The organism is Planotetraspora kaengkrachanensis (assembly GCF_016862895.1).
Lineage (GTDB): Bacteria > Actinomycetota > Actinomycetes > Streptosporangiales > Streptosporangiaceae > Planotetraspora > Planotetraspora kaengkrachanensis.
Genome location: NZ_BONV01000031.1, coordinates 111,175 through 167,025 on the forward strand (window position 1 = coordinate 111,175; position 55,851 = coordinate 167,025).

The following is a 55,851-nucleotide window of genomic DNA, read 5'->3' on the forward strand; positions in this document are numbered from 1 at the left end:
ATCAGGTCGAACAACCCGTCCGACGTGGCGGGCTGGTGGGCCCACAGCCGGGTGAGGTTCATCACGTAGCCGAGATCCGCGATGTCCTCCTCGTAGAGCCGCTGAGTGTCGTCGGTGGGATCCGGAGGCCGGAGAAAGCCGGTTTCGTCCATGCCCGTACGTTCCCCTCGGATCGAGTCCCGCGCAACCACGTCAGGCCCGCCGGACTCCGACGGCTTCCAGATACTCGGCCTGCGCGACGACCGTGCCGTCGTCGGCCCGGTTGTACTGCCGTGCCACTTCAGCGAGGTCGTCGGAGAAGCGGTCGAGGTCCCGGCTCGGAAGGGTGCCGACCAGCCGGGTGATGGGTCCGTAGTGCTGACGGAACCACTCGGAGTAGTGCTCAGGCGAGTGGTATCGGAACGCGTACTCCCGCGTGACGAGGCCGGTCCACTCGACCCGATCCCCGAAGAGCTCGGCCAGGTGCTCCGGAGTGCCCCACGCCGTCGCCGGCCGCACTCCGGCCGGCGGCGGAGCCCATTGGCCGACCGTCCTGAACAACTGGCCGATCATGCCGCTCGGCGTCCAGCTGGCCAGCGCGATCTTCCCGCCCGGCGCCGTGACGCGGACCAGTTCGCCGGCCGCCCTGTGGTGGTCCGGCGCGAACATGACTCCCACCGTGCTGAGCACCAGGTCGAAGGACTCGTCGGGGAAGGGCAGCCGTTCGGCGTCGCCCTCGGTGAACGTCACCGGGAGGTGCTCGACCGCCGCACGCTCCCGCCCCTGGGCCAGGAGGTTGACGGCGTAGTCGACGCCGGTGGCCTCGGCGAACCTGCGGGCCGCCGCGATCGCCGCGTTGCCCTGCCCGCAGGCCACGTCGAGCACCCGCTGCCCCGCGCGCACGTCCGCGGCCTCCACCAGGCGCTCCGCGATGATCTGAAGCGTGTTTCCGACCCGCGGGTAGTCGCCCGTCTCCCAGCCCGCCCGCTGGGTTTTCTTTATCGACTCGAAGTCGACGTCCCTGTCCGTCATGCGTCCTCCTCGCGTGGCGCCGCCGGCGGCGGCCCTCTTCGGCATTCGACCCCCGCGCCCGCGCGTCGCACATCCGTGCTCAGTACGGAAGTCCTGTCCGTGGAACAGAGGAGGATTCGTCCGTACCGAGTGATACTCACTCCATGGCGCCTGATGTCTTCCCGGATCCGCTGCGCGCGGCCGGAGTGACACCGCGGGAGCTCGAGGTCTTCTGGCTCGTCGGAGACCGCCTGCAGAACAGGGAGATCGCCGACAGGCTGCGGGTGTCGGAACGGACCGTGGAGAGCCACGTGTCGTCCCTTCTACGCAAGCTCGGCGGCGCCGACCGCCGGGCCCTCGCCGACACGGCGGCGCGGCTTCAGGTTCGCGGCGGTCCCGATGAGGTGCTGCCGAGACCCCTGTCGTCGTTCGTCGGGCGGGACCGGGAGACCGAGGAGCTGTTCCGGCTCGTCGGCGACCACCGCCTCCTGACGCTGACCGGTCCTGCGGGGGCGGGCAAGACGCGGCTGGCACTGCACGTGGCCCATTCGCAGACCACGCTGCCGGCCGCCGTCCTGGTCGACCTCGCGGCCGTGTCACCCGGTGACGCCGTGGAACGTGCCTTCGCGGACGCCCTGCACGTCTCCGACGACGAACGCCGGCTCCACGCCCTCCTCCGCGCGACGCTCTCCGAGCGGCGGCACTGGCTCATCGTAGACAACTGCGAGCACGTGGCCGCCAACGCGGCGGCCTTGCTCGCCGACCTGCTGGCCACCACCCACCTCCGGGTGCTGGCCACCAGCCACGGTCCGCTGGGCATAGCGGGGGAGGTCGTGTACGACACCCCGCCGCTGCAGATTCCGGAGGAGTCTGACGATCCGTCCTCCGTGCTGGACGCGGCCTCCGCGCGGTTGTTCGCCGACCGCGCGGCCGCGGTCTCCCCCGGCTTCCGCGTCACCCCGCAGAACGCCCGCCACGTCGCGATGATCTGCCGCAGGTTGGACGGCCTCCCGCTGGCCATCGAACTCGCGGCCGCGCGGATCCGCTTCTTCTCGCCGGTCGAGCTCCTTGCGCGCCTGCACGACCGGTTCGCCCTGCTGACCGATGGGGCGCACGGCATGCCGAGCCGGCATCGCACGCTGGAGGAGGCGCTGAGGTGGAGCTACGAGCTCCTCGGCGAGGACGAACGACTGTTGTTCGAGCGATGCGCGGTGTTCCCCGGCGAGTTCGGCTACGACACCGCGGCGGAGATCCTCGCCTATCCCCCGTTGGACTCCACCCACCTCGTGCGACTCTTTCCGCGCCTGCTGGACCGCTCCCTCATCTCCCGCCGCCGCGGGGACCACGTCACCGAATACCGCCTGCTCGACAGTGTCCGCCAGTTCGCGCACCGCCAACTGGCCGAACGCGGCGCCGCCGACGCGGCGCACGAGCGGCACGCCCGTCACCATCTCGAGCGCGGCGTGGCCCTGCTGGCCGATCTGCGCGGGCGGGACCAGGTCGCCGCGTTGCGCTGGTTCGACCGGCACTGGGCGGACGTGCGCATGGGGATGAGGTGGGCCATCGACCAAGGGGACACCACAACGGCGTGGACGTTCCTCGCGGGCATCGGAACGGGATGGGAGATCCTGGGGGCGCGCGGCGAGTTGTTCGACTGGCTCGAAAGGCTGCTCCGGCATCCGCTGCCGCAGGGCGGCCTGGGCATCCGGGCCACGGTGACCTGCTCCATCCTGCTGGCCTACCAGGACACCGGCCGAGCGCGGGAGTTCGCCGACCACGCGAGTGAACGAGCCGAGCACGGGACCGAGTGGGACCGGTCCCTCGCGCTGCTCGCCCGCGGCTGGGCGAGGATTTACAGTGCGTCCCGCGCTGGGGCGATCGGGCCGCTGGAGCAGGCGGCGTCACGTTTCGAACGGCTCGGCGACGGCTGGCATCGTGCTCTGGCGATGTCGTTCCAGGGACTGGCGACGTCGGACATCACCGCCGGCCTGGAACGGATGTCGGAGGCGGCCGCCCTGTTCGGCCGGCTCCACGATCGTGTCAAACGTGCCAACTGCCTCAACCAGATGGCCAGCCGCGCGATCGAGAACGGAACCCGTCTCGACGACGCGGTGGGCTGGCTCGCCGAGGCCGGACGATTGGCCCGGCTGAGCGCCAACGACCACGAGCGGCTCCACACCGAGATCTTCCAGGCCTCTCTCGACCAGCGTCGCGGAGACCACGCGACGGCGCGTGTCCGGTTCGACGGCCTCGTCTCCGAGTTCCGCCGTATCGGCGACCGCCGTTGCACGGCCCGCTGCCTCATCGGTCTCGGCCGCGCCGCGGCACACGACGGCGACCACGAGCGGGCACGGCGTCATTTCACCGACGGTGTGGAGATCGTCCTTGGCCTCGGCGACCACCGCTCCACCGTGAACGGCCTGCGCCTGCTCTCCGGCGCCGAACACGCGACCGGGAATTCCAGACGCGCGGCCGTCCTGCTCGGCGCCGCCCAACGCCTCGATCCCGGACACGACGGCGACGCCGTGCTGCGGACGGCGCTCGGCGAACGGCTCGGATCCGCCGAGCTCGCCTCGGCCCTGTCGGAGGGACATCACATGCCGCTCGCCGACCTGCTCATCCACTGACCGCGCGGAGGGCTCAGGTGAGCCGCTTGTAGAAGAAGCTGCAGTCTTCGAGGACGCCGGTCGGGCTGGTGGCGTAGTCCGGGACGACGCCGAACCGCGTCCAGCCGGCGGAGCCGTAGAGGTGGTCCGCGGGGCTGCCGGTCACGGTGTCCAGGAGCAAGAGGGTGGCTCCCGCCTGCGCGGCGGCCTGCTCGGCGGTGGCGAGGAGCGCTCGGGCGAGCCCCCTGCCGCGGGCGTCGCGGTGCACCATCAGCTTGACGACCTCGGCGCGGTGCCGGCCGTTCGGCTTGTCCGCCATGGCGAGGCTGATGGTCCCCGCGACGCCGTCGGGGCCATGGGCCGCCCAGACGACGAGGCGGCCCTCGGCCACCGCGGGCCGCCGCGCCCGCCACCATGCCGCCGCCGCGTCCTGGTCGAACGGGAGCAGGAAGCCGAGGGAGGCTCCTCCGGCGACGACGTCCACGAGAAGGTCGGCGAGTGTCTTCACGCTGCGGTCGAAGTCATCGACGGACAGGCGGGTGATGGTGTGCAACGGGACCCCTCTCACGGCAGGACGATCACAAGGGCGTAGCGGGCCGGGTCAGGACCGGGGCAGCGGAACCGCGACCGGTCCCACAGCCGGAACCGCAGGCAGTCCCCGGCCCGGATCTCGTGCACGACGTCGCCCGCGGTGACCTCCAGCACGCCTTCCAGCACCCAGATGTGCTGCTCCAGACCCGGCATGGGCGGGACGTCGTACGAGATGTCCGCACCCGGCCGCAGAATCCCCTCGACCAGCTCACCGCGCAGTCCAGGGTGTGGCGGGGAGACCGAGCGGCGGGTGAACCCCGAACTCCCGTCCCGCCACACCGTCTGCCGATCGGCACGCACGAGTTGCGGCGGCTCCTGCTCGACCTCGGCAAGCAGTCGCGACATCGTCCGCCCGTAGGCCGCGCACAACCTGTTCAGCAGGGCCGCGGTCGGGCTGATCTCCGTTCGCTCCAGCCGCGACAACGTCGAACGGCTCACGCCGGTCCGCCGCGCGAGCTCGTCCAGGGACCAGCCGTGCTCCTCCCGCAAGCGCGCGAGCCGGTCGGCCAGACGGACCTCCATCTGCGCGTCGTGCGCTGCGACTTCCTCTCTCACTCGAGAGACAATATCTCATATATGAGATATGACGAGACCTGGGGGCCGGATCCGAACTTCCAGGCCCGGACACGCGTCTAAAGCAGCGAGGGCCGTGGTGCGGCCACCTGTTCGCAGGCGGTCAATCATGCAGTTCATCGAAGTCACCGAACTCTGCGGAGTGCGATCCGCCGTCATCACGTTCCGGCGGCCAGGCAGTGCCCTCAGATTCGTCGTCTATCCGATGATCCATCTCGGCGAACCACGCTTCTACGCGCAGGTGGAGCAACGGCTGTACGCGCACGACCTGCTGGTCGTCGAAGGCGTGGGTGACTCACCCACGACGCGCGCCCTCACCGCGGCCTACCGGCGGTTGGAAGGCAGCAGCCGGTTGGCTCTGGTCGTCCAGAGAATCGACCTTCGCGCCGTGGGGGTTCCACTCATCAATCCCGACATGACAGCCGACGCCGTCGAGGAGGGCTGGCGACGCATCCCTTTTCACGAGAGAGTCCTCGTCCGGCTTCTCATCCCCGTGTACATCATTCAAATGCGGTTGTTCGGCACCCGCCGCGTCATCGCCCGGCACCTCGCGAGGGAGGAGCAGGGCGAGTACGACCCCGCACTCACCGACCAGTCGACCCCGTTGCGCGAACTGATGCTGCACGAACGCGATCGGCTGCTCATCCGCGCTCTCCACTCCATCCACCAGGAGCGATGCGCGGAACACATCCTCGTCGGCGTGATCTACGGCGCGGGGCACATGCACGCCGTGGTCGACGCGCTCTGGAATCTCGGTTACCGGCCATGCGACGCCGAATGGCTGACCGTTTTCGACATCGATCCTCCCGTGTCGCTCAACGGCTGACCAGCGCAGCCGTGTCCGGCCGTGCCCCGCGAGGTACGGTGCGGGGGGGAGGACGGACGGCATGACGGAAAAGAAGATCACCTCGATAGGCCGCTGCTACGCGTGTAAGCGCACCTTCGCCTTCGATCCGGGAACCGTCATGATGTTCTCGATCGACCCAGAAACGGGACTTATTCCAGGAATGACCGTCTTCGGCGGGATGCGGGAGCCGACGCCGGAGGCTCTGGCACGGGCGGTCGACATGCCGATCTGCCCCGACTGCGTGAGCAAGGCGAAGAAGTTCCTTGAAGCCGAGGATCCGTTCGCCGGCTGGAAACGGTGGCCGACGGACGAACGCTGAGTACGGCAGCGGGCGGGCCACGACCGCGGGAACCTCGGCGTGGGCCTAAGCGACGACGGTCACCTCGTCCTGCGACGTCAGCGCGGCGAGCCCGCGCCAGGAGAAGGTGAGGCAGCCCGCCAGGAGGAACACTCCCGACAGGACGCCGCTGACGAAGGGCACCCACGCGACGGCGGAGGTCGCCGTCATGACGAGACCTACAACGCCGAGCAGGGTGAGGACGACGCCCGGGACGGCGATGCTCCACTGCTTCCACACCGGTGCGAGCACGATGAAGTGCACACCCACGACCAGCGCGATCCAGGCCACATTGGCCTGCTCGGGCCACTCCAGGACACGGAACACCTGGAGGCCCCCGTAGAGCAGCACGGCCTCGGCGACGACGACCAGCCAGTAGCCCCGCGTGAACATGGACGCCGCCGGCCCGGAGCCCTCAACGGGCCGGACACGGCCTGTCTTCACCCTCCTGACACCGAGGAACCACATGACGACGACGCCGATGAGGCCGAGGACGGCCAGCACGCGGAGAACGCCGCCGGCCACGGCGTTGAGCGGGTCGGCCGCATTAATGAGAACAAAGATCATTCCAAAGACGGCGCCGATCAACATTCCGGTCATTCGTTGCATGACGGAAACCATAGCGATGGTGTGATCATTTCGGACAATCCCGAAGTCCGCCTTTTCATGACGCCCCGTCCAAAAGAACGGCCCGCGCATGTGAACGACGCATCCGCGAACAGCCGGCCGTGGGCGTCAACCACGGAGTGATTCCAGCCTGTCGGCCGCGGACGGCCGGAGCCGTGCCGGCCGCCACGCCCACGAGCCGTCCACGTCCAGGGGGATGACGTCGATCGTCTGGAGCCCCCGCCGCAACTCGAGGTCGCCCGCGGCCGAGCCGCCGAGCAGGGCCACCACGACGTCCGGCATCGCCCGGAGGCCGCCATCCTCGTACCGGGTCAGCGTGCGTGCCAGCACGAACCGCCCCGCCTCGGTCAGCGGGATCCTGTCGCTCGTGCGGGCCACCCGCCACGCGACCTCGCCGATGGCCAACGCGGTGAGTGCGATCGCCGCGCTCACCACCTGTCGCTCGAAGACGGCGAGGACCACGACGGCGCAGGCGATCCCCGTGGACAGCCGCAGGAGCCGCCGGCTCCAGCCGGGGGCGCTGTAGCCCGCGGGCAGCAGTAATCGCTGGTGGGTGAGGCGAGCCGGAAGCTCCGCGATCGCGACGCCGCCGCACATCGCGGCGCACAACTCGCCCACGGTCAGCTCGCCGCCGCTGGACACCAAGGTGGTCATGGCGGCGTTCTCGACCGCGCCCGTTCCCCGGGCGGTCGTGAGGACCTCGACGTGGCCGTCACCGCCGACCCGTACGGCCCTGGCCCGCGCCAGCGCGGCAAGCGCGGTGAGCACGACCCGGCGGGGGCCTCCCGCGAGCAGGGCCAGTTCGTACAGTCCCGGACGGCGTTCGACGGCGCCGTACGGCACCCGGCGGGAACGGCGGCGCGCCTCGCGATCGGTCAGCACGGACAGGACGACCACGAAGGCGGAGCCGAGGGCGGACAGTTCGACTGACAGCTGCGACATGGGGTCACCTCGCGCGCCCGCTGCGAATACACCCCGACAACGCGCGCGGAAGGCGGATCGGTTCCCCGGCTGCGGTCAGGGCCGGGTCAGCCGCGCTCTTCGTACCGTTTCTCAAGCTCCAGGTGTTCGCCGAGGCCGATCAGCGTGTTGAAGTCCTCAAAAAGGATCATGTCGTCGAGCACGCCGCGGGTGTCGCCCTCGGCCGCGAGCTCCGCCAGGTAGGTGTACAACCCCTTCGCGGCGGCGAAGGCCGTGCCGAGGGAGAAGAGTGCGAGCGCGTAGCCCATCTCCTCGAGCACCCGGACACCCGGCGTCGGCGTGCGTCCGCCCTCGATCTGGTTGCTGAGCACGGGAACCCTGCCGCGGAAGGCCGCGCAGACGCGCCGCATCTCGTCCTCACTCTCGGGCGACTCGATGAACAACATGTCCGCGCCGGACTCGTGATAGGCCGCGCCCCGGTCGATCGCCTCGTCGAGTCCCAGGGTCGTGCGCGCGTCGGTGCGCGCGATGATCACGAAGTCCGGATCGCTCCGCGCGTCGACCGCGGCCTTGACCTTCTCGACCATCTCGCTCACGGGGACCTCGTGCCGTCCGAGCAGGTGACCGCAGCGTTTCGGGAAGGTCTGATCCTCGATGTGCATGCCCGCCGCACCCGCCTTCTCGTACGCGCGGACCGCACGGCGGACGTTGAGCGGATTGCCGTAACCCGTGTCACCGTCCGCGATGAGGGGCAGATCGACGGCGTCGCAGATGGCGGAGACCCGGGTCGCCATCTCCGTCATCGTCAGGTAACCGAGGTCCGGTGCCCCAAGCAGGCCGGCGGAGGTCTCGAACCCGCTGAGGTAGAGCGCCTCGAACCCGAGAGATCGAGCGATCCGGGCGCCGGTGCCGTCGTAGGCGCCGGGGACGACCAGGATCTCGGGTGCGTTCACCAACTCCCGCAACCGAGTCGTCCGCTTCGTCGTCGATTTCGTCATCGATCACACCGCCTCGTTCACCGATGCGCAGTGGCGGATCATCCGTAATTTCGATGATATAAGCGCACTTAAGGCGGCAAAGTGGTCAGGGCTCCCGCCACTTACGCGGAGGAAGGCGAGGCCGCGCACCGGCGACGGGCGATGCCCCATTAAGGTGCCATTCCGAACGAACATTGCGGAAAGGCAGCAGGCCGTGAACACTGTGGATGTCCCGCCGAGCCGGAGTAGAGCACGCAGGTACGCGGCCATGATCGCCGCCCTGGCGGTGATCGCCGTGTCCCTGGCGGCCAACCTGTCCCGGCAGGAACCCACCGCCGCGGCACGCGCCGACACGATCGAGCGGCTGGTCACTTTGCGCCCCGACGGGAGCGTCATGCTGGCCCGTCCCGGCGTGGTGCGTCCCGTGCTCGAGGTCTACGAGGACTTCCAGTGCCCCGTGTGCCAGGAGTTCGAGCGCGGGAACGGCAAGGTGGCGAGGGAGGCCGTGCTCCGCGGGGAGATCGTGCTGCTCATCCACCCCATGACGATCTTCAGTGAGTCGCCGATGCACGAGAACTCGCATCGGGCGCTGTCGGCCTCGTTGTGCGTCACCGACCCGGCGAAGTGGCTGGCCTACCACGACGCCCTGTACGCCGGCCAGCCTGAGGAGACGCAGGTCGGCGGGTTCGCCGTCCCCGAACTGGTCGCCCTCGCGGAGAAGACCGGAATTCCGACAGGCGACTTCGCCGACTGCATCACGTCCGACGAGACCTCCGACAAGGCCGACGAGATGTCGCGGACGGCCCTGATGAAGGCCGTGCAGGGCACGCCGACGGTGCGCATCGACGGGCAGGACATCGACTGGAGCGCCCCCTGGGGAGGCGCCGAGACCGAGCCCGAGCAGGCCACCACCGTCTGAACCGCCCGCTCCGCGCCCGCCTACCTGAGCCCGCCTACGCCGTGGCGGCCTCAGGGTGGTCGCCGGTGGCTCCGTCGATCAGCTCACGCAGGATGTCCATGTGGCCGGCGTGGCGGGCGGTCTCCTCGATCATGTGGATGAGCACCCACCGCATCGTCACCGTGGCGCCGTGCCACGCCGTGCCGGCGGTCTCGACGTCGGCCTCCTCGATGGCCTTGTCCGCCGCCGCCCGCGCCCGCTCGTAGAACGCCAGGATCTGCTCGGTCGTCTCGTGCGGCAACACGTGCATGTCGACGTCCGGGTCGTCCTCGTCGCTCGGGAACGGCTCGGTCTCACGTCCGAAGGTCTCGCAGAACCAGCCGTACTCGACAGCAGCGAGGTGCTTGACCAGGCCGAGCAGGGTGGTGCCCGAGGGGGTCATCGGCCTTCGAAGCTGCTCGTCGTCAAGCCCCCGCAGCTTCCAGACGACCGCGTCGCGGTGGCGGTCGAGGCTGACGTGCAGGCTGGTCTTCTCGTCGGCGGTGTACGGCACGTTTCTCATCATGGGCCCGACCGTAACAACCGGCCCCGACACTCCACCTACCGCGCCGGGCCCCCGCCTCGGCCGTCAGCCGATAAGGGCGCGGACTCTCGGCACGACCTCTTCGGCGAACAGGCGGAACTGCGTGGCCGACTCGGCTGTGGGCCAGAAGACGAACGTGTCGAAGCGCAGCCGGACGGCCCAGTCGGCCAAGGTCTCGGCCCACAGTCCAGCCGGGCCGTTCAGCCCCTGACCACCGGTCTCGGGCCCGATCCTGCCGAGCACGTTGTAGATCCTGCGGATCCGGTTCGGGTCGCGGCCGGCATCGGACGCCGCGTCGTCGATGATCTCCTGCAGCGGCGGCACCTCGTCGGGCGAGATGTAGATGTTCAGCGGGCACACCCATCCATCGGCCAGCTCACCGATGAGGCGGAGCATCCGCGGCTTCTGCGCGCCCACCCACAGGCCGATCTCACGGCTCGGCGCAGGGCCGGGCCGGTAACCCCGAATCCGGTGATGCTCGCCGAGCAGGGCGAACGGGCGAGAGCCCCAGGCCGCCCTGATGACCTGCAGGGCCTCCTGCGTGGCCCTGACGTTCTCCGCGGGTGTCCGCGTGGGGCCGCCCATCCCGGCGATGGCGTCCGCGAACGCCCCCGCGCCCACGCCGAGCTCGATCCGGCCGCCGCTGAGCAGGTCGAGCGAGGCGGCCGCCTTGGCGAGCATCGCCGGCGGGCGCAACGCGAGGTCGGCGACGTCGGGGAAGAACCTGATCCGCTCCGTCCTGGCGGCCAGGTGGGTGATCAGCGTCCAGACGTCGAGGAACCCCGGCTGGTACGGATGATCCTGGATGGCCACGAGGTCGAGCCCGCCGGCGTCGGCGATCCGCGCGAGGTTCGTGATCTCGTCGACGGCTGCGGCGTCGGGCGTCACCGACACGCCGAACAGGACGGGCGGGCGCGACGCGTTCACTGCCCTGTTCACTGTCCTGTTCACTGCCATGGCCATCTGCTCCACTTCCGCAACGTCGGGTTGATCGACCTCTCCTCGAAGTCGAGATGCTCCAGCAGGTGCGTGCCCAGGTCGGTGAGCGCGTCGACCAACCGCCGGCGAGTGCCGGCGTTCTGACCGTCACCGAGGGCCTTCGTGAGGTCTTCGACCGTGTCCAGGAGGACGGCCACCTTCTTGTGGTCGGCTTCCAGGCGGTCGACCGTCCGCCCGAGAGAGGGGTCGCTCCGGCGCAGGGCGGGGAACAACGCCGCGCTCTCGGATTCGTGATGGTGATGGACGAACTGGCAGTACTGCAGGCAGTTGACCCGCAACTGCCACAACGGCCCCCGCGTCTGCAGGGAGCGGATCGTCGTCGTGATCTGCGATACGGCGGCTCCTGAGGCCACCTTGGCGGCTAGCTCCTGCACGGTCCGGAGATCCTGCCGGACCATGCCGTGGACCCAGGCGAGCTCGCGCACCAGATGCTCTCCAGGCGCCCCCGGCGAGACCTTGCGTTCAGTCATACCGTGGACCGTATCAGATCATTGAAGTAACTCAATTATTTAACTTCATGGATCATTGACACTCTGTTAGCATGAAGACGTGGCACTCGAGGACCTTCCGATGGCGACGGCCGACACCGACCGGCTCGGGTTGCTGCTGGCCCGGCACGGAGCGATCACCAACATCCGCATCCGCGACGCACTCGGCGCCAACGGGCTCACTCCGCGAAAGGGCGTCGCGCTGATGAACCTGGCGAGGACCGGGCGGATGAGCCAGCAGGCGCTCCTGGAGACCCTCGAGGTCGACCCCAGCGTGCTCGTCGTGATCCTCAACGACCTCGAGCGCGACGGCCTCGTCGAGCGACGCCGCGACCCCGCGGACCGGCGGCGTCACATCGTGGAGATCACCCCGGCCGGACGGAAGGCCCAGGCCGTGGTCGAGGACGCGATCGCGACCGTGGAGCGCGAACTGTTCGCCGACCTCGACGACGAGCAGGTCGCCCAACTGCGACTGCTCCTCTCCCGGGTCAGGACCTCGATCAACGACCCGGCCTGCACGGAGGCGTGACCACACCGCCCGGCCTTTCCGGCACCCCCCGAGGCGTGGCGCCGATGATTGCGACGTCTTAGCCCTCCCTTCTCCGCGCTTTGTGCTGTTCGTGATGATCTGTGACCTACGTTCATTCAATGACCCATTGTGACGTAATACACTCAAAGAGTTACTGGTTGTCCGTGTTGCGCAATGACGTTCCTGCGTCGCTTGTGGTGTTCCTGGTGGCGGTTCCGCTGTCGCTGGGCATCGCGGTCGCGTCAGGGGCGCCGATCGCCGCCGGCCTGGTGGCCGCGGTCATCGGCGGAGTCGTGGCGGGCGCCATGGGGGGATCGGTCGTGCAGGTCAGCGGACCCGCGGCGGGGCTCGCGCTGGTCGTGGCCGAACTCGTGCACAAGTTCGGCTGGCGGGTGACCTGCATGATCACACTGCTCGCCGGGCTGCTGCAGTTGTTGCTCGGCCTCGCCCGCGTCGCCAGGGCGGCGCTCGGCGTCTCACCGGCGGTCGTCCACGGCATGCTCGCCGGCGTGGGCATCGTGATCGCGTTGTCGCAGGTGCACATCGTGCTCGGCGGCAAACCCCAGAGTTCCGCGGTGGACAACGTGCTCGCGCTGCCCGCGCAGATCGTCAATCACCACGGCCACGCCGTCCTGATCGGCCTGCTCACCGTGGGGGTCCTGCTGGTGTGGAGGCGGCTGCCGAAGGTCCGCGTCGTGCCCGCGCCGCTGGCTGCCCTGCTGATCGCCGCGGTGCCCGCGGCCCTGCTCGGCTGCCTGACCAAGGTCGACCTCTCCGGCGGCTTCTCCTCGCTCCAGCATCCGCTGCTGCCGCAGGGTGAGTGGTTCGCCGTCGTGTCCGCCGTCCTGCTCGTCGCGCTGCTCGCGGGCGTGGAGTCACTGCTCACCTGCGTCGCGTCCGACCGGATGCACTCCGGGCCGCGGGCCAACCTCGACAGGGAGCTCACCGCCCAGGGCGTCGCCAACGTCATCTCCGGCGCGTGCGGCGGGCTCCCGGTTGCCGGCGTGGTCGTGCGGACCACGACCAACGTCCGGGCGGGGGCGCGCAGCCGCTGGTCGACGGTGCTGCACGGCGTGTGGATCCTGGTGTTCGTCACGGCCTTCGGCTGGCTGATCGGGCTCATCCCGATGGAGGCCCTCGCCGCGTTGCTGATGTTCATCGGTGTTCAGATGGTCAACCTCGGCCACGCTCGCAACCTCCGCAACCATCGGGAGATGCCGATCTACTTCGTGACGATGGCCGGCGTCGTGGTGATCGGGCTGGCGGAAGGCGTCGCCATCGGCCTCGGGCTGGCCGCGATGTTCGCGCTGCTCCGGCTCACGAGGGTCTCCGTGCGGGCGCGGGCCGCCGACGACGGACGATGGAGGATCGCCGTCGACGGCTCGCTCACCTTCCTCGCGGTCCCCCGGCTGACCAAGGCGCTGGCCGCCGTACCGTCCGGAGCGGCCGTCGACCTCGACCTCAACATCGACTTCATGGACAACGCCGCCTTCGAGGCGCTGCAGGCATGGCGCCTGGAGCACGAGCGCGGCGGCGGCACCGTGGACGTCGACGAGGTGCACAGCGAGTGGTACGTCAACGCGGTCAGCGGCACGCGGACATCTCAGGGAAAGACGCACATGCGCCACGACCAGTGGTGGCTGCCCTGGGCCCACCGTCGTGGCAGCCTCGATGCCGCTTCGCCGTCGGGCGCGTGGCAGGAACCCGCGCACACGGACCACGCGGACGTCTCGGACCGCTCGGATGTCCCGGTCGGCGCCGACGCCCGCACCGCCGCACTCGGCGTGGCGCCGGTCGCCGGTGACGCCCAGGCGGACGACGATCCGGCGCTGCCCGGCCTGATGGAGGGCACGCGTGAGTTCCAGCGGCGGACGGCGCCGCTCATGCGTCCGCTCCTGCACGGAATGGCCCGGCGGCAGGCGCCCACGCACCTGTTCATCGCCTGCGCAGACTCGCGGGTCGTGCCGAACCTCATCACCTCCAGCGGGCCCGGAGACCTGTTCACCACGCGGAACATCGGAAACCTGGTGCCTCACGCCACGAGCGCGCCGCCCGACGAGTCGGTCACCGCCGCGATCGAGTACGCCGTGGGAGTGCTGGAGGTGCGGACGATCACGGTGTGCGGTCACTCGGGATGCGGCGCGATGGCGGCTCTGCTGGGCACCACGCCCGACCTTCCCGGGTTGCGCGGCTGGCTCCGCCACGGGCGGCCCAGCCTGGACCGGTTCCGGTCCTTCGAGGAGTCGGAGGGTCCGCTCCCCGATGGCGGCAGGCTCGACCTGCTCTGCCGGATCAACGTGATGCAGCAACTCGACAACCTGCGCACCCATCCGCTCGTCGACGATCGCGTCCGATCGGGACGGCTCGAGCTGACCGGCCTCTACTTCGACATCGGGACGGCACGCGTGCACGTGCTCGACGAGGACGGTTTCGTCCCGGTGCTCGAGCGGACGGCGACGGGGTAACTCACGACGCGAACGTGGTCATGCGCTCGGGGAAAGCGCATGACCACGTTGACCGCAGAGAGTACCTAATGGGGTTGGGGGTGACTTATCGGATGATTCCCGCGGCCACCTTGGCGCCGGCCGTCCGGGCCGCCGCTGTGGGCGCCGCCGGTGCGGGCCGCACATCGGGCCCGGGCAGGTCGCCGCTGAACGCGTAGACGACCGCCGCGGTGACGATGGCGCCGGTGTTCAGCGCGAGCGCCTTGTCGTTGATGTTGGCGATGGTGTCGCAGGCCTGGTGGTAACAGCCGTCGTAGGCCTCGCCGGCCGTCCCGCCGAACAGTGCCTGCTCCTCGGGTGTCTTGGTGCCCTCGGCTCCCGTGAACAGGCCGCCCGAGGGGATTCCCACGCCGATGAACGGCCCGTAGTCGGAGCGCCCGTCGAAGTCGGTGCCCACGTGGCCCAGCCTGAGCGTGTCGAAGTACTTCGCGAAGAGCTTCTCGATCTCGTCGGAACCGGGCGGCCCGGCGGGGGAACCCGTCGCGTCCGAGTCGTCCCCGTCATAGATCTTGAACGCGTAGTTCGGCGAACCGACCATGTCGAAGTTCAGGTAGAGCTTGATCTTGGCCGCCTCGGCGGGAGACAGGCTCGCGACATAGTGGTCGGAGCCGAGCAGCCCGAGCTCCTCCGCGCTCCAGAACGAGAAACGCAGCTTGTTCCTGGTGGGGATCTTGCCGAGCGTCCGCGCCGTCTCGAGGATCGCCGCGCTGCCCGAGCCGTTGTCGTTGATGCCGGGACCGGCGAGCACGCTGTCGAGATGGGCGCCGAACTGGACGACCTTGTTCGGGTCACCCCACTTGGAGTCCGCGATGACGTTGTAGGTCGTGCGGATCTCGCTCGTGGTGTCGGTCTTGAGGTGCACCACGGTTCCCGCGGGGCTCGCGAGGTCCTCCCCGACGGCGAAGCCGACGCCGACGACCGGGATCGTGACGGTGGGCGTCGTCAGCCGTCCCTGAAGGGTCTCGGTCCGGCCGGGCTGACCCTCGTTGAAGACGATCACACCCGCGGCGCCCGCCGCCTGCGCGTTGTCCGCCTTCACCTGGAAGTCGCAGGTGCCGCGCTGGAGCAGGGCGACGTTCCCCGGGGTGAACGAGGCGAAGTCCGCCGCCTCACAGCCTGACGTGCTGCTCGGCGTGGGCGTGGGCGGCAGCACCAGGTCCACGTTCTGCACGGTCGCCGTCACGTCACCGGCTCCCGAGTACGTCATCGTCGCGAACTCCCCGACCGAGCTTCCGTCCGGCGGAGTGGGCGTGTAGGTCCTGGCGTCGGGCGAGACCTGCTGCATCGCCGCCGTGGAGTGCTCTTGGAAGAACGGAAACTCGAACGGCTGGATCGTGACCTTGTAGCCGGCCTTCTTCAACTGCCCCGCCACGTAGTCGCGGGAGGCGTCGAACCCTGGGGTGCCCGCCGCGCGGGTGCCGCCGTTGGCGTTCGCTATCGCCTGCAGTTTCTGCAGGTGCTGTTTCACTCCGGGAGCGGAGATCGATCGCGCCAGGGCTGAGGGATCGGGATCGGCGCTGGCCGGTCCGGCGAGCGCCAGGGGTGACAGGAGCGCGGCGATCGCGATGGCGACGCCGGCCCTGCGGCTTACGGGGATGCGCATTGGTCCTCCTTTGGATCCAATGACGGGAGATCCGCGTACCTTCCTCAGGGAACCTAACCTCAGTCAGGTCTCCAGTGAAGGGCCCTCCCAAGCATCAGAACATGATTCAGCTTGTGCTGAATTCAGTTCTTGCTTTACCGTTGATGGGTGCCTGCCACTCCATCCGGTCCCCGTGTCGCCGTCGACGCGGACGCGCTGGCCCGCGTCGGCGTCGCCCTCGCCGATGCCACCCGCCGACGTTTGCTGCTCACGCTGCTCGAAGGACCGGCGTTCCCCGCCGATCTGGCCGAACGGCTCGCGCTGACCCGCGGCAACGTCTCCAATCACCTGGCCTGCCTGCGCGGATGCGGGCTCGTCACGACCACTCCTGTGGGCCGGCGCGTGCGTTACGAGCTGGCCGACCCCCGCCTCGCGGGAGCGCTGGCCGACCTGGCCTCGCTCGTGCTGGTGGTCGAACACGACGAATGCCCACCCGGCTCCCAATGCTGCGACGACGACGATTCTGGGCGTGATTCGGGGTCGTCGTCATGACGGCGGCCTCGATCGGCCCCTCCCCCGCCAGGCGGCTGGCGCTCGCGCGGCGGATCCGGCTACTCGTCGCGGCGACGATCACCTACAACGTCGCCGAGGCGGCGGTCGCGCTCATGGCCGGGACCGCAGCATCGTCCGCCGCGCTCGTCGGATTCGGGCTCGACTCGGCCATCGAGGTCGCCTCGGCCCTCGCCGTGGCCTGGCAGTTCTCCGGCGCCGACCACGAGCGCCGGGAACGGGCGGCGCTGCGGATCATCGCCGTCTCGTTCTTCGCCCTGGCCGCCTACGTGTCCTTCGACGCCGTCCGCGCGTTGCTCGGCACGGGCGAGGCCGCCCACTCCACGACGGGGATGGTCCTCGCGGCGGTGTCCCTCGTGGTCATGCCGGTGCTCTCCCGCGCACAGCGCCGGGCCGGGCGCGAACTGGGCTCGGCCAGCGCGGTGGCCGACTCCAAGCAGACCCTGCTGTGCACGTACCTGTCCGCCGTCCTGCTCGTCGGACTCGCGCTGAACGGCCTGTTCGGCTGGTCGTGGGCCGACCCCGTCGCCGCCCTGGTCATCGCGGCCGTCGCGGTCAAGGAGGGGCGTGAGGCATGGCGCGGCGACGCCTGCTGTGCCGTACCGGGCGTCGCCGGAGCGGATGAGCGGGACGGCTGCGCAGGCGGGTGCGCCTGCTGCCAGGCCTGAGCCCGCGCCGGTCCGCGGTCTCTGGCGAGGGTCAGCCGAGCAGAAAGGCGCTCGCCGGCCGGCCCTGCGGAACGCCGTCCGTCGCGTAGACCGCGCCCGCCCCCTCCGGGATCGGGTCGAAGCCGTGCGCGGCGGTGGTGACGAGCAGCCTGCCGTCCACCAGGCAGACACTGGTCGGCTGCGGGGTGGGCACGGGCACGACGCGGTCGAGGCGGCCGTCGGGCGCGTACCGGTGCACGGCGGATCCGCCCCACACCGCGACCCACAGATGGTCCTCCTCGTCCACGGTCATCCCGTCGGGACCGCCCTCCGCGATCGAGACGAACGGGGACGGCTCGCCGAGATCGCCGGTGACGGGGTCGACCGGGTGACGGTCGATCCGGCCCTCTGCACTGTCGGCGATGTACATGGTCCGGCCGTCCGCCGTGAAGGCCGGGCCGTTGGGGATCGTCAGGCCGGTGCGCACGGTGGTCACGCTCAGGTCGGCGTCGACGCGGTACAGCGCCCCCGCTCCGGGAGTCCCGTCGTACGGCATGCCGCCCGCCCAGAACCGGCCCGCCGGGTCGCAGACGGCGTCGTTCACGCGGTTGCCCTCGGGCATCGGCTGATCGATCCAGTCCAACGCGCCCGTCTCCCGGTCGAGCAGCGCGAATCCCCGGCCGGCCGCCGCGATCCAGGTGCCTGGACGGCCCGCGACCGGGGCGACGGCGCCGAGCGGCACGTCGAGCCTGAGCAGTTCCTCGGCCGGTCCCGGCCGGTCGGCCGAGGCGGTCAGCAGCCTCCCGGCGAGGATGTCGACGAAGACCAGCCGTCCGTCGACCCACCTCGCCCCCTCGCCCAGTTCACAGGAGGTCGGGCACCAGACGTCCATGTCTCACCTCGTTCAGCGCAGCGTGGATCCGGGCAGGGCGTCGAGCAGCCCGAGTTCGGCCCGGGTGGGCAGTCCCTCCCAGTCGCCGGGAGAGGCGACGGCGAAGGCCCCGGCGGTGACGGCGCGTTCGAGGCGCCCGGCCAGGTCGAGGCCGTCGAGCAGGCCGGACAGGTGGCCGGCGACGAAGGCGTCCCCCGCGCCGACGAGGTCCGTGACGGGCACCCGCCGGGCCTTCGCGTGGAGGGTCTCTGCGAGGGTGTGGCCGGTCGCGCCGTCGGCTCCGCGCTTGATCACGACCTCGGACACCCCCGCGTCCAGAAGCGCCGACACCCGATCCTGCTCCGTCGCGGCCGAGGCGGGGGCGACCAGTTCGAGCTCGTCGTCGGACGCGATCACCACCGACAGCCGGGACGCCAGCGGTCGGAGGACTTCGGCGGCCGCGTCCCGCGACCACAGGCGCGAACGGTGGTTCACGTCGAGGCAGACGCGGACGCCCGCCTCCGCGGCCGTGCGCACCGCCGCGCCGACGGCGGCCGCGGGACCGGGGCCGAGCGCAGGCGTGATGCCGGTGACGTGCAGCAGCCTCGGCGCGGGGTCGAGCGCGGGCAGCACGTCGCCGGTGGCCAAGTAGGAGGCGGCCGATCCCGCCCGGTGATAGATGACCCGGGTCAGGTCGCCGATCCTGCGCTCGAACAGGATGAGTCCCGTGGGCCCTCTGCCGTCCGACCGCGCGTGCGAGACGTCGACCCCTTCCGCGCGGAGCGTGCGGAGCACGAGTTCGCCGGTCTCGTCCGCTCCGACCAGCCCGGTCCAGCGGACCCGGTGGCCCAGGCGGGCGAGGCCGATCGCGACGTTGGACTCCGCGCCCGCGACCGACAGCCGCATCGTGCCGCCGAGCCTGATGGGGTCGCTGGCCCGAAGAGCGGCCATCGTCTCGCCGAAGGTGGCGACGTCGATCACAGCGCGCCCAGGAAACTCTTGATCCGCTCCCTGAGTGCGTCGAGGCTGCCGCCGGCCGCGGCGTCGCCGACGAGCGGGGAGCCGACGCCGACCGCCACCGCGCCCGCTGCGAGGTAGTCGCGCGCCTCCGCGACGCCGACGCCGCCGACCGGGACGAACGGGATGTGCGGGAACGGGTCACGCAGCGCGCGCAGGTGGCGCACTCCGCCGAGCGACGCGGGGAACAGCTTGACGGCGGTCGCCCCCTCGCCGAGCGCGGTCACGGCCTCCGTCGGGGTCAGCGCACCCGCGAGCACGGGAAGCCCCAGGTCCCGGCCGGTCCGTACGGCCTCGCTCACCGCCGGCGTGACGAGGTAGGACGCGCCCGCGTCCGCCGCCGCGCGGGCGTCGGCGGCGGAGACCACCGTCCCCGCGCCGAGGCCCGCGGACTCTCCGAGCGCCTCACGTGCGTCCCGGATCACGCGCAGCGCGTCCGGCGTCACGAGTGAGACCTCGATGAACTCCACGCCCCCCTCGGCGAGCGTGATCACCGTGCGCAGCGCCGCGTCCGCGTCCGTCCCGCGGACGATGGCCAGCAGTCGCCGCTCGGTCAGCGTCTCCAGAAAGATCTGTTCGTTCACCGGTTCATCCTGTTCACACCGATAACCATGCCCGTCACCATTCGGCGAGCCCGCCGTCGTCGTGCCGCCAGACGGGGTTGCGCCACGCGTGCCCGGTCTCGTCCGCCCGGCGCACGGCCGCCTCGTCGATCTCCACCCCCAGCCCGGGAGCCTCCGGGCGCGCGGCGTGGCCGTCCACGAACTGGAAGACGCCGGGGTCGGCGACATAGTCGAGGAGGTCGGCACCCTCGTTGTAGTGGATGCCGATCGAGTGCTCCTGGATCAGGAAGTTCGGCGTCGCGAAGGCGACCTGCAGACTGGCCGCCAGCGCGATCGGACCGAGCGGGCAGTGCGGGGCGAGTTCGGCGTCCCACACCTCCGCCAGCGCGGCGATCCTGCGGGTCTCGGAGATGCCGCCCGCATGGGAGAGGTCGGGCTGGACCACGGCGACGCCCGCCTCGAGAGCGGGCCGGAAGTCCCAGCGCGAGTAGAGCCGCTCGCCGGTCGCGACGGGGACGCTGCTCGCGGTCACCACGTCGCGCAGCAGGTGCGGCCGGTCGGGCAGGATCGGCTCCTCGGCGAACATCGGGTGGTACTCGGCGATCAGCGGCAGGATCCGGCGCGCGTCCGCGGCGGAGATCCGGCCGTGGAAGTCGACGGCCACGTCCCGCGTCGGGCCGAGCACCTGCCTGGCCAGCGCCACCCGGTCCACCACCGCCGCGACGTCGGCCGCGGTCGCGAGCATCGGCATCCGGCCGGCGGCGTTCATCTTGACCGCCGTGAAGCCGGCCTCGATTCTCTCCGTGATGCTCTCGGCCAGTTCCGAGGGGTCGTCGCCGCCGACCCAGGCGTACATGCGGACCCGGTCGCGGACCGGGCCGCCGAGCAGCGCGTGCACGGGAGCCCCGTAGGTCTTGCCCGCGATGTCCCACAACGCCTGGTCGAGGCCGGCCAGCGCGCTGGACAACACCGGCCCGCCCCGGTAGAAGCCGCCGTTCGCCATCACCTGCCAGTGGTCCTCGATGCGCAGCGGATCCTGCCCGACCAGATACTCCGCCAGGACGTGCACGGCCGCGCGCACCGCCTCCGCCCGGCCCTCCACGACAGGCTCGCCCCACCCGACGACGCCTTCGTCCGTCTCCACGCGGCAGAACAGCCAGCGTGGAGGGACGAGGAACGTCTCGATCCTGACGATTTTCACCGTCAACCCCGATTCTTGATCTCTTGCTCGTCCTTGGCCGCCTGCTCCAGCAGCACCCGCATGGCGCGTTCGGCGCCGTCGGCGTCGGCGGCGCGCACGGCGTCGAGCACTGCCTGGTGCGGCGGCAGGAAGTCGTCCTGGTGCCCCTCGGCGTGCACCAGCAGGTCACGGGCTCGCAGCCCGATCTCGATGATGTACTCCATCCGGATCAGCAGCTCGTTGTGAGACGCCTCCAGAAGCTGGCGGTGGAAGGCCAGGTCGGCCTCGACGATCTCCTTGGCCCCCGACTCCGGGCTGATGGCCGCGAGCGTGGCGGTCAGCCGCTCGACGTCCTCCTCGGTACGGCGGGACGCGGCGAGCCTGGCGCCCGCCGGCTCCACGATGATGCGCACCTCGTAGAGGTCGTCGAGCAGCCCGGAGCCCGCGGGAGCCTCGAACTGCCAGCGCAGCAGGTCGGGGTCGAGCAGGCTCCACTCGGAACGGGGGCGCACGAAGGTGCCGCGCTTGGGGCGGGCGTCGACCAGCCCCTTCGCGGCGAGCACCTTCAGCGCCTCCCGCACGACCGTCTTGCTCACGTCGTAGGTGATCTCCAGCGCCTCCACGTCGAGGGTCGCGCCGGGACCCTCGACGCCCGTGACGATCCGACGGCCGATCGCCTCGACGACCTGCCCATGTACGCCACGGCCCGGGTAGACGCTCAATTTCGCCGTCCTCGAATGGGGGAATCTGTGATCATGCGGAATCTTTCCCCGCAGTCCAGCCGCCGTCCACCGATACGCCGCGCCGGGTCATTTGGCCGATCCGATCAGCAGCCCTGAGATGAAGTAACGCTGGAAGCGGAGGAACACGATCACGGTGGGGATCGCGGCGATCACGGTCGCGGCCGCGATGACGTTCCAGGACGAGACGAACTCGCCCTGCATGCCGAGGATGGCCGGGGTCACCGGGAGCTTCTGCTCGTCGCGCAGCAGGGTGATCGCCCACAGGAGGTCGTTGAACGTCCACGTGAAGGCGAGCGAGCCGAGCGCCGCCATGGCCGGCTTGGTCAGCGGCAGGACGATGCGCAGGTAGACGCCGAACGTGGTCGCGCCGTCGATCTTCGCGGCATGGGTGATCTCGTCGGGGATGCCCCGCATGAAGCCGTGCAGCACGAACACGTAGAACCCGAGGCCCACCGCCGTCAGCACGACGATCATTCCGATCCGCGAGTCGAAGATCCCGAACTGCTCGGTCAGCTTCAGCACCGGGATCAGCAGCAACTGGGCGGGCAGCAGGTTGCCGGCGAGCATCAGCAGGAGCATGGTCTTGCGGAACGGGATGCGGTGCCTGGCCAGGCCGTAGGCCGCCATCGAGGCGAGCACCAGCGTCACGACGACCACGGGAACAGTGATGATCAGGCTGTTCACGATCGACTGCCACTCGCCGGAGTCGAGCGCCTGTCGATAGGGGTCGATGGTCAGGCCCTTCGGCACGCTGGCGAGCCCGGCGTCGGCCAGGTCGTCGAAGGTGCGCAGCGACGTGACCACGACCAGTGCGAGCGGCACCAGCCAAAGGAAGGCGAGGACGGACATCCCGCCGTGGAAGAACCACGGCCGCACTCGCGACTTACGGGCCGTCATGCGGCCTCCTCCTCACGAAGGCTGCGGACGAGGTAGACGACGATCGTCCCCACGGTGAGCAGGAAGATCACCACGGCCAGGGCCGAGCCGTAGCCGAGCTGCGAGCCGAGCAGCCCGGTGGAGAACTGGTAGGTGCTCAGCAGCTCGGACGAGTGGTACGGGCCGCCCTTGGTGAGCGCCCAGACGATGTCGAAGGAGCGCAGCGCGTCGATGACCGTCACGGCGAGCACCACGGTGGTGATCGGCCGCAGCTGCGGCAGCGTGACATGGCGGAACCGCTCGAAGGCCGAGGCCCCATCCATCTTGGCCGCCTCGTGCAGCAGCGGATCGACGGTCTTCAGCCCCGCAAGGAACAGCACCATGATGTAACCGACCTGCCGCCAGAGCGCCGGAACGATGAGGGCGTAGAGCGCCGTCTCCGGCTCGCCGAGCCAGATGCGCGCCTGGTCCTCTAGCCCGACGGCGGCGAGGATGCTGTTGACCACGCCATCCGGTTGGAAGATCATCCGCCACACCAGCGCGGTCACGACCATGGAGAACACGACCGGCAGGAAGAAGATCGCTCGGTAGATCCCGATCCCCTTGCGCGGCTTGTCGAGCAGCAGCGCCAGTCCCAGGCCGCCCAGCACGGACAGCCCGCCGAACAGCACCAGCCAGATGACGGTGTTGCGCAGGGCCGTACGGAACGTCTCGTCGGACCACATCCTGGCGTAGTTGTCCAGACCGACGAAGACGGGCGGGGCGATGCCGTCCCATTGGGTCAGCGAGATGTAGACGCTGTTCAGCGCCGGCCAGAAGGTCCAGAACATCTCGAGCGCGAACGGGATCAGCACGAACGCGAGGAGCACGAGCGTCTCACGGGACCCGCGCCGGACGCCCACGGACAGGGCGCCCGGACCACCGCGCGAGACGGCCTTGGGAAGGGCTGCCATCGTCAGTTACCGCGCGCCTTCGCGGAGTCGTCCTGCCACTTCTTGAGGATGTCTCCGGCCTCGTCGGGCTTGTCGATGAAGCGCACGAGCGCCGTGGTGAGCGCGTTCAACTGGTCGTCGTTGGAGTCGCGGTTGAAGAACTGGGTGACGTCGGCAGCCGAGGCCACCATGGCCCGGCCCTTCTCCAGCAGCGGCGTCGACACGGGCGACTTGGCGTTGCTGTTGGCCGGGATGAGCGTGCTCCCGGACGTCTTGAGGTAGAGCTCCTGCGCCTGCGGGGTGGCGACGTACTTCATGAAGGCGAGGGCGCCCTCCGGGTTCGCGGTGCGGGCGCTGGCGATGAAGCCGTCCAGCGGCGCCTCCTCCGCGACGGGCACGTTGGCGTCGATGATCGGGAACTGGAAGAAGTTGACGTCGGCCTTGACGTCCGCCGGCGTCGCGTCGCCGAGGAACGTGCCGGCCAGGAACATCGCGTCCTTGCCCTGCTGCCACTTCGCCGAGCCCTCCTGGAAGGCCAGGCCCTTGCCGGCCGGGTCGAGGTACGGCAGGACCTCGCGCCAGGTGTCGAGCACCTTGGCGACGCGGGGGTCGGTGTAGGACTCCTGGCCGGCGAGCAGCGCCCGGTGGAAGGTCGCGCCGTTGATGCGCAGGTTGAGGTAGTCGAACCACGACGCGGTCAACCAGGCGGAGTCGGCCAGCGGGAGCGCGATCGGGCTGACTCCCTTGCCCTTCAGGGTCTTGCACAGGGCGATGAACTCGTCCCAGGTCTTCGGCTCGGAGACGTCCCACTTCTCAAATTGGGACGTGCGGTAGAACATGCCCCACCAGTAGTAGTTGGTCGGGACGAAGATCTTCTTGCCACTGGCGTCCGTCGACAGGTCGGCGAACTGCTTGCTGTAGCCGTCCGCGGGGAACGCCGACGTCGCGTCGAGCAGCAGCCCCTGCTTGGCGAAGTTGCTCGCGATCTCGCCGGCGAACCAGGTGAGCATGTCGGGCGGCGTGGCCAGGGTGAGGTCGGCGCGGATCTGCTGCTGGAAGGCGGCCGGCTCCATCGTGTTGAGGGTCGGCTTGTACTGCGGGTTCGCCTTGGCGAACTCGTCCAGCAGCGCCTGCATGGCCTTGCGGCCGCCGTCGCTGGTCTCACGGGACTTCAGCTGCAGCGCGGCGGACTTCTTCGTGCCGGATCCAGCGGCCGGCGAGGGGGTGCTGGTGGCACAGCCCGCGAGCGCGGATGCGACGCCGAACGCGCCGACGCCGGCGAGGAAACCGCGTCGGCTCATGGGGTGACTCACAGGGAACCTCCGTAAGGAACCGGTGGGGGGTGGGTCCGGCCGAGACAGGGGAAACCCTGGCATTCCAGATCGAGCGCCGTCAATAACTATTCATAAGAAATGAAAATTTAGACCTCCCGCAGGCGTGCGTGACCTGGCCGGCATGACCGACCACAAAGATCATCGACCGACACGAGAGGCCTTCTGACCTGGCTGGACGGGTAACCGTCAGCGAGGCGGAACCGTGCTCTGCCGCTCAGACGGCGTGCACGACCGTGCTCTCGGCAGCTCGCCACCACGCTCCGTCACTGCACCAAGACGTGGGTGACGTCGCTCCCTACGCCACCAGCAACTGGTTCTCCAACTGATGCTTGATGACCATGGGAGACACCTGGAAGTGATCGGCGATCCCCTCGAGGTCGTCCTGGACCGCCGACTCCGGCGCATCGCCAAGCAGTTCTCTGATGCCATCGGCTGGAGCCAGCAGCTCCGCCGCGAACGCCCGCTCGACCTTCTGGCGATCGGTATAGGCACTGGTGACGAGGAAGAGCGCCTCCGACTCCCAGAGGTAGTGCCAGAGCGCGCGAGAGAGGGTGAACCTCCGTGAGCTGATCGGGCGGTCGGGTTCGATGACTGCCAGCGGCCCCGCTCCTTCCGCAGTTCCTGCCACGGCCTGCAACCCTCGATCGGCAGGCGTGCCGTCAATAGTGGAGATGTACGGGGTAAGGGAGAAGACTTCCTCACCTGAAAGCCCCAACGCCTGCCGCACGGCCCGCGCCTGGCTCCACCCTTTCTCCCATGACCGATCGCCAGGCGAGACCTGAGGGGCACGGATCTTCTGGCGTAGCTCGATCGCCGCCGTCGCACCCGTCGCCTGCACGATCGTCGATCGGGCGGCACGGATCCATTCGAGCGCATCGCCCATCGTGGCCGGTTCGACCGCGTCAAGGAAATCGCCGAAAAGGTTTCCCTGCAACTCGTTGGCGGCGCGCACGATCAGTTGCTCGTACGGCTCCGCCTCAGCGTATGGATCAAGTCCCAGTCGTGCGGCGGCGAGGCAGAACTCCACCTCGTCTGGGTCTGCCTGCCGGATCTCCGCCCATTCCTTATGCAGCGGCGTATCGGTGATGCCTCGCTCGGCGAGTCTGGTCAGCACAGCCGAGATGAGGCCGGCGAACTCCTGCTCGACGGATTCCGGCCCGACGAACGCCTCTCCTCTCGCGAGGAACCTGACCGGGCGCTCGGTCGAAGGCCTCCGGTCCTCATGCCAGACAGGAGGACGCGAGTTACGCGGACTCTCTGACGATCAGCCGGGTCGGGAGGATGACCGGCACGGCGGGCTGTCCCTTGAGCAGGGCGAGCAGCAAGGTGACCATTGCCGCGGCCTGCTCGGGGAACGGATGGCGCACGGTGGTGAGCGGCGGCTCGGCGTAGCTCGCGGCCTCGATGTCGTCGAACCCGACGACCGCGACGTCGTCGGGGACGCGGCGGCCCGCCTCCCGCAGCGCGCGGAGGGCGCCGATCGCCATCAGGTCGTTGGCGGCGAACACCGCGTCGAGCCCCGGGTCGTCGCGCAGCAGTTGCCGCATCGCGGTGGCGCCCGATTCGCGGGTGAAGTCGCCGACGGCCACGATGGAACGGCGGTCGGAGTCGCGCAGGACCGTGCGGTAGCCCGTCAGGCGGTCCTGCCCGGCGATCATGTCCGGCGGCCCGGCGATGGTGGCGATGCGCCGGCGGCCGCGGTCGAGCAGGTGCCGTACGGCGGACTCGGCCCCTCCGACGTTGTCGTTGTCCACGTACGGCAGGGCGATGTTCACGGCCGGCCTGCCGTACGACACGACGGGGACGCGCATCCGCGCGAGCGCGGCCGGGATGGGGTCGGCGCCGTGCATCGAGATCAGCATGACGCCGTCGACATGCCCGCCCGTCAGGTACCGCTCGACCCTGCCGTGGCTGGTTCTGCCGCCCACGAGCATCAGCACGACCTGCTTGTCCGCCGACTCCAGCTCGGCGCTGGCCGATCGGATGACCGTGGAGAACATCGGGTCGTCGGAGAAGACCCTGGTGGGCGGCTCCGACACGACGAGGGCCACCGAGTCGGTCCGCTGCGTGACGAGGCTGCGTGCCGCCAGGTTCGGCACGTAGCCCAACTCGTTGACGGCGCGCAGGACCGCGTCGCGGATCCCCGGCGTGACCGTGGTCTCGCCGTTGACGACCCTGGAGACCGTGGCGCGGGAGACGCCCGCTCGCGCGGCCACGGCCTCCAGGGTGGGTCGCTTCGTCATGCCTGCTCACGGGGCACGGGCTGGTCCAGCATGGTCTCCGTCTTCCGTGGGGAGGCGCCCGCTCAGGCGAGCCCGTTGCGTTCGATGACCCCCCGGTACCACAGCGCGCTGTCCTTCAGCAGGCGGCGCTGGGTGCCGAAGTCGACCCGCACGAGGCCGAATCTCCGGTGGTACCCGTCGTGCCATTCGAAGTTGTCCAGCAACGACCACACGAGGTAGCCGCGCAGGTCGGCGCCCGCCTCGATCGCGGCGTGCGCGGCGCGCAGGTGGCCGTCCAGGTACGCCACCCGATCGGCGTCGTGCACCCGATCGCCGACGACGACGTCGTCGAAGGCCGCGCCGTTCTCTGTGACGATCAGGCCCACCTCGGGGTAGTCGTGCGAGAGCCGTACGAGCAGGGACGACAGGCCGTCGGGGCTGATCGGCCAGCCCATCGCGGTGGTCGGCTCGTCGGACCCGTCGAACCCGATGCCCTCGCCGCCGGGCCAGGCGGGGTCGGCCGGCTCACCCGGCTTCGCGATGACGTACGTGGGGTTGTAGTAGTTGATGCCCAGCAGCTCGATCGGCTGGTGGATCACGTCCAGGTCGTCGTCGTGGATGTGCCCGAGGCCCGCACGGCGTTCCACGATCTCGAGCAGTTCTGTGGGGTGGACGCCGCGCAGCGCCGGGTCGAGGAACTGGCGGTTGAGCAGGATGTCGGCCCTGTTCGCGGCCTCGGCGTCCGCCTCCCCCGACCCGTGCGCGACGATCGGCGACAGGTTGAGCGTGAGCGCGATCTCCTCGACGCCCGCCGAACGCAGGCCCTGTGTGGACAGCCCGTGCGCGAGCAGCAGGTGGTGCGCGGCCCGCAGCGCGTCCGCGGCGTCGGTACGGCCGGGCGCGTGGACGCCGTTCCCGTACCCGAGGAAGGCCGACACCCACGGCTCGTTCAGCGTGGTCCAGGTCCGCACCCGGTCGCCCAGGCGGGCGTGCACGGCCAGCGCGTAGTCGGCGAAGCGGTAGGCCGTGTCCCGGTTGGGCCAGCCGCCGTGGTCTTCCAGGCTCTGCGGCAGGTCCCAGTGGTAGAGCGTGACGTAGGGCTCGATCCCGGCGTCCAGCAGCCGGTCGACGAGCCGGTCGTAGAAGTCCAGCCCTCGCGTGTTGGTCGGCCCGGAGCCGTCTGGCTGCACCCGCGGCCAGGAGACGGAGAAGCGGTAGACCCCGAGACCGATGTCGGCCATCAGCCGCACGTCGTCGGCGTAGCGGTGGTAGTGGTCGCAGGCCACGTCGCCGGTGTGGCCCGTGGCGACCCTGCCGGGCGTGTGCGAGAAGGTGTCCCAGATCGACGGCCCCCGGCCGTCGTCTCGTGCGGCGCCTTCGATCTGGTAGGACGCGGTGGCCGCGCCCCAGAGGAAACCATCAGGGAAGACCAGCGTCTGCCCCCGGGTCTCGACGGTGGTGATCGTCATCCCTTGACAGCTCCTTGCATGATGCCTCCGATGATCTGCTTGCCGAGCAGGGCGAAAACGATGACGAGCGGCAGGGTGCCGAGTGTCGTGCCGGTGAGGCTCAGCGCGTAGTCGCTGACGTACCCCGCGGCCAGCGTGGACAGGGCCACCTGGACGGTGGGGTTCTCCGGGGTGAGCACGACCAGCGGCCAGAAGTAGTCGTTCCACGCCGACATGAACGTCAGCATGCCGAGGACGGCCGCCGCGGGGCGGGCGACCGGCAGCACCACGTGCCAGAACAGCCCCCAGGTCGTGCAGCCGTCGACCCGGCCCGCCTCGAGCAGTTCGGTCGGCAGCGCCCGGGAGAGGAACTGCGTCATGAAGAACACGCCGAACGCGTTGACCAGGGCGGGGACGACGAGCGCGTACATCGATCCCGTCCATTCCAGCTTCACCATGATCAGGTAGAGCGGGATGATGCCGAGCTGCGTGGGGACCATCATCGTGGCCACGGTGATCAGCAGGAGCGCGTTGCGGCCCCGGAACCGCAGCTTGGCGAAGGCGAACCCGGCGAGCGTGGAGAAGAACATGACCGCGATCGCGATCGAACCCGCGACCAGGACGGAGTTCAGCAACGCCAGCGCGAACGGAACGGTGTCGAAGACGCGTGCCACGTTGGCGAAGAAGTTGCCCCCGGGCCACAGCGGCGGCGGCACGTCGGCCAGTGCCGAGTTGTCGCGGGAGGCGACGACCAGGCTGTAGTAGAGCGGAAGCGCCGAGAAGAAGACCAGGGCGATCAGCGTGAGATAGGTGAGCGTACGGGTCCTGCCCGCACCCAGCCGCGCAATCACGTCAGGTTCCCTCCGGAGCGGCGGGTGAGCAGGTAGTTGACGCCGGCGGCGATGACGATGAAGACGAACATCATCCAGGAGATCGCCGAGGCGTAGCCGAAGTCGAGCTTCGCGAAGTTCTCGTAGATGAACAGCGAGAGCGTCTGGTACTGGCGGTCGGGACCGCCGGTCGGGCTGTAGGTGCCGAACAGCAGCGGCTCAGCCACGACCTGCATCGCCCCGATGGTCGAGGTGATGACCACGAACACGATCGTGGGCTTGATCATCGGTATGGTGATCTTCCTGAGCTGGGTGAACCCGGAGGCGCCGTCGATGGTGGCGGCCTCGTAGAGCTCGCGCGGCACCGCCTGCATGGCCGCGAGGAAGATCAGAGCGTTGTAGCCGGTCCAGCGCCACATGATCATGGTGGAGATGGCCACGTGGGAGCTCGCGGTCCCGGCGTTCCAGTCGATGGCGCCGACGCCGAACCACGACAGCACCCAGTTGATCAGCCCGAAGTCCCGGCCGAAGAGCTGGCTGAAGATGACGACGACGGCGACGACGCTGGTGACGTTCGGCAGCAGCAGCGTGACCCGGAAGAGCGTCTGGGCGCGGAGCGGGCGGTTCAGCAGGTGCGCCAGCCAGATCGCCAGCAGCAACTGCGGAACCGTCGAGATAAGCCCGATGGACACGGTGTTGAAGGTCGCGTTCCAGAAGTACTCGTCGCCGAGGAGGAAGGCGAAGTTGTCCAGGCCGACGAACTCGTGGACGTCGGAGAGCAGCGTCCACTCGTGCAGGCTCACCCAGGCCGTGTAGACCAGGGGGAACAGCCCGAACGCGCAGAACAGCAGCAGGAACGGCGTCACGTACGCGTACGGCGAGGCCTTGACGTCGAGCCGGTGAACGAGTTGCCGGCTGAACCGTTCGGACCTGTGGCGCGGGGCCACCGCCGGACGGTCGGGGGCGCGGGTGGCCACAGCGGTGTCCTCTCTTGGTTCGTGAGATCGTTGGGGTGGCCGGCTCGCTTGGCCCGAGCCGGCCACCCTGGCGAACTACTTGATCCGGTCGAGGTCCTGCAGAGCCTGCTGCCACGCCGCTTCGGGATCCTGCTTGCCCTGTTCGACGCGTTGCAGGGCGTTGCCGAACGCGGTGAGCACGTCACCGGCCTTCGGCCCCACGTGCTGCGGCTTCAGCGCCTTGGCGGCGTCGGTGAAGATCTTGCCGGTCGGCGCGTTGTTGAAGAACGGGTTGGTGAAGCCCGTGATCGCCGGGTCGTCGTACAGCGAGGGGATCGACGGCAGGGCGCCCGCGTCGGTGAAGAGCTTGAGCTGATTCGCCTTGCTGGTGAGCAGGTCGATCAGCGCAGCGGCCTCCTTGGGGTGCTTGCCCTGCTTCGGCGCCATGAGGTGGGTCCCACCCTGGTTGCCGCCGCCACCGCCGGGCACGGCCGCGACGTCCCACTTGCCGGAGGTGGTCGGGGCCGCGTCCTTGATGCTGCCGGTCTTCCACGACGGGCAGACGATCGTGGCGAAGGAGCCCTTGGTCAGGCCGGTGTTCCACGGCGGGCTGAAGGCGGCCAGCTTGGCGGACTCGTCCGCCTGCAGCATCTGGACCGACAGGTCCCAGGCCTTCTTCACGTCGGGGTTGGTCCCGGCCACGAGGTTGTTCTGCGCGTCGTAGAAGCCGACGGGGGCCTGGTCGACCATGGCGCGGAAGTTCTCGCCCGGTCCGTCGAACCACTTGGCGTTCTTCACCTTGGCGGCCATGAACTGCTGGCCGACCTTCGAGTAGTCCTCCCACGTGGGCCAGAGCTTGGAGACCTCGTCGCGATCGGTCGGCAGGCCCGCCGCCTTGAACAGGTCGGTGCGGTAGCACATGGCGGTGCCGCCGATGTCGGTGCCGAGGCCCAGCAGCTTGCCGTCGGGCGACAGTCCCTGCTGCCACTTCCAGTCCAGGTAGTCGGCCTGCCTGTTAGTCAGCCCGTAGTCGCCGAGGTTGTAGAACTTGTCGGCGAGCGGGGTGAACGTGGCGATGTAGCCGGCCTCGACGGCCACCACGTCAGCGGCGCCCGCGCCGGTCGCGAGCTGCGTGGTGAGGTTCTTGTGGTGATCATTGAACTGCGCCCGACGCTCGACGATCTCGACGTTCGGGTGGGTCTTCTTGAACTCCTCGTACAGCGGCGCGAAGTGGAAGTCGCTGAACAGTCCAACGGTGAGCTTGATCTTCTCGGCCGGCTGACCGGAGGCCGCCGGTTCTCCCGAGCCGCCTCCACAGGCGGCCACGCTTACGGCCAGTAAAGCTGCGGCGAGCATCGGGGCGATGCGTCCGGGGCGAAGCTTGCCCATAGAACCCTCCTTGGGCCCCGCAGTGATCTTTTAGAGAGAGCGCTCCCCCACACCGTGGATTCCGGCGGCATTTCGTGTCAAGGGCCCCACCGTAACAATGGTCGATACCTGCGGAACGGCGGCCGCATCGAATCCGGAGAGCGGTTTCTTGGCGTTTGCATTGTCTGCGCAGTTCAGAGGCGCGATATGCGGCCACTTTCGATCGGGAGAGAGCGCTCTCTAGTTGTAACTTGAAGGATATTTCGGGTGTGCGCTGCGTTTCGGTTCGGTTAACAGGGTTCTTGACAGCTCTTCCTAACAGGTAGGACGCTCAGCTCCGGGAGCGCTCCCTGAACCCCCGCCCGCCAAGGAGACCCCCCGTGAGTCCATCCCGCAGCCCAAGCCGTCACCGTCTGGGCTTACTGGTCGCAACGGCGATCGCCCTCATCACGTCCTGCTTCGTCCTGGTCCCCGCCGCAGCGGCCGACACCCTCATCTCGCAGGGGAGGACGGTCACCGCCTCCTCGGTGGAGAACGCGGCCTTCCCCGCCTCCAACGTCGTCGACGGCAGTCTGACCACCCGATGGTCGAGCGCGTTCAGCGATCCCCAGTGGATCCAGATCGACCTCGGCTCCGTCCAGACCGTCAGCCAGGTCGTGCTCAACTGGGAGACCGCCTACGCCAGGGCCTTCCAGATCCAGACCTCGGCCGACGGCACGAACTGGACCACCGTCTACTCCACCACCACGGGGACGGGCGGCGACCAGACGCTCGCCGTGACCGGCAGCGGCCGCTACGTCCGCATGTACGGCACGCAACGCGCCCTCCCCTACGGCTACTCGCTGCTCGAGTTCCAGGTGTTCGGCCCCGGCGGCACCACTCCGGGCTGCGGCACGGCGGACGCCGCACGCGGCCGCCCCGCCACCGCCTCCTCCGCGGAGACCACCGTCTTCCCGGCGGCCAACGCCGTCGACGGCGACGGGGGAACCCGCTGGGCCAGTGCGTTCAGCGACCCGCAGTGGATCCAGGTCGACCTCGGATCCGCCCAGCAGATCTGCGGCGTCACGCTCACCTGGGAGGCTGCGTACGCCAGGGCCTTCCAGATCCAGGTGTCCTCCAACGGCACGAGCTGGACGACCGTCTACTCCACCACGACCGGCACAGGGGGGACCCAGGCCCTCGACGTGAGCGGAACCGGCCGATACGTCCGCATGTACGGCACGCAACGCGCCACGGCCTTCGGCTACTCGCTGTTCACGTTCTCGGTCCGCACCGGTTCCGGCACCACGCCGACGCCGACCCCCACACCGACTCCCACCCCCACACCGACCCCGCCCGACACGGGCGGCGACAAACTCCTGTCGTACGGCAGGCCCGGCGTGGCCTCGAGCTCCCAGAGCGACGTGAACTGCTACGAGTGCACCCCGGCCCGCGCGTTCGACCGTGACCCGGCCAGCCGCTGGGCGACGAGCAGCACCACCGGCTGGGTCGACCCCGGCTGGATCTACGTCGACCTCGGCGCGACCGCGCAGATCCACAAGGTCGTGCTCCAGTGGGACCCGGCCTACGCCAGGGCGTTCCAGATCCAGACGTCGCCGGACGCCGCCAACTGGACCCCCATCTACAGCACGACCATGGGCACCGGGTTCAAGCAGACCCTGACCGTCAACGGCACCGGCCGATACGTCCGCATGTACGGCACGCAACGCGCCACGGCCTACGGCTACTCCCTGTGGGAGTTCCAGGTATGGGGCACCGGCGGAGCGCCCATCACCCCGCCCCCACTGCCCTCCGACCCGCGCACCCCGCCGCAGCTGGTGTGGAGCGACGAGTTCAACGGCCCGGCCGGCGGCAAGCCCGACCCGGCCAAGTGGACCATCGACACCGGCACCGGCCCGAACAACGAGCTCGAGTACTACACGAACAACAACAACGCCTCCATGGACGGCAACGGCAGCCTCGTCATGGAGGCCCGCAGGGAGACGACCGCGGGCTCGGCCTGCCCCGGCGGGCCCTGCCAGTACACCTCCCACCGGATGAACACCGGCAACAAGTTCCACTTCACCTACGGCCGGGTGGAGGCCCGGGTCAAGGTGCCCAAGGGCAACGGCTTCTGGCCGGCGTTCTGGATGATGGGCGCGGACTTCCTGACCGGACGGCCCTGGCCGTACAACGGCGAGGTCGACATCATGGAGATCCTCGGCAAGGACACCAGGACGGCCTACTCCACGATCCACGCGCCCGCCTACAACGGCGGCGGCGGGATCGGCTCGCCGTACACGCTCCCGGGGAACGCGGACTTCTCCGCCGACTTCCACGTGTGGGCCGCCAACTGGGACAGCAAGGGCATCGTCTACACGCTCGACGGCCAGACGGTGTTCACGCTCAGCAAGGACCAGGTGGAGGCGACCAGGGGGCCGTGGGTGTACGACCACCCGTTCTACCTCATCCTCAACCTCGCGGTGGGCGGCGACTGGCCGGGCCCGCCGGACGCGAGCACGCCGTTCCCGTCTCGGATGCTCGTCGACTACGTGCGCGTCTACCAGTGATCCAGCGCTGACTCACGCACCGATCACCCACTGATCACCCACTGATCAGCCGGTGGCCCGGGAACTCTCCCGGGCCACCCACCCCCCACCCCCTGGAGTCCCGTCATGTCACCACCCAGCCCTGTTCCCCGGCATGTTCCCCGGCACGTCCCCCGCCTGAGGCTGACGGCGGTCGCCGCCGCCCTGTTCGCACTCCTCGGCGCCTCCGCGGTGTTCCTTCCGCGTGCCGAGGCGGCCGCGCCCCCGCTCTCGCAGGGGCACCCCGTCACCGCCTCCTCTGTGGAGAACGCGGGCGCTCCCGCCTCCTCGGCGGTCGACGGCAACCTGGGCACCCGCTGGTCCAGCGCGTTCGCCGATCCGCAGTGGCTGCAGGTCGACCTGGGCGCGACCGCCACCGTCAACCAGGTCGTGCTCAACTGGGAGACGGCCTACGCCACCGCCTTCCAGATCCAGACCTCCGCCAACGGCACGAGCTGGACCACCGTCTACTCCACCACCACGGCGACCGGCGGCGACCAGACCCTCAACGTCGCGGGCAGCGGCCGCTACGTCCGGCTGTACACCACCAAACGCGCCACCCAGTACGGCGTCTCCCTGTGGGAGTTCCAGGTCTTCGGCAGCGGGGGCACGACGCCACCGCCGACCGGGGGCGGCGGGAACATCGTGCGCGTCGCGGAATTCCTCGCCGACTGCCCGTTCAGCCATCGGCTCCCCGACGATCCGATCATCTATCCGGGGCTGCCCGGCGCCTCCCACATGCACAGCTTCTTCGGGAGCACCACGACCAACGCGAGCTCGACCCTGACGAGCCTGCAGAACGCGAACAGCAACTGCAACCCGGCCGTGGACAAGTCCGCCTACTGGGTGCCGACCCTGTACAAGGACGACGTGCCGGTCGAGCCGGTCATCACGACGTTCTACTACCTGGGCGAAGGCGTCCGCGACGACATCATCGCGCAGACGCGGCCCATGCCCCTGGGCCTGCGCATCGTGGCCGGCAACGCCAAGGCCACCGCGCCGGACGCCACGACCATCTCCCGCTGGTCGTGCCTGCACGCCGGTCAGGTGAACCCCGGGAAGGACTTCGTCAACTGCCCGGCGGGCACGATGCTGGAGTCCTACCTCGACTTCCCGCAGTGCTGGAACGGCCGCGACCTCGACTCGGCCGATCACAAGAGCCACATGGCGTACCCGGTGAACGGACAGTGCCCGGCGACCCACCCGGTACCGGTGCCGAAGTTGCGCCAGGTCCTGCGCTACCCCGTCAACGGCGACCCGTCGCACTTCCGGCTCGCGTCGGGGGCCGGCTTCACCATGCACGGCGACTTCTTCAACGCCTGGCCCGAGGCGGAGATGGCCCGCCGCGTCGACGACTGCATCCGTCCCATCATCAAGTGCGGTGCGGACGGCCACCCTTGACAGGGCCTTGACCGCCCCCGGCGGCGGTCACCGAACCCCTCGGGGCGGGACCCGGATCGCGGGCCCCGCCCCGAGGCGCGGTCGTCACATCTCCGTTCCGCCCTGGTTCATGAGAGGCCGCACCTCCATGGCGCCGAACTTGGCGTCGGGCCAGCGCATGGCGATCTCGGTGGCGCGCTCCACGCTGTCGCAGTCCACCATCAGATAACCGGCCAGATGTTCCTTCGACTCCAGGAACGGGCCGTCGGTGACGGCCGGGACCCCGTCCCGCGGGCGAACGGTCCTGGTGTTCGACGGGTCGGCCAACGCCTCACCACCGACCAGCTCACCCGACTCGGTGAGCTCCCGCATGATGGTGTCGACCTCCGCGAACAGCTCGTCGCGCTCGCTCTCGCGCAGGTCCTCCAGAAAGCCCGGACGGTTGTAGATCAGCAGCATGTACTTCATGGTCTCCCTTTCACCGTGCGGCGCCGTGCGCGGCGCGTTCACCGGTACGTCGGAGCGGGCGGCGTGTCCTCGACATCCGCCTCCGGGAATTCTCGGACGACGTACTCGATTATTCCGATGGTTTTGGTAGGATTTCCCGATGCATTTCGACTACGTCATGGCGATCGGCTCCTTCCTGGTCGCGGTCGTCGTCGGACTGACAGGCATGGGCGGCGGCGCACTCATGACACCCATGCTGGTGACCTTCTTCGGTGTGCCGCCACTCGCAGCGGTCTCCAGCGACCTCGTCGCCGCCGCCGTCATGAAGCCCGTCGGCAGCCTCGTGCATCTGCGCCGGGGAACGGTCGACCTCAGGCTCGTCGGCTGGCTGTGCGCGGGCTCGGTTCCCGCCGCGTTCTGCGGCGTTCTCGTCGCACGCGCGCTCGGCACCGGTGAGGACGTCCAGGGCGTGATCCAGGCGGCCCTGGGCGTCGCCCTGCTCATCGCCGCGGGGGGCCTGGCCGTACGAGGTTATCTCGCCATGCGCGACAGGGCCGAGGGCCGCACCTCCGCGACGGGACGCAGGACCGCGGCCCCCGGCGAGCCGGCCGCGACCGGGTTGCCCACCGTGACCGTGCGACGGCTGCCGACGGTGCTCGTCGGAGTCGTGGGCGGGCTGGTGGTCGGCATGACGTCGGTGGGGTCGGGCTCACTCATCATCGTCGCGCTGCTGGCCCTGTATCCCGCGCTCAAGGCCAACCAGCTCGTCGGCACCGACCTGGTCCAGGCCGTGCCGCTCGTCATGTCGGCCGCACTCGGGCACGTGCTCTTCGGCGACTTCCAGCTGTCGGTGACCGCCGCCCTGCTCGCCGGGTCGATCCCCGGCGTATACATCGGATCGCGCATCTCCTCCCGGGCCCCCGGCGGGCTGGTGCGCCGGATTCTGGCGTTCGTGTTGCTCGCCTCGGCACTGAAGATGTTCGGCGTGGGCAACGCCGCCACCGTCTGGGTGCTGGTCGGCGTGCTGCTCGCCGCGCCCGCCGGGTGGACCCTCCTGCGGGTACGGCACGGCCTGCCCGCGATTGCCTGGAAGCGCTCGTCCGTCGCTGTTCACGCCGACGCCCCGGACGCCCCCAAAATGGGGCATGAGACAACTGGTTCGACCGCGAATTGAGATCAACGGCCGCCCGCCGGTAGCGGAGGACGTTCCGCTCCCCCTGGTCAACCACGGCCACTTCACCGCCATGCAGGTCAGAGACGGCAGGACGAGGGGTCTGGATCTGCATCTCGCGCGACTGGACGGCGCCACCCGGGAGTTGTTCGGCGACGGGCTGGACGGCGACCTCGTGCGCGAGCGCATCCGGCACGCCCTCGCCGACGACGTCTCCGACGCGTCGGTGCGCGTCATCGTCTACTGGCCGGACGGCGACGACGCGGCGTCCATCGTGGTGACCGTTCGGCCGCCCGCGCCGGACCCGAAGAGCCCGCAGAGCCTCATGTCGGTCGGCTACCAGCGGCCCGCCGCCCACATCAAACACGTCGGCGGGTTCGGGCAGTTCCACTACGGACGCACGGCCGCACGCGAAGGCTTCGACGACGCTCTGCTGACCGGCCACGGCGGGGTCGTCGCGGAGAGCACCATCGCCAACATCGGCTTCTTCGACGGGACGTCCGTCGTCTGGCCTGACGCACCGTGCCTGCACGGGATCACCATGCAACTGCTGGAGCCGCGACTCCCCGACATCGGGATCGGGTCCCGGCGCGGGCCGGTGCGACTGGCCGACGTCACCGGTTTCGAGGCGGTCTTCATCACCAATTCCCACGGGGTCGCCGCGATCGGACGCGTCGACGACATGACCCTTCCCACCGGGCACCCCGTCGTCGAGGCCGCGGCGCGCCTGTACGACTCGGTCCCCTGGGACGTCATCTGAGCCCGGCTCCCGGGCGAATTTGGGCCTTGACCGAAGAACCTGACAACCCTACGGTCATGTCCGGTCAACCGTTCACATGCGCGCTCACGGTTCACATGGCGGAACCGTCCCCAGGATCGCCGACGGTTGACGCACGCCGACAGAAAGGCCCCCATGCGCCCCCCATCGCCCCTCCCCCCAGGCCGGCCGTCCCACGGCCGGGCGCGCTCCCGCCGCACCGCCGTCCTGTTCTCGGCACTCGCGGCGCTCTCGACGCTGGCCGCGCTCTGCCTGACCGGGCTGACCGGGCTGACGAGCACGCCGAGTTTCGCGAAGGCGGCCGCGCCGGCCACGTTCGTCCACCCGGGCGTCTTCGTCAGCCGGCCGCAACTCGACTTCATGCGGTCGAAGGTGCAGGCGGGCGCGCAACCCTGGAAGGCCGCCTACGACCAGATGGTCGCAAGCAGGTACGCGTCGCTCTCCCGCACCCCCAAGCCGCGGGCGATCGTCGAGTGCGGGTCGTACTCCAACCCGAACAACGGGTGCACCGACGAGCGCGAGGACGCGATCGCGGCCTACACCGACGCGCTGATCTGGTACGTCACCCGCGACAGCCGGTACGCCGAGAAGGCCATCAGCCTGATGGACGCCTGGTCGGCCACGATCAGGGACCACACCAACAGCAACGCGCCGCTGCAGACCGGATGGGCGGGATCCTCCTGGCCGAGGGCGGCGGAGATCATCCGCTACACCTACACCGGCTGGCCGTCCGCGAACGTCACCCGCTTCGCCACCATGCTCCGCAACGTCTATCTGCCCAAGGTCATCAACGGCTCCAACAGCAACGGCAACTGGGAGCTGAGCATGATGGAGGCCGCGATCGGCATCTCGGTCTTCCTCGAGGACCGCACGAGCTACGACAAGGCCGTGGCCAAGTTCCGCGGCCGGGTGCCCGCCTACATCTACATCACGGCCGACGGCGCGCTCCCCAAGGCGCCCCCCGGCAGTTCGATCGACACCCGTGACGAGATCATCGGCTACTGGCAGGGCCAGTCCACGTTCATGGACGGGCTCACCCAGGAGACCTGCCGCGACTTCGTCCACACCGGGTACGGCATCGACGCCATCGCCCACTTCGCGGAAACCACCCGCATCCAGGGCCAGGACCTCTACCCCGAGATCAGCGAGCGGCTCCGCCACGCCCTCGGGCTGCAGTCCAAGTACGAGCTCGGGGCCGCCGTGCCGTCCTCACTGTGCGGCGGCAGCGTCAAGCGGGGGCTCGGCCCGGTGACCGAGGTCGGCTACAACGCCCTCCACAACCGCATGGGCATCGCCATGACGAACACCCAGACCCTGACCCTGCAGCAACGCCCCGCCGGAACCAACAACCTCTTCGTCGCATGGGAGACCCTCACCCACGGCGACAACCCGAACTGACCCCGCGGCCCTGATACCGCCGGCCCCACCACGGCCGCCGTTCCCCCCCTCGTCACGGGGAGCGGCGGCCCGCGGCATTTCAGCAGCCGGTTTCAGCAGCCGGTCTCAGTGGCCGGTTCAGTGGCCGGTTCAGTGGCCGGTTCAGTGGCCGGGCATCCCCGCGTCGGGGATCCCGCCGCTCACCTGGCCAAGCAGGGCCAGATGCGCCCGCACGGCGGGCCTGGCCTCGGCCGCCAGCCTCTTCACCTCGATGGACGAGCCCTCACGCAGTTCCTGGGCGATACTCCGCAGAAGCCGGTGGTGGTGATCGGCCTCATGGGCCAGCCAGGCCCGGTCGAACGCCGCCCCCGAGTGCCGCGCCATCCGGCGCATGTCCGCCGCCCCGGCGGTCCCCGCCGTACCGGGCAGCGTCACCGCGACCTGCCCGGCGACCCGCTTGACGTCCTCGTCGAGCGCGGTGTGGTCGCTCACCATCCGCTTCACCAGATCACGTACGGCAGGCGCGCTCGCCGTCCGCTCGATCATCGGGCCGTTCTCGATCATGTTCAGGTTCGCCTGGTGCGTCTCGATCAGGAACATGCGGTCCTGCTGGTTGACCTGCTCCGGGTTCGCCCCCTCCCGGGCGGCGGCGACACCGACCGTCCCCCACGTCAGGACGGCGGACACGCCGAGCACGACGGCGACTCTCGACAGCATGCGATCTCCCCCCGATGGTTCGGTCGCTTCCGTTCACCCTGCCGAAATTTCGGATATAAGGCCTATACCCGGAGAAAGTTTCTGATCACTCGGCCCTGTGGTGGGCCCTGAGGGGAGAGGCACCGATGACCGAGCAGCACGCCGCCACACGCACTCTCATCACGCGCGAGGTGGTCAAGCCGACTCCGGCGGAGCTGATGGAGGACACCGGAACCGGCCTCGACTTCGGTACGCGCCCCGACCGGATGCCCGGACATGTCACCCCGGCCGACCGTTTCTTCGTCCGCAACCACGCGCCGACGCCGCGCCTCGACGCGGCGACCTGGACCCTGCGGATCGAGGGCGACGGCGTGCGTGCCCCCGTCTCCTACACCTACGACGACCTGTGGCGCCGGTTCCCGATGGTCTCGGTGGTCGCGACGCTCGAGTGCGCCGGCAACCGCAGAGCGCTGTTCGGCGAAGAGGCCGGAGCGCGCTTCGAAGGGACGCAATGGGGACGCGGCGCCGTGGGCACGGCTGAGTGGACGGGCGTGCGCCTGCGAGACCTGCTCGAACCGGCGGGAGTCACGTCCCGTGCGTGCGAGGTCATGCCGGAGGGCCTCGACGCGGCCCGGGCGTGCAGGCCCCTGCCGCTGGCGAAGGCGCTCGCCGACGACACCCTGGTCACCGTCGCCATGAACGGCGAGATCCTTCCGCCCGATCACGGTTTCCCGGCCCGGATCGTGGTGTCCGGCTGGCTCGGCGCCGCCAGCATCAAGTGGGTGGGGCGGATCGAGGTGGCGGAGCGGCCGCTGCGCGTGCCGTGGAACACCCGCGACTACGTGCTCTTCGGCCCAGGCCATCCGGCCGAGGGCACGCCCATCACCGGCGTCCCCGTGTCCGCCCTGGTGGAACTGCCCTGGCCCGCCCGGCTCCGACCGGGTCCCCAGATCGTCCGCGGGCGGGCGTTCGCCGGTGAACGCCCGGTCGTGGCGGTGGACTACCGCGTCGACGAAAACGAGCCCTGGCGGCCGGCGGTCCTGACCACCCCCGGATCGGCGGGCGTGTGGGCGCGATGGCAGTTCCACTGGAACCCCCGTCCGGACGACCACGTGATCCGCGTGCGCGCCATCGACGACCAGGGGTGTTCCCAGCCCGACTCCAGTGCGTGGAACGCTCTCGGCTACTGCCAGAACGCGGTGCTCGCCCACCCTGTCATGGTCGGCTGATCGCGCTCTCGCACCCACGAAATTGCCGGCTCGTAGCGGCAATTGATTTGAATTCCTGCTAACGCCTCATATGCTCGCAATGAACCCCCAATAAAGGAGCGATTGTTTGGCCGAGGACGGACCCCTCCCGTCAGGCATCGACGTGCACGTCCCGAACGCCGCACGGATGTACAACTACTTCCTGGGCGGAAAGGACAACTTCCCCGTCGACAGGGAGGCCGCCGAGTTCGTTCTCGCGGTGGCCCCCGAGGCCAGAGAACTGGCAATCCAGAACCGGTCGTTCCTGCGCAGAGCCGTACGCCATCTCGCGGAGGACGCCGGGATCCGCCAGTTCGTGGACATCGGCACGGGACTGCCGACCCAGGGGAACGTCCACGAGGTGGCCGGCGAGATCGACCCCGGGACCCGGGTGGCCTACGTGGACAACGATCCCGTCGTCCTCGCACACGCCCGCGCCCTGCTCTCCAACGCCACCAACACGATCACCATCCCTGGGGACCTCCGCGAGCCGGAGAGCATCTTCGACACCCCCGAACTCCTGTCTCTGATCGATTTCGCCGAGCCGGTCGCGGTGCTGCTCGTCGCCGTGCTGCACTTCCTGCCCGACAGCGCCAAGCCCGCCGAGGTGGTCGCCCGCCTGCGCGACACGCTGCCGCCCGGCAGCTACGTCGTGTTGTCCCACGTCACCGCGGAAGATCGCGTCACCCCCGCCCGCCAGGGTGCGGCCGTCTACGAGCGGGCCAGCTCGAGCGTCACACTGCGCGAACGCGCCGAGATCTGCGGGTTCTTCGAGGGCTTCGAGCTCGTCGACCCCGGTGTGGTGCGGCTCGACGAGTGGCGGCCGGACCTCGACGCCTCCCTGGCGAATCGAGGACTCGACCTGCCGACGTGGTTCCTGTGCGGCGCCGGCCGGGTGCCCTGACCCCGGGAACGGCGCTCGATCTGGCTCAGCCGGCGAGGCACTCCGACATCTCGGGCCTGGGCTCCGGCCCGTCATGGGTCCTGATCGCCAGGCTGAACAGTGCGACGAGCAGGTCCACGTCGTCCTCGGTGTCCAGCCGGATGCCGATCCAGTCGCGGTGCGGCTCCAGGGCGACCTGCCGCGCCCCTTCGAGAGCCGGTCGCATCCGCTCGATGAGCGGCACGGTCAGCCACAGCTCGGCCTCGTTGCCGGTATGCAGGTGGAGGATCTGTCTCGCGCCGACCGACACGCCTGCGCCGCTCCCGCACGCGGCCGTCCCCGTCCGGCATTCCGGCCAGGTCTCAAGCTGCTTCAGGACGCGCGAGGCCATCGACTGCCTGGCGATCCCAGACACGCTCATGAACTCATCGTGACCGGCGGAGAGATCAGCTGGAAGCAGATAACGGCAATCGTTATTCACCGGGCGTACATCTACATCTCACCCATGGCCGTCAACCGCCGTCAGAAGTCCGAAACGCACTTCCGGCAAGGCATCAAAATACGGTGAATATTGCGTTACGCGCCGCGTGTCCCAATTCTCCTGGACGGTGACTGCACGGAATGCTGTGTTCATCCCGGCGACAAGGGAGGATCTTCACATGCTTCGGCGGACCCGCCTTTTCGGACAGAAGACCCGCGTCACGTTCACCCTCCCCCTTGATCAGCCCTCCGGCGCCGTCAGCGTCGTCGGCGACTTCAACGAATGGCGGCCGGGAGACCACGAGTTGCTGCGCCGCCGCGACGGGACACGCACCGTGTCCGTGATCCTGCCCGCCGGTGTCCACCGCTTCCGCTACCTGGCGACCGGTGGCATCTGGTTCGACGACGAGACCGCCGACAAGATCGATCACCTGGGCAGCGTGGTCTACCTCTAGGTCCCTTCGTTTAGGTCCCTTCGTTATCGGCCGGGCGTACAAGAACGGCACCCCGGGCCCCGTGAAGGGCGCCCGGGGTGCCGTTCGCCGGCCGGTCACTCCCGGTTACGCGAACTGACCGGGCTGGTAGTCGCCGGCGGGCTGCTGAACGATGACGTTCATCCGGTTGAAGGCGTTGATGATGGCGATGAGGGACACGAGGGCGCCGAGCTGCTCCTCGTCGTAGTGCTTGGCGGCGTTCGCCCACGCCTCGTCCGTGACGCCGCCGGCCGCGTCGGCGATGCGGGTGCCCTGCTCCACGAGCTCCAGGGCGGCGCGCTCGGCGTCGGTGAACACCTTGGCCTCCCGCCAGGCCGCGACCAGGTTGAGGCGGGTCGGGGTCTCCCCGGCGTGCGCGGCGTCCTTGGTGTGCATGTCGGTGCAGAAACCGCAGCCGTTGATCTGGCTGGCGCGGATCTTCACCAGCTCCTGCGTCGCGGCCGGCAGCGTCGACTCCTCGACCACCTTGCCCGCCGTGATGAAGTGCTTCAGGGACTTGGTCGCGACCGGGTTGGCGAAGAGGTTCAAGCGAGCATCCATGGTGCACTCCTGCGTCGTCGTTGGTGCCTACGCCTCTAAGACGTGCCGACTCGGCTGGACGTGACAGGTGAAAATATGACGTGCGTCTCCTCCGCCGCTCTCCTCCGCCGCTCTCCTCCCGCCGCACCGACGCTAGACGCGTGCCTCTTCCTGAACCGCGACCGCGACCGGAGCCTCGGCCGCGGGCCGGAGCCGGCCGCGCACCACCGAGGCGACGAAGGCCGCGCCGAAGGTGGCGCCGCAGAACAGCGCGATGGACGCTCCGGCCGCGATGTTCCACTGCGTGGAGACCCAGACACCGGCGAGCGCGCACACGACGCCGACCGCGGCGGCGATGGGGAACAGCAACACGAGCCGGTCGGTGATCAGCCGGGCCGTCGCGGCCGGGCCGACCAGGAGGGCGACGGTGAGGATCGCGCCGAGGGCGGGCACGGTGGCGACCACAGTCACCTCGATGATCGCCAGGAGGGCGAAGTCGAGCACAGCGGTGGGCAGCCCGGCGGCCGCCGCCCCGTTCCTGTCGAAGGCGACCAGCAGCAGTTCCTTGCCCAGCGCGGCCATCACGACGAGCACGACGACGGCGACGACGGCCGTGATCACCAGGTCCGACGTGCTCACCGCGAGGACGTCGCCCACCGTGTAGGCGGTCAGGTCCTTGCTGAAGCCGTCCTGCGCCGACACCAGGACGACGCCGAGGGCGAACCCCCCGGACAGCGCGATCCCGGTCGCGGCGGTGAAGTCCTGCCCGCGCGCCCGCGAGAAGACCACGACGGCGAGGACCACGAGCAGGCCGAAGACGCCGCCGCCGAGATAGAGGTCGACGCCCAGCAACGCGGCGACGACGATCCCGGGGAAGGTCCCGTGCGTCAGCGCCATCGTGAAGAACGGCAACCGGCGCGCGATGACGAACACGCCCACCACGCCGCCGAGGACGCCGACCAGGGCCGCCTCGATCATGGCCCGGTGGACGGTGGAGTCGAGCCAGGTCACCGCGTCATCTCCAGTTCAGGGGTGCCCAGCCGGGCACGGCTGAGCCCCACACGTCTCCGTACGACTCCCGCCAGGGCGGCCACGCCGTACAACACGACGAGAACCAGGACCACGGTGCCCCCCGAGGCGAGCCGCAACCCGTGGTAGACGGACGCCTCGTAGCTGGCCGCGAGCCCGAGCCAGCCGCCGAGGGCGCCGATGAGGCAGGCGAGCGGCACGATCAACACGAGCCGGTCGGACAGGGCGCGTGCCGCCGCGGCCGGGACGATCAGCAGCGCGATGACCAGGATCGTGCCCACGGCCTGCACCGCCGCGACCACCACCAGGGCCACGGCGACGTTCATGACCAGGTCGAGCAGGCCGACGCGGATGCCCGAAGCCGCCGCGCCCTCGGGGTCGAACGTGCGCAGCATGAGCGGTCGCCGCAGCACGGCAAGCAGGCCGGCGACCAGGACCGTCACCACGGCGGTCTGCACGAGCTGCTCCTGGGTGACGGTGAGGATCCGCCCGAACAGGAACTGCGTGAGGTCGGAGGTGAAGGCGGTCCGCCGGGAGACGAGCACGACGCCGATCGCGAACAGCGAGGTCAGCACCATGGCGAGCGCGGCGTCCTCGCTCACCCGCCGCCGATGGGAGAGCACGGTGAGCAGCACCGCCGTCACCGCCCCCGCGGCCAGCGCCCCCCAGAAGACGCCGTCCTGGCCGGCCATCAGGTAACCGATGACCACGCCGGGGAAGACGGTGTGGGTCAGGGTGTCGCTCACGAACGCGAGCCGGCGCAGCAGGACCAGCACCCCGACCGTGCCGGCGAGCACACCGAGGATGACCAGTTCGATCAGTGCCCGCGCCATGAACGGCAGTTGGAACGGCTCGAACAGGCTCATGTCTGGGTCACGATCACCCGGTCGCCGCGCAACTCCAGCGCGTGCCCGCCGTACGTCGCCCGCAGGCGCTCGGGGGTGAGAACCGCGTCGGTCGGCCCGAATCCGAACTGGTGACGGTTGAGCAGGCACACCTCGTCGCAGGCGAGGTGTGCGATGGCCAGGTCGTGTGTGCTGACGACGACCGCCGCCCCCTGCTGCTTGAGCAGGGCAATCGCTTCGAGGAGGGCGTGCTGGCTCACCGCGTCCACCCCGTTGAAGGGTTCGTCGAGCAGCAGCAGCCGCGGCTGGGCGGCGATCGCCCTGGCCAGGAGCACCCGCTGGCGCTGGCCGCCGGACAGCGTGCCGAAGCGGTTCTTGGCGCGGTCGCTGAGCCCGACCCGTTCCAGCGCCTCGGCCGCGTGGGCGCGGTCGGCCGCGGACGGACGGCGGAGCCAGCCGATCTTCCGGTAGCGGCCCATCATCACCACCTGCTCGACCGACACCGGGAAGTCGGGGTCGAGGGTGTCGGCCTGCGGCACGTAGGCGACGTCGCGGCGCGCCTGGGCAGGCGTGACCCCGAGCACCTCGATCCGGCCGCGGACCGTGGGGACCAGGCCGAGGACGGCTTTGATCAGCGTGGACTTTCCCGCGCCGTTGGGGCCGATGAGCGCCACGGCCTCGCCCGAGCGGACGGTGCCGTGCAACTCCTCCAGCACCGGTACGTGCCCGTAGGCGACACTGGCCTGTTCGAGGACCAGTGCCGCCGTACGGTCTTGCTGCTGTGTCATGTGGAGGAACCCTTGAGGGCGGTGACGATCGTGTCGGTGTTGTGCTCTTCCATCTGGAGGTAGCTGGCTCCCGCCGACCCCTCCGGACCGAGCGTATCTCCGTACAACGAGTCCTCTCCCGCCTCCACCTTCACACCGGCCTCGCGGCCGATCGCCTCCGCCGTCTTGGGCGGCAGGGACGACTCGGAGAAGATCGCGGTGACGCCGGTCGACCTGATCTTGGCCACGAGGTCGGCGATCTGCTTGCCCGACAGCTCCGCCGAGGTGTCGAAGCTCGGAATGATCGAGCCGACGAAGGTCAGCTTGTAGCGGTCGATGTAGTAGCCGAACGCGTCGTGGTTGGTGACGAGCTTGCGGCTGTCCGCCGGAATCGAGTCGATCTTCTTGGTGATGTCGGCGTCGAGTGCGTCGATCTTGGCGTCGTACGCCGCGAGGTTGGCCTGGTAGGCGGACGCGTCGGCGGCGTCCTGGGCGGCGAACGCCTTCTCGATGTTGGCCACCATGATCTTCGCGTTCAGCGGGTTGTGCCAGATGTGCGGGTCTCCGGCCGACTCCTCCTCGGACCCGTCGCCCTGGCGGATCGCGACGCCCTGACTTGCGTCGACGATCGTGCCGTTGAAGCCGGCGGACGTGATCACCTGGTCGAGCCACTTCTCCAGGCCCACGCCGTTCTTGACCACGACGTCGGCCTCGGCGATCGCCTGGATGTCCGCGGGGGACGGCTCGTAGTCGTGCGGGTCGACGTTGGGCTTGAGGATCTGGTGGACCACCACCTTGTCACCGCCCACGTTCCTGGCGAAGTCGCCGACCTGGGTGGTGGTGGCGACGACCTTGAGAGGCTGCGGAGCCCCCGGGCTTGCGCCGGACTGCGACGAAGACGACGAGCCGGAGCCACAGGCGGTCGCGAACATCACGACAAGGGCGGCAACCGGCAGGGAGCGGGCAAGAGGGGAGCGCACGACAGTCCTGTTCGATTCGACGTTTGTAGACGTATCGAGGAGATACACCCGAATCGTGTCGTAAATGAAAATGATTGTCAACTTCGTTTTGGCGTGAGCGCCGGATGCCCACCTGAGAGTGGCCCCCGAACGACGACGTGCCGACGACACGAAGTCGTCGGCACGCCGGCGGTCGCTGCGGGAGGGCCCGCTCCTGGGATTCCTCAGTGACGTGCGCGGGCTCCGAGCACCGCGCGGGCGATGCCGGGGTCGTCGGAGAAGACGCCGTCGATGTTCTGGTCGAACAGCTTGTTGAAGTAGCCCGTGACGTCACCGGTCGTCCGGGCGTACACGGGGCTCGCCGGGTCGCCGCGGCGGTAGTCCACCGGGAGTTGCGAGTTCTCGGGACGAACGGTCCAGGTGTGCACGTCGAGGTGCGCCCGGTGCGCGTCCCTGACCAGCGTGGTCGGGGCGACCGTACGGCCGTCCGCGCCCACGGGCAGGATGCGGGTGGTCGCCACGCCGACGCCGTAGGCGTAGGACGCCACGTCTTTCAGACCCGCCGGGGTGATCATCTGGTCGTAGGTGAAGCCGTCGCCCTTGGCCACGTGGTCGTAGGGTGCGCCGGACCCGTTGACCAGCTGGATCAGCCGCAGCTTGGTCTTCTTGTGCAGGTCTCGGATGTTGGCCGTCTCGAACGACTGGATGAACACCGGGTCGGTCGACTTCCGCCAGCCGTGCCTGGCCAGCGTGGCCAGCAGCGGCTCCTCGAGCGACAGCCCGATGGAGTCGAAGTACGTCGGGTGCTTCGTCTCGGGGTAGACGCCCACGCCGTGACGCTGGGCGAGCTCGATGACCTCGTCGAAGGTCGGGATCGGCGCCAGGCCGTTGAAGGCCGTGCTCTCCGGGCGCAGGTCGGGGATGCGCTCCTTGGCCCGGAGGGTCCGCAGCTCGGCGAGCGTGAAGTCCTCGGTGAACCAGCCGGTCACCGCCACGCCGTCGATGGTCTTGGTGGTGCGCCGGCCCGCGAACTCGGGGTGGTCGGCCACGTCGGTGGTCCCCCCGATCTCGTTCTCGTGCCTGGCGACGAGGATGTGGTCCTTGGTCGAGACGAGGTCGGGCTCGATGTAGTCGGCGCCCAGGCCGATGGCCGTCTCGTAGGACAGGAGAGTGTGCTCCGGCCGCCAGGCGCTCGCGCCCCGATGGCCGATGACGATGGGCTCCCGGTCGCGCTTGTCGGCGGTCGCGGCGCCGGGCTGAATCAGCACAGCGGCAACCGTACCGCCCGCGAGGACGGCCAGAGCTCCGGCCACGAACTTACGGATCATGGTCATGCCCGGACGATAAGTGGCGTAAGCGACTCTCACATTAAGGCGAGGTGCCCACTCGGCGACGCCTTCCACTGCGACGTGAGCGCGCCGGGCACTCAGGCCCGCAGGGCGGCCAAGCCGGCCTGAGCCTGCGTTCGCATCATCGGGACGAACTGCCGAGCGGCCTCGGGAAGGCCGGACAGCGCCAGCTCGACCTCCTCCGGAGTACCCACCTCGTCGAAGAACCCGACCATGAGATGGGCCGCCTCGGTCGGCGACGTCGTGATGACCTTCTGGGAGAAATCAGCCCAGGCCTCCGGGGAGACGTGGTCGCGCAGGGCCGGGAACAGCAGGGGTTCCTCCTTCTCGAGATGGCGATGCACAAGATCGCGAACGGCCGTCGCCGCCTCCCGCAGGGCGGCGCGGTCGACGCCGTCGCAAATCTCCACCTCACCGAGCGCGTCAAGGACCGCGTCGAGCTGCACGTGCTCGGCTCCGAGGGCGGCGAGACCGTCGGCGGCCCCCGGCTCGACAGCGGTGATCATGGGCCAGAGCAGCTCGTCCTCACTCTCATGGTGGTGATGCAGGTTCGCGACGAGGAAGTCGCGCAGCTCGGCCAGCGCCGCGCTGGGGACGGTGGAGCGCCCAGCCGCCTCGACCAGCAATGACGTGGCCGTGCGGTGCATTCCGTGCGCGAGACGGGTCTCGATGATCGCCGTCGGTTCAGAGTTGAGCATGCGGAGACGGTATTGAATATAGGACTATATAGTCAATATTGACGAATGTGATCAATATGATGGAATAATCGGTGGATGGGCACGTACCGCTCTCCCCGCCGCGCGGACGCGGCCGCCGACACCCGTGCCGCGATCATGCGGAGCGCTCGGGAGTTGTTCCTCCTCCACGGCTACTCCGCGGTCACGGTCGCGCAGATCGCCGCAGGCGCGCGCGTCGCCGTACCGACCGTCTACAACAGCGCCGGGGGCAAGACGGGCATCCTGGCCGCTCTGCTCGCCCCCGCCGTGAACGACCCGAGCGTCGCGGATGCCCTCGACGCGGTGGCGGCGGCCACTGATCCGGGCGCGGTCGTCGACATCACGGCCGCCTACACCCGCCAGGACCATGAGCGGCACTGGGACATCCTGTTCGGGCTGCTCCACGAAGGTCTGGGAGAGGCCGCCGCCACCGAGGTGCTCAACACGGGCATCCGCGCCTACATCGAGGCGCTGACCGCGGTGGCCGATCGCCTGGTCGCCTTGAACGGGCTGCGACCCGGCCTGGACCGGGAGACGACCGTCGATCTTCTGTGGTTCTACCTCGGCCAGCGCTCCTGGTTCGTCCTCGTCGGTGAACGCGGCTGGAGCTTCGACCGTGCGCAGGAATGGCTGGCCGCCTCCGCCCGTCAGGCGTTGCTGCGATGAGGCCTGTTCCGACTTTCGTGCGGTGACCCGTCTCGGAACCCCGGCCGCGTACATGAATCGCGATTACCCGGGCAGTGGAGGGCTGCCCGCGAATCGGAACGCAACTTGGGGTGAGGTCAAATGGTCCTGCTGGGCCTGCTCCTGATCATGGTCGCGGCGGCGGCCGTGATCGAGGTATCGATCAACGAAACCGCCACGACGATGCCCATCAACGTCAGGGACTGGACGGTCAACCTGAGCCCGTTCGAGTTGTTCGTCGCCGGAGCCGCGACGGCAGGGGTGTTCCTGATCGGCCTTCTCATGGTCAGCGGCGGCTTGCGCCGTTCGAGCACCAAGCGCCGCAAGCTCCGCGAGGCCCGGCTGGCCGAGCGGCAGCGCCTGACCAAGCTCGAGGCGGAGAAGCGCGACCTCGAGCGGAAACTGGAGGGAGTCGACGCCACCACGCCCACGACCGACCCTGTGAGCGCCACTGCGACCGGCCCTCTGCCCGGGTCCGCGGCCGAGCGGGAGCTCATGGCGACCCGCGAGGCCGACACCCGTGAAGCGGACACCCGCGAGATGACGCGTCCCGGCCGGGTGGAAGGCGACCGCACCGCCGAATCGGGCGACCGTCACGTCACGGTCCCGGCCCAGACGTCGTCCGACCAGCTCGTGGCCGGCCGGCGTGGGGCCTCCCACGCCGACCGCCCCGCGGATCCCCGCAACCGCGCCGACTCCGGCGACCCCGCCTGACCTGGGTCCCGCGCGCCCGCGCCGTCATCCTCCGAGGCGGCGCGGGTTGCGCATGTCAGGGTTTGTCACGGATTGTCAGGGTCTCCCGCCGGCGTGCGTGGACTCGATCTCGTCGAGCTGCCTGACACGGCTCACGTCCCACCCGGCGTCCTCCGCCAGGAGGGCGAGCGTGAGGGCGTTCCGTACGGCGGCGCCGCCCCGGTCGTTGTTGAAGTAGACGTACGCGTCGCGCACGTCCCCCGCTTCGCGCAGCCGGTTGAGCCAGCTCTTCAGCGCCTGTTCCCCATAGCTCGGCCACGTCCGGCCCCGGCCCTCGTGCAGGCGCAGATAGATCCAGTCGGCCGTCCGCCACAAAGGCGACTGGGGCCTGCCCAGCCTGTCGGCCCAGCACAGGGCCGCACCGCGTTCGGCCAGGATCTCCCGGATCTCGTCCGTCCACCACGACTCGTGCCTGGGCTCGACCGCGATCCTGACCTTCTTCGGGAAGCGCGTGAGGCACCGGCGAAGCCGCTCCGCGTCGGCCCGCAGCGTGGGCGGCAACTGCAACAGGACCGGGCCGAGCTTGCGCCCGAGTCCTTCCGCCACCCCCATGAGCCGCTCGACCGGCTCCTCGGGATCCTTCAGTCGCTTGATGTGCGTGAGGAACCTGCTGGCCTTGACCGCCATGACGAAGTCGCCCGACGTGCGCTGCCGCCAGCTCTCGAACGTCTCCCTCGCGGGCAGACGGTAGAACGCGTTGTTGTTCTCGACCGTCGCGAAGACGTCGCAGTACCTCTCCAGCCAGAGCCGCTGGGGCACGCCGGAATAGATCATGTCCCGCCAGTCGGCGTACTGCCAGCCAGAGGTTCCGATGAACATCGGCATACGACCCCCCTACCCCGCATTCGGCATAGATCGCTCGAACAGGGGCAGGCGAATCTCCGGATCGGCTAACAGCGAGAAAGCCGTTACGAGAGGGGCGAATGATGATCAAGGGAAAGACGATCGCGTTTCTGGTCGCTCCGGAAGGCGTCGAGCAGGTCGAGCTGTCCGAGCCCTGGCGGGCCGTCGAACTGGCGGGCGGGACTCCCCGGCTGGTGTCCAGCAAGCCCGGTCACGTCCAGGCGTTCAACCACCTGGACAAGGCGGACACCTTCCCGGTCGACATGACCGTCGACGACGCGTCCGCCGCGGAGTTCGACGGGCTGGTCCTGCCCGGCGGCGTGGCCAACCCCGACATGTTGCGTACCGACCCGAAGGCAGTCAGGTTCGCCAAGGGCTTCTTCGAGGACGGCAAGCCGGTGGCGGCCATCTGCCACGCGCCGTGGACGCTCATCGAGGCCGACGTCGTCCGCGGCCGTACGCTGACGTCCTGGCCGAGCCTGCGGACGGACCTGCGCAACGCCGGGGCGGAGTGGGTCGACCAGGAGGTCATGGTCGACACGGCCGGCCCGAACACGCTCGTGACCAGCAGAAAGCCCGACGATCTCAAGGCGTTCTGCCAGGCGGCCCTCGACGCGTTCAGCGACTGATCCGCCCGCGATCCGCACTCCATACGCACCTGATCGGCATACGCCTTACGGGCGGGGAACGAGCTCTGCCATGCTTTCACGCAGCACCATCGCGGCACGAGAGCGCGGAGAAATACTGGCATGACCGAGGTGTTCACGCTCGGAGAGGCGCTCGGCGTCGTCTCGGCCGACCGCATACGACACGACACGACAGCCCGGCTGGACGTCGAGGGCCCCGAGCTCACGATGGCCGTCGGTCTCGCGCGGCTCGGTCATCGGGTCGCCTGGCTCGGCCGGGTGAGCATCGACGAACTGGGCGCGCGCACGCTGAGCGTTCTGCGCGGCGAGGGCGTGGACGTCACCCACGCCCGGGTCGACGAGACCGCCCCCACCGGCGTTGTGATCCGGCAGCGGCGGATCGGCCGCCTGTCGCACGAGGTCTACTACCAGAGCGGCTCCGCGGGCGCCCGCCTGTCGACGGGCGACGTCCCCGCCGAGGCGGTTCAGTCGGCACGCATCCTGCACATCACCGGCATCACCCTGGCGCTCAGCGGATACGCCTGGAGCGCCGTGCACCACGCGGTCAAGCTGGCGCGTGACGCCGGGGTGCTCGTCTCCGTCGACGTCAACCACCGGCCCCATCTCTGGGAGAGCGTCGACGAGGCACGGCAGGCGCTGGCCGAACTCGCCTCCTCCGCCGACATCCTGTTCGCCAACCAGGACGAGCTGCCGCTCGTCGAGCCGGCTCTGGCGGGAGTTCCCGAGCTGATCGTGACCCGCGGGGCCAAGGGGGCGAGCGCGACGGTCGACGGCCTGCGTTACGACACCCAGGCGGCGCCGGTGACGGCCGTCGACGCCACCGGGGTCGGCGGCGCCTTCGTCGCGGGTTATCTCAGCGCGCTCCTCGACGACCTCCACCCCGCCGACCGGCTCAAGCGGGGCATCTCACTGGCCGCGTACGCCGTGGCCGGCCACGGCTCATGGCAGGGGCTGCCCACCCGGGGAGAGCTGCCCCCGTGAGGTCCAGGGTGCGCTTCTGACCCGGTCATGGCCGGGGTCGTAGAGGGGCTCCGCGACGATCCGCGCGCCGACCCAGCCGCCGTTCACCCCGACCTCCACCCGCGCCTCGGCTGTGCCATCTCCGCCATCCCCGCCATCCCCGCCGTCGGCGACGCCGACCGGCAGGTACGCATAGGCGATCGACCGGCCGACGCGGCAGCCGTACCCGCCGCTGGTCACACGGGACACCGGCCGCCCGCCCAGCCGTACCGGCTCGCCTCCCAGGCAGACCTCACGCTCGTCGTCGACGACCAGGCAGCGCAACGTCCGACGCGGCTCGGGGAGGGCGTCTCGCCGCTCCGGTCGTACGGCGAAGCCGAGCCCGGCTTCGAGCGGTGTCGTCTCGGGGGTGATGTCGAGGCCCCAGACCCGGTACCCCATCTCCAGCCGCATCGAGTCGAGGGCGCGATAGCCCGCCGGACGCATGCCGTACGGCAGGCCGGCCTCCATGAGCGCGTCCCAGAGCGTCAGGCCGAACTCGGCCGGGCAGTAGAGCTCCCACCCGAACTCGCCCACGAAGGTCACCCGCTGGGCCAGCACCGGGACGTGACCGACGCTGATCTCACTGGCCCGCATGTATCCGAAGGTCAGGTCGTCGTCGCTCAGCGTGCCCAGGATGTCGTACGCCCGGGGCCCCCACAGGCAGTAACAGGCGTAGGCGGAGGTGACGTCCCTGACCTCCAGACCGTGCCGGCGCAGGATCTCGGCGTCGTGGACGCCGAAGGCCGTGCCGGTGACCACGCGGAACCGGTCCTCGGCGAGTCTCGTCACGGTGACGTCGGCGTCGATGCCGCCACGCCCGTTGAGCACCTGGGTGTAGACGACCGTGCCGACGGGCCGGTCGAGGCCGTTCCCGCAGGCCCGCTCCAGGTCGGTCAGGGCGTTCTTGCCCGAGACCTCCAGCTTCGAGAACGACGTCTGGTCGAACAGGCCGGCCGCGCTCCCCGTCGCCAGGCACTCCTCGCGGATCGCGGGTGACCATGTCCTGCCGGCCCAGCCTCTCGGCTCCGGCCCGCTCGTGTCGCCGGCGGGCGCACCGAACCAGTTGACCCGCTCCCAGCCGGCCTTCTCCCCGAAAGCCGCGTCGAGCGCCGCATGCCGTACCCAGGCGGGTGATCGGCGGAGCGGCCGGGCGGCGGTGCGCTCCTCGCCGGGATACACGATGTCGTAGTACTTGCTGTACGAATCGAGCGCCTTCTCCCGGGCCCATCTGGCCGAACGCGCGTGAGCGCCGAACCTGCGGACGTCCATGCCGAAGACGTCGTACTCCGGGCTGCCGTCGACGATCCACTCGGCCATGACCTTGCCCACGCCGCCCGCCGCCGCCAGGCCGTGCACACAGAACCCGGCCGCGACCCAGAAGCCCCTGACACCGGTCTCGCCCAGGAGGAACTCGCCGTCCGGAGTGAACGCCTCCGGCCCGTGGACCACCTTCCGGAACGCCCTTTCGGGGTCCGCCGCGTCCACCTGGGTGCTGATCTGGGCACTGATCTGGGAGAGGTGCCCCGGCAGTCGGTGAACGGCCGACTCCCACGACTCACGAAATTTCGGCATATCCGGGACGAAAAGCGTGCGCGGCTCGGCGAGCGGGTGTTCGACGTCCCAGACCTGCGGCGTGCGGATGTATCCCCCGACGAGGATCCCGCCGCCGTCCTCCCTGAAATACACGATGTTGTCGGGGTCGCGGACGGTCGGCGTATCCGCCGGGACTCCCATGGGGTTCGTCACCACGTACTGGTGCTTGATCGGCACGATCGGCACGTCGACGCCCGCGAGACGTCCCACCGCCCCGGCCGCCGCGCCCGCCGCGTTGACCACGGTCTCGGTTCGGACGATCCACTCCTCGCAGCGCTCTTCGCCAGGCTCTTCGCCGCTCTTTTCGCCGGGCTCCTCGCCGTCTTCGCGTGTTGCCGCGCCGCGGAGCCGTACGGCGCGCACCCGGCCGTCCGTCACCTCCACACCGGCCACCTCGACGCCGGTGAAGATCTTGACGCCGAGCCTTCTCGCGCCTTCGGCGAGGGCCCGGCCCAGCCGCGCCGGATCGAGCCAGCCGTCGCCGGGGAGCCACAACGATCCCCTGACGTCGCCGACCTCCATGGCGGGAAAGCGCTCCAGAGTCCGCGCGGCGTCGAGTAGTTCCATGTCGAGGCCGTAGGTCTCGGCCGCGCCGGCCTGCCGCAGGAGTTCCTCCTGCCGTTCGGGAGTCGTCGCGAGTCGCAGCCCGCCGACGCCGTGCCAGCCCGGATCGAGCCCGGTCAGCTCCCGCAACTCCGGATAGAGGCCGGCCGAGTACATGATCATGCGCGTCTGCGTCACGGTCGACCGGAGTTGCCCGACGAAACCGGCCGAGTGCCAGGTCGTGCCCTCGGTCAGGTCATGCCGCTCGACCAGGATCACGTCGGTCCAACCGAGCCGGGCGAGGTGGTAGGCCACACTGCATCCGGCCACACCACCACCTATGACGACGACCTGGGCGTCGGCGGGAAGTTGCGGCATCGGAACCTTCCTGTAACACCTGGCCCGCACAATCGGATCAATGGTCTGAAGGTAGACCAAAAGGAGCCGGGCATGCCAGATGCCGTCGACCACGC

Annotated in this window: 58 protein-coding genes (2 of these 58 cut by a window edge); 21 read left to right on the plus strand and 37 right to left on the minus strand. The window is 69.6% G+C overall.

All coding sequences use genetic code 11. The features are described 5' to 3' along the window. Positions 1-152 carry the 5' end (the start) of a carboxymuconolactone decarboxylase family protein gene (locus Pka01_RS28150; RefSeq protein ID WP_203885913.1) on the minus strand. The gene continues 439 nt to the left of window position 1, outside the view, so only the first 152 of its 591 coding nucleotides appear in the window; its start codon is at positions 150-152; its stop codon lies beyond the left edge, outside the window. A gap of 40 nt (positions 153-192) precedes the next feature. Then, positions 193-1,011, minus strand: a complete 819-nt coding sequence (locus Pka01_RS28155) for a class I SAM-dependent methyltransferase (protein ID WP_203885914.1) — start codon at positions 1,009-1,011, stop codon at positions 193-195. A gap of 143 nt (positions 1,012-1,154) precedes the next feature. Here Pka01_RS28155 and Pka01_RS28160 point away from each other — a divergent pair, with 143 nt between their 5' ends. Further along, positions 1,155-3,617 (plus strand): ATP-binding protein, encoded by a 2,463-nt coding sequence (locus Pka01_RS28160; protein ID WP_203885915.1) that lies wholly within the window; start codon positions 1,155-1,157, stop codon positions 3,615-3,617. 13 nt (positions 3,618-3,630) lie between these two features. Here Pka01_RS28160 and Pka01_RS28165 read toward each other — a convergent pair whose 3' ends face one another. Together Pka01_RS28165 and Pka01_RS28170 are read right to left on the minus strand one after the other, a co-directional pair. Then, entirely contained in the window at positions 3,631-4,164 is a 534-nt protein-coding gene (locus Pka01_RS28165) for a GNAT family N-acetyltransferase (protein ID WP_239115427.1), read from the minus strand. Continuing rightward, positions 4,161-4,742 (minus strand): helix-turn-helix domain-containing protein, encoded by a 582-nt coding sequence (locus Pka01_RS28170; RefSeq protein WP_239115429.1) that lies wholly within the window; start codon positions 4,740-4,742, stop codon positions 4,161-4,163. The genes Pka01_RS28165 and Pka01_RS28170 overlap by 4 nt, the downstream gene beginning before the upstream one ends. 127 nt (positions 4,743-4,869) lie before the next feature. Here Pka01_RS28170 and Pka01_RS28175 point away from each other — a divergent pair, with 127 nt between their 5' ends. After that, complete coding sequence (locus tag Pka01_RS28175; protein ID WP_203885916.1) at positions 4,870-5,586, plus strand: hypothetical protein; 717 nt, start codon at positions 4,870-4,872, stop codon at positions 5,584-5,586. Positions 5,587-5,647: 61 nt separating this feature from the next. After that, positions 5,648-5,926 carry a hypothetical protein gene (locus Pka01_RS28180; protein ID WP_203885917.1) on the plus strand — a complete coding sequence of 93 codons (279 nt, stop codon included), beginning with the start codon at positions 5,648-5,650 and terminating at the stop codon, positions 5,924-5,926. A gap of 45 nt (positions 5,927-5,971) precedes the next feature. Here Pka01_RS28180 and Pka01_RS28185 read toward each other — a convergent pair whose 3' ends face one another. The 3 genes from Pka01_RS28185 to Pka01_RS28195 all read right to left on the minus strand — a co-directional run bounded on the left by Pka01_RS28185 (position 5,972) and on the right by Pka01_RS28195 (position 8,490). Beyond that, positions 5,972-6,511, minus strand: a complete 540-nt coding sequence (locus Pka01_RS28185) for a hypothetical protein (protein ID WP_203885918.1) — start codon at positions 6,509-6,511, stop codon at positions 5,972-5,974. 168 nt (positions 6,512-6,679) lie between these two features. Further along, complete coding sequence (locus Pka01_RS28190) at positions 6,680-7,513, minus strand: TIGR04222 domain-containing membrane protein (protein WP_203885919.1); 834 nt, start codon at positions 7,511-7,513, stop codon at positions 6,680-6,682. Between the two features lie 86 nt (positions 7,514-7,599). Then, positions 7,600-8,490 carry an isocitrate lyase/PEP mutase family protein gene (locus Pka01_RS28195; protein WP_203885920.1) on the minus strand — a complete coding sequence of 297 codons (891 nt, stop codon included), beginning with the start codon at positions 8,488-8,490 and terminating at the stop codon, positions 7,600-7,602. 193 nt (positions 8,491-8,683) lie between these two features. On the opposite strand from Pka01_RS28195, the gene Pka01_RS28200 reads away from it, so the two are divergent. Next, complete coding sequence (locus tag Pka01_RS28200; RefSeq protein WP_203885921.1) at positions 8,684-9,388, plus strand: DsbA family protein; 705 nt, start codon at positions 8,684-8,686, stop codon at positions 9,386-9,388. A gap of 34 nt (positions 9,389-9,422) precedes the next feature. Here the strand turns inward: Pka01_RS28200 and Pka01_RS28205 are convergent, their stop codons facing one another. From Pka01_RS28205 to Pka01_RS28215, 3 genes are all read right to left on the minus strand, one after another. Next, positions 9,423-9,932 carry a DinB family protein gene (locus tag Pka01_RS28205; RefSeq protein WP_203885922.1) on the minus strand — a complete coding sequence of 170 codons (510 nt, stop codon included), beginning with the start codon at positions 9,930-9,932 and terminating at the stop codon, positions 9,423-9,425. Positions 9,933-9,995: 63 nt separating this feature from the next. Further along, positions 9,996-10,889, minus strand: a complete 894-nt coding sequence (locus tag Pka01_RS28210; protein WP_239115431.1) for an LLM class flavin-dependent oxidoreductase — start codon at positions 10,887-10,889, stop codon at positions 9,996-9,998. A gap of 8 nt (positions 10,890-10,897) precedes the next feature. Further along, a complete protein-coding gene (locus tag Pka01_RS28215) occupies positions 10,898-11,419 on the minus strand; it encodes a hemerythrin domain-containing protein (protein ID WP_203885924.1) in 522 nt (173 codons plus the stop codon). Between the two features lie 79 nt (positions 11,420-11,498). On the opposite strand from Pka01_RS28215, the gene Pka01_RS28220 reads away from it, so the two are divergent. Together Pka01_RS28220 and Pka01_RS28225 are read left to right on the plus strand one after the other, a co-directional pair. Then, on the plus strand, positions 11,499-11,966 hold the full coding sequence (locus Pka01_RS28220; RefSeq protein WP_203885925.1) for a MarR family winged helix-turn-helix transcriptional regulator: 468 nt from the start codon (positions 11,499-11,501) through the stop codon (positions 11,964-11,966). Between the two features lie 164 nt (positions 11,967-12,130). Then, positions 12,131-14,431 carry a SulP family inorganic anion transporter gene (locus tag Pka01_RS28225; protein WP_308442290.1) on the plus strand — a complete coding sequence of 767 codons (2,301 nt, stop codon included), beginning with the start codon at positions 12,131-12,133 and terminating at the stop codon, positions 14,429-14,431. 85 nt (positions 14,432-14,516) lie between these two features. On the opposite strand, the gene Pka01_RS28230 is transcribed toward Pka01_RS28225, so the two are convergent. Continuing rightward, positions 14,517-16,073, minus strand: coding sequence for a M28 family metallopeptidase (locus tag Pka01_RS28230; RefSeq protein ID WP_203885927.1), 1,557 nt, complete (start codon positions 16,071-16,073; stop codon positions 14,517-14,519). A gap of 147 nt (positions 16,074-16,220) precedes the next feature. Here Pka01_RS28230 and Pka01_RS28235 point away from each other — a divergent pair, with 147 nt between their 5' ends. Together Pka01_RS28235 and Pka01_RS28240 are read left to right on the plus strand one after the other, a co-directional pair. After that, positions 16,221-16,604 carry an ArsR/SmtB family transcription factor gene (locus tag Pka01_RS28235; RefSeq protein WP_203885928.1) on the plus strand — a complete coding sequence of 128 codons (384 nt, stop codon included), beginning with the start codon at positions 16,221-16,223 and terminating at the stop codon, positions 16,602-16,604. Further along, the gene (locus tag Pka01_RS28240) at positions 16,601-17,290 is read left to right on the plus strand and encodes a cation efflux transmembrane domain-containing protein (RefSeq protein ID WP_203885929.1); all 690 of its coding nucleotides are present in this window, start codon (positions 16,601-16,603) and stop codon (positions 17,288-17,290) included. Before Pka01_RS28235 ends, Pka01_RS28240 begins: the two co-directional genes overlap by 4 nt. A 31-nt stretch (positions 17,291-17,321) precedes the next feature. On the opposite strand, the gene Pka01_RS28245 is transcribed toward Pka01_RS28240, so the two are convergent. From Pka01_RS28245 to Pka01_RS28310, 14 genes are all read right to left on the minus strand, one after another. Further along, positions 17,322-18,161, minus strand: a complete 840-nt coding sequence (locus Pka01_RS28245; protein WP_203885930.1) for an SMP-30/gluconolactonase/LRE family protein — start codon at positions 18,159-18,161, stop codon at positions 17,322-17,324. Between the two features lie 12 nt (positions 18,162-18,173). Then, entirely contained in the window at positions 18,174-19,121 is a 948-nt protein-coding gene (locus tag Pka01_RS28250) for a sugar kinase (RefSeq protein ID WP_239115433.1), read from the minus strand. Continuing rightward, entirely contained in the window at positions 19,118-19,741 is a 624-nt protein-coding gene (locus tag Pka01_RS28255) for a bifunctional 4-hydroxy-2-oxoglutarate aldolase/2-dehydro-3-deoxy-phosphogluconate aldolase (protein WP_203885931.1), read from the minus strand. Before Pka01_RS28255 ends, Pka01_RS28250 begins: the two co-directional genes overlap by 4 nt. Before the next feature lie 34 nt (positions 19,742-19,775). Beyond that, positions 19,776-20,921: a galactonate dehydratase gene (gene dgoD / locus Pka01_RS28260; RefSeq protein ID WP_203885932.1), complete on the minus strand. Its 1,146-nt coding sequence runs from the start codon at positions 20,919-20,921 to the stop codon at positions 19,776-19,778. Between the two features lie 2 nt (positions 20,922-20,923). Beyond that, the gene (locus tag Pka01_RS28265; RefSeq protein ID WP_203885933.1) at positions 20,924-21,622 is read right to left on the minus strand and encodes a FadR/GntR family transcriptional regulator; all 699 of its coding nucleotides are present in this window, start codon (positions 21,620-21,622) and stop codon (positions 20,924-20,926) included. 87 nt (positions 21,623-21,709) lie between these two features. Next, positions 21,710-22,540, minus strand: coding sequence for a carbohydrate ABC transporter permease (locus Pka01_RS28270; RefSeq protein ID WP_203885934.1), 831 nt, complete (start codon positions 22,538-22,540; stop codon positions 21,710-21,712). Then, positions 22,537-23,472, minus strand: a complete 936-nt coding sequence (locus tag Pka01_RS28275) for a carbohydrate ABC transporter permease (RefSeq protein ID WP_203885935.1) — start codon at positions 23,470-23,472, stop codon at positions 22,537-22,539. The genes Pka01_RS28270 and Pka01_RS28275 overlap by 4 nt, the downstream gene beginning before the upstream one ends. A gap of 2 nt (positions 23,473-23,474) precedes the next feature. Continuing rightward, positions 23,475-24,752 carry an ABC transporter substrate-binding protein gene (locus Pka01_RS28280; protein ID WP_203885936.1) on the minus strand — a complete coding sequence of 426 codons (1,278 nt, stop codon included), beginning with the start codon at positions 24,750-24,752 and terminating at the stop codon, positions 23,475-23,477. Positions 24,753-25,080: 328 nt separating this feature from the next. After that, the gene (locus Pka01_RS28285; RefSeq protein WP_203885937.1) at positions 25,081-25,899 is read right to left on the minus strand and encodes an ImmA/IrrE family metallo-endopeptidase; all 819 of its coding nucleotides are present in this window, start codon (positions 25,897-25,899) and stop codon (positions 25,081-25,083) included. A 130-nt stretch (positions 25,900-26,029) separates the two neighbouring features. Next, positions 26,030-27,028, minus strand: coding sequence for a LacI family DNA-binding transcriptional regulator (locus Pka01_RS28290; protein WP_203885938.1), 999 nt, complete (start codon positions 27,026-27,028; stop codon positions 26,030-26,032). Between the two features lie 62 nt (positions 27,029-27,090). Then, positions 27,091-28,476, minus strand: a complete 1,386-nt coding sequence (locus Pka01_RS28295; RefSeq protein ID WP_203885939.1) for a GH1 family beta-glucosidase — start codon at positions 28,474-28,476, stop codon at positions 27,091-27,093. Beyond that, positions 28,473-29,306 carry a carbohydrate ABC transporter permease gene (locus Pka01_RS28300; RefSeq protein WP_203885940.1) on the minus strand — a complete coding sequence of 278 codons (834 nt, stop codon included), beginning with the start codon at positions 29,304-29,306 and terminating at the stop codon, positions 28,473-28,475. Before Pka01_RS28300 ends, Pka01_RS28295 begins: the two co-directional genes overlap by 4 nt. Then, entirely contained in the window at positions 29,303-30,262 is a 960-nt protein-coding gene (locus Pka01_RS28305; protein ID WP_239115435.1) for a carbohydrate ABC transporter permease, read from the minus strand. Before Pka01_RS28305 ends, Pka01_RS28300 begins: the two co-directional genes overlap by 4 nt. 75 nt (positions 30,263-30,337) lie before the next feature. Further along, complete coding sequence (locus Pka01_RS28310; protein WP_203885941.1) at positions 30,338-31,630, minus strand: ABC transporter substrate-binding protein; 1,293 nt, start codon at positions 31,628-31,630, stop codon at positions 30,338-30,340. A 359-nt stretch (positions 31,631-31,989) separates the two neighbouring features. Here Pka01_RS28310 and Pka01_RS28315 point away from each other — a divergent pair, with 359 nt between their 5' ends. Further along, entirely contained in the window at positions 31,990-34,158 is a 2,169-nt protein-coding gene (locus Pka01_RS28315; protein ID WP_239115438.1) for a discoidin domain-containing protein, read from the plus strand. A gap of 105 nt (positions 34,159-34,263) precedes the next feature. Then, positions 34,264-35,577 carry a DUF1996 domain-containing protein gene (locus Pka01_RS28320; RefSeq protein WP_203885942.1) on the plus strand — a complete coding sequence of 438 codons (1,314 nt, stop codon included), beginning with the start codon at positions 34,264-34,266 and terminating at the stop codon, positions 35,575-35,577. A gap of 84 nt (positions 35,578-35,661) precedes the next feature. Here Pka01_RS28320 and Pka01_RS28325 read toward each other — a convergent pair whose 3' ends face one another. Beyond that, entirely contained in the window at positions 35,662-36,024 is a 363-nt protein-coding gene (locus tag Pka01_RS28325; protein WP_203885943.1) for a YciI family protein, read from the minus strand. 139 nt (positions 36,025-36,163) lie between these two features. On the opposite strand from Pka01_RS28325, the gene Pka01_RS28330 reads away from it, so the two are divergent. The 3 genes from Pka01_RS28330 (at position 36,164) to Pka01_RS28340 (ending at position 39,350) form a co-directional block, all read left to right on the plus strand. Then, positions 36,164-37,177: a sulfite exporter TauE/SafE family protein gene (locus Pka01_RS28330; protein ID WP_203885944.1), complete on the plus strand. Its 1,014-nt coding sequence runs from the start codon at positions 36,164-36,166 to the stop codon at positions 37,175-37,177. Further along, positions 37,149-37,934 (plus strand): aminotransferase class IV family protein, encoded by a 786-nt coding sequence (locus tag Pka01_RS28335; protein ID WP_203885945.1) that lies wholly within the window; start codon positions 37,149-37,151, stop codon positions 37,932-37,934. Before Pka01_RS28330 ends, Pka01_RS28335 begins: the two co-directional genes overlap by 29 nt. Positions 37,935-38,087: 153 nt before the next feature. Beyond that, positions 38,088-39,350, plus strand: a complete 1,263-nt coding sequence (locus tag Pka01_RS28340; RefSeq protein WP_203885946.1) for an alginate lyase family protein — start codon at positions 38,088-38,090, stop codon at positions 39,348-39,350. A gap of 141 nt (positions 39,351-39,491) precedes the next feature. On the opposite strand, the gene Pka01_RS28345 is transcribed toward Pka01_RS28340, so the two are convergent. Further along, positions 39,492-40,046, minus strand: coding sequence for a DUF4142 domain-containing protein (locus Pka01_RS28345; RefSeq protein WP_203885947.1), 555 nt, complete (start codon positions 40,044-40,046; stop codon positions 39,492-39,494). Positions 40,047-40,171: 125 nt separating this feature from the next. Here Pka01_RS28345 and Pka01_RS28350 point away from each other — a divergent pair, with 125 nt between their 5' ends. After that, on the plus strand, positions 40,172-41,254 hold the full coding sequence (locus tag Pka01_RS28350; RefSeq protein WP_203885948.1) for a sulfite oxidase: 1,083 nt from the start codon (positions 40,172-40,174) through the stop codon (positions 41,252-41,254). A 106-nt stretch (positions 41,255-41,360) separates the two neighbouring features. Further along, the gene (locus tag Pka01_RS28355) at positions 41,361-42,176 is read left to right on the plus strand and encodes an SAM-dependent methyltransferase (RefSeq protein WP_239115440.1); all 816 of its coding nucleotides are present in this window, start codon (positions 41,361-41,363) and stop codon (positions 42,174-42,176) included. Positions 42,177-42,201: 25 nt separating this feature from the next. Here Pka01_RS28355 and Pka01_RS28360 read toward each other — a convergent pair whose 3' ends face one another. Beyond that, positions 42,202-42,576, minus strand: coding sequence for a luciferase domain-containing protein (locus Pka01_RS28360; protein WP_203885949.1), 375 nt, complete (start codon positions 42,574-42,576; stop codon positions 42,202-42,204). 238 nt (positions 42,577-42,814) lie between these two features. Between Pka01_RS28360 and Pka01_RS28365 the strand changes: the two genes are divergently transcribed. Continuing rightward, positions 42,815-43,090, plus strand: a complete 276-nt coding sequence (locus Pka01_RS28365) for an isoamylase early set domain-containing protein (protein WP_203885950.1) — start codon at positions 42,815-42,817, stop codon at positions 43,088-43,090. Between the two features lie 105 nt (positions 43,091-43,195). Here Pka01_RS28365 and Pka01_RS28370 read toward each other — a convergent pair whose 3' ends face one another. The 7 genes from Pka01_RS28370 to Pka01_RS28400 all read right to left on the minus strand — a co-directional run bounded on the left by Pka01_RS28370 (position 43,196) and on the right by Pka01_RS28400 (position 49,295). Then, complete coding sequence (locus Pka01_RS28370; protein ID WP_203885951.1) at positions 43,196-43,669, minus strand: carboxymuconolactone decarboxylase family protein; 474 nt, start codon at positions 43,667-43,669, stop codon at positions 43,196-43,198. A gap of 132 nt (positions 43,670-43,801) precedes the next feature. Continuing rightward, on the minus strand, positions 43,802-44,659 hold the full coding sequence (locus Pka01_RS28375) for a metal ABC transporter permease (RefSeq protein WP_203885952.1): 858 nt from the start codon (positions 44,657-44,659) through the stop codon (positions 43,802-43,804). Continuing rightward, positions 44,656-45,543, minus strand: a complete 888-nt coding sequence (locus Pka01_RS28380) for a metal ABC transporter permease (RefSeq protein ID WP_203885953.1) — start codon at positions 45,541-45,543, stop codon at positions 44,656-44,658. The genes Pka01_RS28375 and Pka01_RS28380 overlap by 4 nt, the downstream gene beginning before the upstream one ends. After that, positions 45,540-46,310, minus strand: coding sequence for a metal ABC transporter ATP-binding protein (locus Pka01_RS28385; RefSeq protein ID WP_203885954.1), 771 nt, complete (start codon positions 46,308-46,310; stop codon positions 45,540-45,542). The genes Pka01_RS28380 and Pka01_RS28385 overlap by 4 nt, the downstream gene beginning before the upstream one ends. Beyond that, positions 46,307-47,269, minus strand: a complete 963-nt coding sequence (locus Pka01_RS28390; protein ID WP_203885955.1) for a metal ABC transporter substrate-binding protein — start codon at positions 47,267-47,269, stop codon at positions 46,307-46,309. The genes Pka01_RS28385 and Pka01_RS28390 overlap by 4 nt, the downstream gene beginning before the upstream one ends. A gap of 203 nt (positions 47,270-47,472) precedes the next feature. After that, on the minus strand, positions 47,473-48,582 hold the full coding sequence (locus tag Pka01_RS28395; RefSeq protein ID WP_203885956.1) for a glycerophosphodiester phosphodiesterase: 1,110 nt from the start codon (positions 48,580-48,582) through the stop codon (positions 47,473-47,475). Positions 48,583-48,674: 92 nt separating this feature from the next. Beyond that, positions 48,675-49,295 carry a hemerythrin domain-containing protein gene (locus tag Pka01_RS28400; RefSeq protein ID WP_203885957.1) on the minus strand — a complete coding sequence of 207 codons (621 nt, stop codon included), beginning with the start codon at positions 49,293-49,295 and terminating at the stop codon, positions 48,675-48,677. Positions 49,296-49,370: 75 nt separating this feature from the next. Between Pka01_RS28400 and Pka01_RS28405 the strand changes: the two genes are divergently transcribed. Both Pka01_RS28405 and Pka01_RS28410 read left to right on the plus strand, forming a co-directional pair. Further along, entirely contained in the window at positions 49,371-49,979 is a 609-nt protein-coding gene (locus Pka01_RS28405; protein WP_203885958.1) for a TetR/AcrR family transcriptional regulator, read from the plus strand. A gap of 120 nt (positions 49,980-50,099) precedes the next feature. Next, positions 50,100-50,711, plus strand: a complete 612-nt coding sequence (locus Pka01_RS28410; protein WP_203885959.1) for a LapA family protein — start codon at positions 50,100-50,102, stop codon at positions 50,709-50,711. A 75-nt stretch (positions 50,712-50,786) separates the two neighbouring features. Here the strand turns inward: Pka01_RS28410 and Pka01_RS28415 are convergent, their stop codons facing one another. Further along, entirely contained in the window at positions 50,787-51,575 is a 789-nt protein-coding gene (locus tag Pka01_RS28415; RefSeq protein WP_239115443.1) for a DUF72 domain-containing protein, read from the minus strand. Between the two features lie 101 nt (positions 51,576-51,676). On the opposite strand from Pka01_RS28415, the gene Pka01_RS28420 reads away from it, so the two are divergent. Both Pka01_RS28420 and Pka01_RS28425 read left to right on the plus strand, forming a co-directional pair. After that, positions 51,677-52,222: a type 1 glutamine amidotransferase domain-containing protein gene (locus Pka01_RS28420; RefSeq protein ID WP_203885960.1), complete on the plus strand. Its 546-nt coding sequence runs from the start codon at positions 51,677-51,679 to the stop codon at positions 52,220-52,222. 120 nt (positions 52,223-52,342) lie between these two features. After that, positions 52,343-53,221, plus strand: coding sequence for a sugar kinase (locus Pka01_RS28425; RefSeq protein ID WP_203885961.1), 879 nt, complete (start codon positions 52,343-52,345; stop codon positions 53,219-53,221). On the opposite strand, the gene Pka01_RS28430 is transcribed toward Pka01_RS28425, so the two are convergent. Further along, a complete protein-coding gene (locus Pka01_RS28430) occupies positions 53,180-55,756 on the minus strand; it encodes a GcvT family protein (RefSeq protein ID WP_203885962.1) in 2,577 nt (858 codons plus the stop codon). The genes Pka01_RS28425 and Pka01_RS28430 overlap by 42 nt on opposite strands. Before the next feature lie 72 nt (positions 55,757-55,828). Here Pka01_RS28430 and Pka01_RS28435 point away from each other — a divergent pair, with 72 nt between their 5' ends. Next, a protein-coding gene (locus Pka01_RS28435) for a phosphotransferase (RefSeq protein WP_203885963.1) crosses the window boundary here: on the plus strand, positions 55,829-55,851 show its 5' portion. Its footprint extends 910 nt past the window's final position; only the first 23 of its 933 coding nucleotides appear in the window; it begins with the start codon at positions 55,829-55,831; the stop codon falls past the right edge of the window.

Bases quoted from the DNA above. Each gene is read 5' to 3' on its own strand.
- Pka01_RS28175 (WP_203885916.1), top strand. From the start codon at position 4,870: ATGCAGTTCATCGAAGTCACCGAACTCTGCGGAGTGCGATCCGCCGTC.
- Pka01_RS28415 (WP_239115443.1), bottom strand. From the start codon at position 51,575: ATGCCGATGTTCATCGGAACCTCTGGCTGGCAGTACGCCGACTGGCGG.
- Pka01_RS28310 (WP_203885941.1), bottom strand. From the start codon at position 31,630: ATGGGCAAGCTTCGCCCCGGACGCATCGCCCCGATGCTCGCCGCAGCT.
- Pka01_RS28385 (WP_203885954.1), bottom strand. From the start codon at position 46,310: ATGACACAGCAGCAAGACCGTACGGCGGCACTGGTCCTCGAACAGGCC.
- Pka01_RS28335 (WP_203885945.1), top strand. From the start codon at position 37,149: ATGAGACAACTGGTTCGACCGCGAATTGAGATCAACGGCCGCCCGCCG.
- Pka01_RS28275 (WP_203885935.1), bottom strand. From the start codon at position 23,472: ATGGCAGCCCTTCCCAAGGCCGTCTCGCGCGGTGGTCCGGGCGCCCTG.
- Pka01_RS28400 (WP_203885957.1), bottom strand. From the start codon at position 49,295: ATGCTCAACTCTGAACCGACGGCGATCATCGAGACCCGTCTCGCGCAC.
- Pka01_RS28365 (WP_203885950.1), top strand. From the start codon at position 42,815: ATGCTTCGGCGGACCCGCCTTTTCGGACAGAAGACCCGCGTCACGTTC.
- Pka01_RS28395 (WP_203885956.1), bottom strand. From the start codon at position 48,582: ATGACCATGATCCGTAAGTTCGTGGCCGGAGCTCTGGCCGTCCTCGCG.
- Pka01_RS28430 (WP_203885962.1), bottom strand. From the start codon at position 55,756: ATGCCGCAACTTCCCGCCGACGCCCAGGTCGTCGTCATAGGTGGTGGT.
- Pka01_RS28240 (WP_203885929.1), top strand. From the start codon at position 16,601: ATGACGGCGGCCTCGATCGGCCCCTCCCCCGCCAGGCGGCTGGCGCTC.
- Pka01_RS28350 (WP_203885948.1), top strand. From the start codon at position 40,172: ATGACCGAGCAGCACGCCGCCACACGCACTCTCATCACGCGCGAGGTG.
- Pka01_RS28325 (WP_203885943.1), bottom strand. From the start codon at position 36,024: ATGAAGTACATGCTGCTGATCTACAACCGTCCGGGCTTTCTGGAGGAC.
- Pka01_RS28290 (WP_203885938.1), bottom strand. From the start codon at position 27,028: ATGACGAAGCGACCCACCCTGGAGGCCGTGGCCGCGCGAGCGGGCGTC.
- Pka01_RS28345 (WP_203885947.1), bottom strand. From the start codon at position 40,046: ATGCTGTCGAGAGTCGCCGTCGTGCTCGGCGTGTCCGCCGTCCTGACG.
- Pka01_RS28295 (WP_203885939.1), bottom strand. From the start codon at position 28,476: ATGACGATCACCACCGTCGAGACCCGGGGGCAGACGCTGGTCTTCCCT.
- Pka01_RS28280 (WP_203885936.1), bottom strand. From the start codon at position 24,752: ATGAGCCGACGCGGTTTCCTCGCCGGCGTCGGCGCGTTCGGCGTCGCA.
- Pka01_RS28155 (WP_203885914.1), bottom strand. From the start codon at position 1,011: ATGACGGACAGGGACGTCGACTTCGAGTCGATAAAGAAAACCCAGCGG.
- Pka01_RS28230 (WP_203885927.1), bottom strand. From the start codon at position 16,073: ATGCGCATCCCCGTAAGCCGCAGGGCCGGCGTCGCCATCGCGATCGCC.
- Pka01_RS28360 (WP_203885949.1), bottom strand. From the start codon at position 42,576: ATGAGCGTGTCTGGGATCGCCAGGCAGTCGATGGCCTCGCGCGTCCTG.
- Pka01_RS28185 (WP_203885918.1), bottom strand. From the start codon at position 6,511: ATGATCTTTGTTCTCATTAATGCGGCCGACCCGCTCAACGCCGTGGCC.
- Pka01_RS28320 (WP_203885942.1), top strand. From the start codon at position 34,264: ATGTCACCACCCAGCCCTGTTCCCCGGCATGTTCCCCGGCACGTCCCC.
- Pka01_RS28340 (WP_203885946.1), top strand. From the start codon at position 38,088: ATGCGCCCCCCATCGCCCCTCCCCCCAGGCCGGCCGTCCCACGGCCGG.
- Pka01_RS28410 (WP_203885959.1), top strand. From the start codon at position 50,100: ATGGTCCTGCTGGGCCTGCTCCTGATCATGGTCGCGGCGGCGGCCGTG.
- Pka01_RS28405 (WP_203885958.1), top strand. From the start codon at position 49,371: ATGGGCACGTACCGCTCTCCCCGCCGCGCGGACGCGGCCGCCGACACC.
- Pka01_RS28245 (WP_203885930.1), bottom strand. From the start codon at position 18,161: ATGGACGTCTGGTGCCCGACCTCCTGTGAACTGGGCGAGGGGGCGAGG.
- Pka01_RS28205 (WP_203885922.1), bottom strand. From the start codon at position 9,932: ATGATGAGAAACGTGCCGTACACCGCCGACGAGAAGACCAGCCTGCAC.
- Pka01_RS28215 (WP_203885924.1), bottom strand. From the start codon at position 11,419: ATGACTGAACGCAAGGTCTCGCCGGGGGCGCCTGGAGAGCATCTGGTG.
- Pka01_RS28160 (WP_203885915.1), top strand. From the start codon at position 1,155: ATGGCGCCTGATGTCTTCCCGGATCCGCTGCGCGCGGCCGGAGTGACA.
- Pka01_RS28380 (WP_203885953.1), bottom strand. From the start codon at position 45,543: ATGAGCCTGTTCGAGCCGTTCCAACTGCCGTTCATGGCGCGGGCACTG.
- Pka01_RS28420 (WP_203885960.1), top strand. From the start codon at position 51,677: ATGATCAAGGGAAAGACGATCGCGTTTCTGGTCGCTCCGGAAGGCGTC.
- Pka01_RS28180 (WP_203885917.1), top strand. From the start codon at position 5,648: ATGACGGAAAAGAAGATCACCTCGATAGGCCGCTGCTACGCGTGTAAG.
- Pka01_RS28270 (WP_203885934.1), bottom strand. From the start codon at position 22,540: ATGACGGCCCGTAAGTCGCGAGTGCGGCCGTGGTTCTTCCACGGCGGG.
- Pka01_RS28370 (WP_203885951.1), bottom strand. From the start codon at position 43,669: ATGGATGCTCGCTTGAACCTCTTCGCCAACCCGGTCGCGACCAAGTCC.
- Pka01_RS28190 (WP_203885919.1), bottom strand. From the start codon at position 7,513: ATGTCGCAGCTGTCAGTCGAACTGTCCGCCCTCGGCTCCGCCTTCGTG.
- Pka01_RS28425 (WP_203885961.1), top strand. From the start codon at position 52,343: ATGACCGAGGTGTTCACGCTCGGAGAGGCGCTCGGCGTCGTCTCGGCC.
- Pka01_RS28330 (WP_203885944.1), top strand. From the start codon at position 36,164: ATGCATTTCGACTACGTCATGGCGATCGGCTCCTTCCTGGTCGCGGTC.
- Pka01_RS28195 (WP_203885920.1), bottom strand. From the start codon at position 8,490: ATGACGAAATCGACGACGAAGCGGACGACTCGGTTGCGGGAGTTGGTG.